This is a genomic window from Rapidithrix thailandica (assembly GCF_039710355.1).
GTDB lineage: Bacteria > Bacteroidota > Bacteroidia > Cytophagales > Flammeovirgaceae > Rapidithrix > Rapidithrix thailandica.
On sequence record NZ_JBDKWZ010000001.1, the window covers coordinates 115343 to 173013 of the forward strand.

Genomic DNA, 57671 nt, shown 5'->3' on the forward strand with positions numbered 1-57671 from the left:
ACCCGGAAACATAAAGAGCGTCTGAAACGCTTGAAAGACGAAGTCAAACAAATCCAGAAATATACTACTGCCCAGCGCGACCGTATCGATCGCCTGTTTGTTCGAGACCATGTGTGGAGTTACGAGAAGTTTAAGGAGTATTATCTGGAACACGGTTTGGTGAAAGGTATTGCTCAAAAGTTGATCTGGACTTTGGTGGAGGGCGAGCAAAAAACAGAGGCGGTTTTTCACAAGGGGCAATGGGAGGATGTGAAAGGGCGACCTGTTGAGGTTGGTCCGGAAATTCAGGTAAGCTTATGGCATCCGATCTACTCGGGTACGGATACGGCATTGGCCTGGCGGGAGCGTCTGGAGGCGCTGGAAATTCAACAGCCGATGAAGCAAGCCTACCGGGAAGTGTATTTGCTGACCGAAGCGGAAATCAACACCCGTACCTATTCCAACCGGATGGCCGCTCACTTACTCAAACAGCACCAGTTCAATGCCCTGACCTCACTGAGAGGTTGGAAATACTCCTTGATGGGTGCATATGATGATGGCCGTGACAATACCATTGCCTCATTTTCTCTGCCTGAGCATGGGATAGAAGCCGAATATTGGATCAATGAAATCCATGAGGACGATGCCTATAACGATGCGGGGATTTGGCTGTATGTGGCGACCGACCAGGTGCGTTTTATCAATAGGGAAAGTGGGGAGGTGCTTCAAATGGTAGATATTCCCAAAATAGTGCTATCGGAAGTGATGCGGGATGTGGATTTGTTTGTGGGGGTATGTAGTGTGGGGAACGATCCGGAATGGCGTGACAACGGAGGAATTCCACAGTACCGCGATTACTGGACGTCTTATTCTTTTGGCGATCTGACCGAAGTAGCTCAGACGCGTAAAAAAGTGTTGGAGACCTTAATTCCTCGTTTGAAAATCAAGAAGGTAGCGGAAGTTGACGGGCGCTTTTTGAAAGTGAAAGGCAAGGTTCGCGATTACAAAATCCATATCGGAAGTACCAATATCCTGATGGAGCCGAATGATCAATACCTCTGTATTGTACCCGACCGGAAGTCTACGACCAAATCGGAGAATGTTTTCCTACCGTTTGAAGGCGACCGGGGCTTATCAGTGGTCTTGAGTAAGGCCTTCTTATTAGCGGAAGATGATAAAATCACCGATCCGACTATTCTTTCACAGTTGAAGCGATAGTTGGTAACTGTTTGTTGGGTTTTAGTTGCTAATACTGGGAAAGGATGAGTGTTTGAGCGAAGCGATGATGGTGTCAAAGATTAAAAAAGAATGCTTTATACCCATGTTCCTTTCCCAGTATATATCTATGGAAGATTTCAGAAACGTAATTTACTCCCCTCAACCCTTCAATCCCTCAATCCTCCAACCTTATAAAGGTCTACTCAATATCGATCTGAAAATCCTTTAAAAAGACCAGTACTTCCGGATAAGAAAACTTTGCTTTTTGAATGGGGTTGTTCAGGGGGTTGAAGTCGTAATGTTGCGCTCCTCGAAAGTCGGCTTTTTTCAGGTTGACTTGTTCGAAACGGGTACCGCGCAAGTTCGTCAGGCTAAAATCTGCCGCTTCCAGGTCTACTTCATAGAAGTCGCATTCTATCAGCTCGCAATGGCTGAAGGGCGTCTTTTTCATTTTTATATTCCGGAAAGTACAAAGGTCGATACGGCATTGTTGAAAAGCCATTTCCAGTAATAAAGGACGGCAAGTGGAGAAGTCGAGTCCCATGAGTTTGCATTGTTCAAACCGCACTTCCTGAAAGGAGGTGTCCGGAAAGTGGACGTTGCTGAAATTACAATCCGTAAAAATGCATTCCCGGAAAAGGGATTTATTGAGAGAAGCCTTTGAAAAATCACATTGAATGAAATGACATTCTTCAAAAGTCCGGTCTTGGAGTACTTGCTGTGAAAAGTCTTGCTCTTTAAAAGTCTCTTGGTAAGCTTCAGTCATGGCTATTGTACAGTATGATTTGTGTACAAGTTTACCATTTATACCCAAGGAATTTTTGGCTATGCGGCAGAATTTTCAAATTCATTTTACTTCGTAAATAGTTTACGGACTGATAGAATATTTTCGCGATAGAGAAAACTTCATTGACGTGTAAACGTTAGGAGGAAAATGTATTTTACAGCAAAGAATACTGACCTTTTTGCTTTTTAAACTGAAAGAACATATGAAAACCGTAACCATCAAAGACGAAAGTCTCACCGGACAGCTCATCAGTGAAATTGAAGTAGCACTGGAAAACGAACGGATCACCGTAAAAGAGCTGATCACTGCCAGAGTATATGCGGAAGTAGAAGCGTATAACCAAAAGCTTCCGGAGTATTTCAATGGACTGGTACAGCCCAACGATGCTGAAAAAACCTTGAATGGCTATAAACTCAAACAGAAACGCACCATCGACCCGGAAAAGCAGGTATATATCGCATGGGATGCCTTTCAAAAAAACGGCTATTTTGTATTGGTGGACGATGAACAAGCCGAAAGCCTGGAACAAGAGGTATTGATTAGTGATAGCACCTCTATCAGCTTTGTGAAATTAACCCCTTTGGTAGGAGGGTGATCGGTTGCATTCACAGAGAAGGGATTTTTTAAACTGACAGAAAAACTAAAACCATTTACAAAACCTAAAAACACTAACTTAATAATGAGCGGCACTGAGAAAAATACATTTTTAGAAAACAACTTAACCCCGGATGACAAACCAAAAAACTACCAGTTATCAGAAGGAGATGAATTCGGAAAATATGTCAATGAGCAAGTTGCCGCTTTCACAGAAGAAGAACAAAACATTTTCGGCAAGATCTTTCAGCATGCCCTGACTGCCACTATGGACAAGCCTTCTCAAAAGTGGCTCAAGCAGGCAAAAGAATTGATCAAAGCGTTAAAAAGGGGTAGGTATAAACAGGTAATACAAGAGGTGTTGGATCTTGCTGTGACGATGAAAGTGACGGAAGTCGTAGAAACTACCGAGTATAAAGGCCGGACAACTCACTATACGCATCAGGCATATTTTACAGATAAAAATGCACTTGTGTTAAAGGGTTTGATCTGGACCGTGGTGGCTTATTGTGACCGGAAAAATTTGCTAACTTTGGCTCAGTTGACCGAACGGGCTTTTCAGGAAATCCCCGGGCAGGGGGCGGTAGCTGCCAGGCCAGCGGCTGCCGGAGTGGGAAACGCCTGTATCTTTGTATTGGGGAATTCCAAAATGGAAGAAGGGGTCAATCACTTGATCCATTTGAAATCGAGCATCCGTCAGGAAAGTACGCAAAAAATCATTCAAAAATATATAGAAGTTGCCTCCAAAAAACTGGGCCTCGCTCAACCGTACCATTTGTCGGAAGGAGATGAGTTTGGAAAATATGTCAATGCGAAAATTGCCGCATTAGAAGGAGAGGAACGGGTCGTTTTTTACGGGGTTTTTCAGCATGCCCTGACAGCTACCGCAAGCAAACCCTCTTCCAGTTGGTTAATGCAAGTTAAAACCTTGATCAAAAGCTTGAAAAAAGACCGGTATAAGCAGGTAATGCAGGATATTTTGGGCTTTGCAACAGAATTAACAATAACGGAAGTCACAGAAATCCACGCGTTTTCCGGGCGCCAATATACAGTACATAAATATTTTACAGACAAAAATAAGGCTTTGCTAAAAGGTTTGGTCTGGACGATGGTGGCTTTCCACGACCGGGTAAGTTTATTGATTTTGGCCCGCTTGACGGAATTCGCTTTTCAAACAATACCCGATGTAGGACCTGCCGCTAGTGGGGTGGGGAATGCCTGTATTTATGTATTGGCCCATTCCAAAGGGGTGGAAGGGGTCAGCTACTTATCGCGATTGAAACTGAAAATACGGCAAAACAACACTCAAAAACTTATTCAACAATACATAGACGAAGCCGCAAAAAAACTGGGCATATCCACTATTGGGCTGGAAGAACTTTCCGTACCGGACTTCGGCTTGATAGAGGGAAAAAAAACAGTAGCCTTTGACGACTATCAACTGGAACTGGCCATCACAGGCATTGGTAAAACCCAATTGACCTGGTACAAGCCGGATGGTAACCCGCAAAAATCGGTGCCTGCATTTGTCAAAAGTACCCAGCAACATAAAGACCGTCTGAAACGCTTAAAAGACGAAATCAAACAAATTCAAAAATACTCTACTGCCCAGCGCGACCGTATTGACCGTCTGTTTATCCAGAATCATATATGGAGCTATGAGACATTTCAGACGTATTACCTGGAACATGGCTTGGTGTGCACCATTGCCCGAAAATTGATTTGGACCTTGACCACAGACGGGCAAAAAACTGAGGCGGTATTTCACAAGGACCAATGGGAAGATGTGCAAGGGAAGTCTGTTGAAGTAGGGCCGGAAACACAGGTGGTTTTGTGGCATCCGATCCATTCGGATACGGATACGATATTGGCCTGGCGTGATCGTCTGGAGGCACTGGAAATCCGGCAACCCATGAAACAGGCCTACCGGGAAGTGTATTTGCTGACCGAAGCAGAAGCCAATACTCGTATGTATTCCAACCGGATGGCGGCTCATATACTTAAACAACACCAGTTTAAAGCCTTGACCTCACTGAGAGGTTGGAAATACTCGCTGATGGGTACATATGATGATGGCCGTGACAATACCATTGCCTCATTTTCTCTGCCGGAGCATGGGATAGAAGCCGAATACTGGATCAATGAAATCCATGCGGACGATGCTTTTAACGATGCGGGTATCTGGCTGTATGTGGCCACCGACCAGGTGCGTTTTGTCAATAAGGAAAGTGGGGAGGTGCTTCAAATGGTAGATATTCCCAAAATAGTGCTATCGGAAGTGATGCGGGATGTGGATTTGTTTGTGGGGGTATGTAGTGTGGGGAACGATCCGGAATGGCGTGACAACGGTGGCATTCCACAGTACCGCGATTACTGGACGTCTTATTCTTTTGGCGATTTGACCGAAGTAGCTCAGACGCGTAAAAAAGTGTTGGAGACCTTAATTCCTCGTTTGAAAATCAAGAACATAGCGGCCGTTGACGGGCGCTTTTTGAAAGTGAAAGGCAAGGTTCGCAATTACAAAATCCATATCGGAAGTACCAATATCCTGATGGAACCGAATGATCAATACCTCTGTATTGTACCCGACCGGAAATCTACGACCAAATCGGACAATATTTTTCTTCCGTTTGAAGGAGATCAAGGGTTATCAATAGTATTGAGCAAGGCATTTTTATTGGCCGAAGACGATAAAATCACCGACCGCTCTATCCTTTCACAGTTGAAGCGATAACGGAATGATGACACCCTATGAGAAGAACTATTAAAACCAATTATAAAATCTAAAACCAATTAACTTGTAATGAGTGAAAGTGTAAGACAAGTGTTTTTGGGGATGAATTCGGACCCAGCCCCGGTAAAAACCTTTGATTTGATAGAGGCACTGTACCAAGATATACTAAAGAAAGATGAGTGGGGCCTTTCCTTGAATGACACACCTAAATATGATGAAATTAAGAAGCTTGGTGCCGGTGCGAAAAAAGAGCTGGTCCTGTCACTTATTACTTTTTGGGAGACCTATTATGACCGGAAAACAGACACACCGGAAAGTATAAAAAAAGATAATAAGGCTATGGACTATTACGCTCAATTAGGGAGGGTGTCCAGTTTACTTTTTGAGTCCCTATTGCGGCAAAAGCTGGAATTTACTTCAACGGAGTTGATTACTTTTTTTAAGCGTTTTAGAGAGGTGCCGGATAACTTTAAGTACCGTTTTTGGCAGGAGTTTCACGATTTGCCGGTGACTTATGCCATTGGACAATTGGAAAAGCATGTCAAAAAAGAGGGTTTGGATGAGGACTTGAAAACCTATATAGAAGAAATGCTACAATGGAAGGAGTTTGATTCTGACCGGTTTTCTTTTCTTGAAAAGGTTAAAACGCAAAGAGCAAAACTAGAGAAAATCTTATCTTCTTCTGGTAATGCGGATTACAAGCCACAACCTTATCTCTTTCCCGAAGAGGATAGCGCTGGGAAATATTTGTACGGCAAATATGTGAACGAGTTGATGGCGGGATTAAAAGCAGAAGAGCAGGATGCTTTTTATAAGGTCTTTTACCATGCTTTGACAGCAACTACGAGCAAACCTTCTCAAAAGTGGTTGAAACAAGCCGAAGTTTTGATCAAGGACTTGAAGAAAAACCGCTATAAACAGGTAATGCAGGAGATTTTAGGGACTGTGATGGGGACAAAAGTGTTAGAAATAGTGGAAGTCGCTCCCTACTATAGAGATTCGGAGTCATTTCCTTATCGCTTGCACAAGATGTTTTTAGACCAAATTGCCATCTTGCTAAAGGGCTTGGTGTGGACGATGATGGCTTACCATGACCGGAAAACGTTGTCTGTCTTGGCCCAACTGACCGAACGCGCTTTTCAGAAAATCCCCGGAGAAGGGCCTGCCTCCGGTGTGGTGGGCAATGCTTGTATCTACGTGCTGGCCCATGCCAAAGGAGTGGAAGGAATCAGCCACTTGTCTCGTTTGAAGTTGAAGATCCGGCAGAACAATACCCAAAAACTTATTCAAAAATACATAGACGAAGTCGCTGAGAACCGGGGTCTTTCCTCCTTGGAGCTGGAAGAGCTGTCCGTACCGGACTTCGGCCTGGTAGAGGGCAAAAAGACAGTAGCTTTTCAGGAGCATCAATTGGAGGTGGCCGTTACAGGTATCGGCAAAACCCAATTGACCTGGTACAAGCCGGATGGCTCTACCCAGAAATCCGACCCTGCGTTTGTGAAAAGTGATTCCCGTTTAAAGGAAAAGCTCAAAGGGCTGAAGGAAGAGGTAAAACAAATTCAAAAATACTCTACCGCCCAGCGTGACCGTATTGATCGCCTGTTTGTACGGAACCAAACATGGAGTTATGAGAAGTTTCAGGCGTATTATCTGGATCATGGCTTGGTGAGCCTCATTGCCCGAAAACTGATCTGGACCTTGACCACAGGAGAGCAAACAACAGAGGCGGTTTTTCACAAGGGGCAATGGGAAGATGTGAAAGGGCAGCCCGTTGAAGTGGGCCCGGAAACGCAGGTGGTTTTATGGCATCCGATCCATTCGGATACGGTAATGGCCTGGCGTGACCGTTTGGCGGTTTTGGAAATCCAGCAACCAATGAAGCAAGCTTACCGTGAGGTGTATTTGCTGACCGAAGCGGAGGTCAATACCCGTACCTATTCCAACCGGATGGCGGCACATATCCTTAAACAACACCAGTTTAATGCCTTGACGGCTCTTAGAGGCTGGAAATATACTTTGCTGAGTAATTTTGACGGAGATGCAGACAGTAGCAGTGCCACTATTTCATTGCCGGAACATGGCATCATGGCTGAATACCTGATTCATGAAGTTCAATCGGACGATACGTATGGCATGTTACCGTATGTATCGACCGACCTGGTACGCTTTACCGATACGGCCAAAGAGGAGGAAGTGATGCGAATGGAGGACGTTCCCAAAATTGTACTATCGGAAGTGATGCGGGATGTGGATTTGTTTGTAGGGGTGAGCAGTGTGGGTAACGATCCGGAATGGCGTGACAACGGAGGAATGCCCGAGTATCACGATTATTGGTCGTCTTACTCCTTTGGTTACCTGACAGAAGTGGCCAAAACCCGCAAAGAAGTATTGGCGACCTTGCTTCCACGCTTGAAAATCAAAAACGTGGCGGGAATAGAGGGACGTTTTTTGAAAATACAGGGCAAGGTTCGTAATTACAAAATCCATATCGGCAGTACCAATATCCTGATGGAACCGAATGATCAGTACCTGTGTATTGTGCCGGACCGGAAGTCTACGGCCAAGTCGGATAAGGTGTTCCTGCCGTTTGAAGGCGACCGGGGTTTGTCGTTGGTGCTGAGCAAGGCCTTTTTATTAGCCGAAGATGATAAGATTACCGATCCGACTATCCTTTCACAGTTGCAGCAATAGCCTTATTTCTTTTATAAATCAGGTACAATCTGGGGAAAGGGCATCTGAAGCGAGTTTCTAATGATGAAGCGCCTTCATAACGGCCTTTTCCCTTTACACTTTTCAAGAACTCGCTCATGGAGGATCTGCAAACTCTTAAAATTCACAAAAAATGGCAATGGCTAAACGGTACGGCTTATGACTTTCTGGGCGACCGTGACGAGTGGTTTCGGTGGCTGCAAGTATTGTTATTATATGATCGCCCTTTGTTACACTTTGAAAGTTATGACAAAGAGTATGAGCCGCTTGCGTTGAGCCAAGCGCAAAGCCAGTGGCTGGAAAAAAGTAAAAGCTTTATCACAAAGGAAAATACACCTTTGGTGAAAAAGTTTCTCCATGAGCTGCTGGACGGTTTTAAGAAAGAAGCGCTATTTTGGTTCCGGCAGGGGCGGGCAGATTTTATCTGTGCTTTGGTACATACTGTGTTTATGTATGATCAGGAGTTGTTTTTGGATTTTGTGATCAAAACCACTGAAAAGGCTTTTACCCATTTGAAGAAAAGAGGCTCTTTGTCCAGCAGTGTGGGCATTACGGGACTGCGCCTGATGAGCGAATATCCTCATCCCAAGTCCTATGCGGCCCTATTACAAATGCAATTGAAAGCCAAGCACTATGTGTTTGTCGGGGAGGTAGCCAAAGCCATTACCCGGATCGACCAAAAAGCCGGTTTTGATAAAGAGGCTTTGCTCGATCAATTAGTAGAAGACTTTGGTGTACGGGAAGGAAAACTATGGCAAAAAATTGATGACTATCAGGCTTGTATTGAAATTGAGGCCTATAACAAGGTAGAACTGCGTTGGCAAAACTCTCAGGGAAAGCAAGTGAAGCGGGAGCCTGCAGCATTGAAAAAAGCATACGGGGAGGAGGTGAAGCAGGTAAAAGCCTTGGTAAAAGCGCTTAAACAAAGCCTGTCAAATCAAAAAATCAAGTTGGAAAATGCCTGGAAAAACCGCCGGGCTTGGGCGGTAGCGGATTGGGAAAGGTATATCCTGAAACACGAGCTGACAAGCTGGGTTGGTAAAAAACTGATTTGGACTTTTACGGACGGAACACAAAGCCAAGCGGCTATTTGGCACAAAGGCCAATTGGTGGATGTACACTTGAACCCTGTGAACATCGGGGATTTCGAGAAAGTAACCTTATGGCATCCGGCCAAAGCCGGAGTAGAAGATGTAAAAGCCTGGCGGGACTTTTTATTGGAATATGAAATTCTTCAGCCATTCAAGCAAGCTTTCCGGGAAGTGTATTTACTGACAGAAGCCGAAAGGCAAACCGGGACGTACAGCAACCGATATTCCGGGCATGTATTACGTCATTTCAAATTCAAAGCATTGGCAGAGCAAAGGCAGTGGTACTACACCAGCGTGTACAGTTATGAACCACCTTGGGTGCATTTTTCCAAATACGGGGTGGAGGCGGTGTTGGATCTGGCCAACGAATATGAATTTGCCCGGGTGGAGCGCTTGAGTTTTTATACCCTGGAAAACCGGCAACCTTTGCCTTTGGCGGAAATAGATCCGTTGGCCTTGTCCGAAATTCTTCGCGATTTGGACTTATTTGTGGCAACTTGCTCCATTGGGATAGAAGCGAATTGGGAAGACACCCAACATCGCGAATACTGGCAGCACTTTTCTTTTGGCGAGTTGAATGAGGTGGCCAAAACACGGAAAGTGATTTTGGAAAGCCTGATCCCCCGTTTGAAAATCAAAGACGTAGCCGCAATTGAAGGGCGCTTTTTAAGAATACGAGGTAAATTCCGGTATTATAAAATCCATTTGGGAAGCACCAATATCCTGATGGAGCCCAATGATCAGTACCTCTGTATTGTGCCGGATTGGAAAGCTGTGAAGACCCCGGATGTATTTCTTCCTTTTGAAGGGGATCAAGGTTTGTTGGTGATTTTGAGCAAGGCATTTTTACTGGCGGAAGATGACCGGATCACGGACTCCTCCATTCTTTTACAAATGGGAATATCCAAAGAAAACGGATAAAGTTGATAAAATATGTTTGTCAAATTTGCTCATGTACTCCCTTACTTCGGGATGTATCAGGATCATGCCTTTTTGACCCCGAAAAGTAATTTGTACATCAAGGGAACAAATAACAGTGTGATAACCGTAGCAAACAAAAGTCCGAAAATAATACCAATGGCCATGGGTTCCCACATAATGCCACCGCCCAGCCATAAGGGAATGAGCCCTAGAGAAGTAGTGAAGGTGGTAAGCAAAATGGGCCGGAAACGCTCGTTGGCTGCTTGTTTGATGGCTTCTACCGGAGGGCGGTTAAATTCTGTCAATTCGATTTGAATCCGGTCTAAGAGGACGATGGCATTGTTGATCACAATTCCCGCCAAGGAAATAAGACCTAAAAAGCCGGTAAAGCTAAAGTAAGAATTGGCAAGTAAGAGGCCACCTACCACTCCAATAAGCCCCAGAGGAATAGTACTGACCACGACAATGGTTTTGCGAACGGAATTGAATTGTAAAATCAACAGAAACAAGATGATAAAAAATGACAAGGGTAGCTTTTCGACTACGGCATCCATCGCTTTGGAACTGCTTTCCGCTTCTCCTCCGAATTCATACGAATACCCGCGTTTCCAGGAGTGGCTCTGTTGTTCCAGCCAAGGTTTGATCGCAGAGGTAATTTCCGATGCGGTAAACCCTTCTTGAAGTTGGCTTTCTACCGTGACCGTACGTTTCAAATCCCTTCGCAGAATTTTCGAATATTCCCAACGGGGCAGGAGAGTGGCTACTTGGGCCAAGGGAACGTTGTTTCCCGTACTTTGCGAAAAGATGTTTAAGGACTCGATGTTTTCGTAATGAATCGATTGACTGCCTTCTTCCCGCATTGCGATGGGAATACTGTTGTCCTCTTTGCGGAATTCACCCACCGTATAGCCGGATAGCACGGTACTTAGGGATACGGCAATGTCTTGATTGGTGAGGCTGGAACGTCTTAAACGGGCCTGGTCAATCTGGATTAAAAACTTCTTGATTTTGGGTCCCCAGTCATCGTCTACGTTTTTGGTGCCGGGCGTTTGAATGAGTTGGTTTTTGATTTGAGTTTTCAGTAGGGATAGTTCATCCGGGTTTGCACCGGTAATCCGGATTTGAACCGGAGTGGAGGCGCCTCCTCCTGAACCTAGCTTTTTTACAGTGACTTGCGCATCGGGCAATTGAGCAAAACAAAAATGCTCCAAAGACCGGATCACCTCATCGTTGTCATCTCCCGAAGAGGTATTGATCAGTAAATGAGCATAGCCTGAATTTTGTTCTCCGGGCGAATACCCCAAGTCATAAGAATTGGGTCCGATGCCGATAAAAGAGGACCAGTCAATGATTCCTTTGGAACGCTCTTCATGAATCAATAAACTGTCTTTGATGAATTGTTCTAATTTGGCAATGTTTTCTTGTGTGCTTTCAATGTTGGTGCCCAAGGGCAGGTTTAAATCCAGCGTGACGAGGTTTCGCTCACTATCTGGCATGAAAACAAAAGGAAGAAAACCAAAGCCAAATACTGACAGAACAAACAAGGCTATGATGGAAAAGAGTACCAGAAGTGGCCGTTTTAATACCATATCCAACAGGTGGTTATAGTATATATTCAGTTTATCAAAGAGGGAAGGCTTAGGGGTTCCTTCTTGTTTTTTTACTTTGATGATTACCACCGCTAGCAAAGGCACAATGGTCAAGGCCATCAACCAGGAGGAAAGTAATGCCAGGGTAATGACCGAAAACAAAGGGCCCATGATTTCACCCATCACCGATTCGGCCAGAAAAAATGCTAAAAAAGCGGCCGAGGTGGTCAGAGAAGAAATTAACAAAGGAACCATCAATTCTTTGCTGGCTGCGATGGCGGCATCTATCCCGCTTTCTCCTTGTTCCATTTTCACCATCATGGACTCGGCCATTACAATGGCGTTGTCAACCAACATGCCCAAAGCCATGATCAGTGCCGCCAAAGATACCTGGTTCAAGCCGATGAGGGCCTGGTTCATCAACAGAAGGGTCATAATAATGGCAGCGGGAATCAGACTGGCCACCACTACGCCTGTTCTTACCCCCAGAAACAGAAACATTACCAACAGGACAATGACAATACTTTGGAAGACATTGTTGATAAAATCATTGACATTTTTATTGACATCCAGGTCTTGTGAGGCAACGCGTTGGGCTGTCAAACCTACCGGCAGGTATTGGTTGTGGTCCAAAAGAAGCTTATCCACCTCTTCCCCCAGCTGGACAATATTGGCACCTTCTATCAGCGAAATGTACAGAGCGATGGCTTCCTCCCCATTAATTTTGACTAAGGATTCCCGGGGGGTGATATAGCCCCAGTTCACGTTTGTAATTTCTCCCAAGGGGATGGTTTCCCCGGAATTTCCCAAAGGAATTAACATGTTCCGGATGTCCTCAATGGCTTCCAGGTTTCCCGAAGGCTCCAGGATGATCCGCTCTTCTCCCAGGTTGACTTCTCCGGCCGGAATGATGATATTGGTAGAGGAAATAATGCTTTTAAGTTGATTACTGGAAAGACCTAATTTTGCCAGTTCCGAATTATTAAAATCCACAAAAATCCGCTCTTCGATGATTCCTCCGATTTCTACCTTTGCCGCATCTTCCAGGCGGATCAGCTCATCGCGCAAGTCTTCGGCATATTCTTTCAACTCCTTGTATTCAAAACCATCGGATTTCAGGCCCACAATAATGCCATACACCACGCCAATATCTTCGTCTTTCACAATGGGGCCGTAAATACCTTCCGGTAAATCGGCTTGGATAAGTTCTATTTTTCTGCGCAAGCGGTCCCATATGGCTTGGAGTTTTACGGCCGGAACCTCGTCTTTTAATTCTACATTTACTACAGACAGCCCGGTGCGGGAGGTGCTGCTGATGGTTTCTACTTCGGGAATCTCCTGGGCGACTTTTTCAATTTTGTCCGTAATCAACAGTTCTACCCGTTCGGGACTTGCACCGGGAAAGTTGGTGACCACCGAAGCGACCCGTACCGTATAAGGCGGCATACTGTCGCGAGGTAAATTCCGGTAACTGACAATTCCCAAGGTAATGGACATTAAGAGAAGTGTATATGTAACCCGGTTGAATTTTAAGGCAAGTGCGGTGAGATTCATGGAGCGTTAACTTAGTGTTGAACAAAGGTAAAGGCGGTTGAAAAGGAGTGGTTTTATGGTTTTTGTATGAATCAATGATTTTGAAAAAAGAAGTTTGATCAGTGTATAGGGTTATTATTTCCTGCTGAGAAAGTAAGTCGGGCTACTCATTTGCCAACAAAGTCACTTTCCGGCCATCGTACAGAGAGCGCAAGCCGGCTGTGGCCACCATATCCCCCTCTTTTACACCATCCAAAACCTCAAATCCATGATTACTCAAAGGGCCTAACTCTATTTTGACTTTCCGGGCGAGATATACCTGAGCCGTATCTTTTTCCAATTTGTATACAAAATTCCCTTCAAAATCTTCTCCGACCGCTTTGACCGGGACCGCCAGGCTGGGAGACTCATCGGCTTCTCCAAACCAAAAAGTCACTTCGGCAGGCATGCCGGGCCGGATTTCTTCCCCGGCATCCAGGATTTTGACAATGACCGGATACGTAGCGGCTCCGGCAGATGAAAAGCCCACTTCCGTAATAATACCTTGGTATGCCTTGTCAGGAATGGAAGAGAACTTTATCGCGACTTCCTCACTTTGCTTGATTTTGGTGATATAGACTTCCGGTATCCCCACATTGACTTCAATATCCCCTTCTCCGGAGTTGATAACAATGACCGGGGAGCCCGCTTGTACGATTTCGTTGATATCGGCATGAGTGGCGGAAACTACACCGTCCGTAGGGGCGATGATTTCTGCATAGTCGAGTTGTGACTGTTGGAGATCCAGGGATTTACGGGCCGTTTGGTAGCCCGATTGGGCATTGGCATAGGCATTTTTTGCTTGTTCATAATCGTTGAGAGAAGCGCTGTTGGCTTGATAGAGTTGCTTGATGCGTTCCAGATTGGACTTGGCCGTTTCCAACTGGATTTTGGCACTTTGCAATGAGGCTTTGGCTTTTTCGTAATTCAACAAAAGATCTTTGGGGTCCAGTTGGGCAAGTAGTTGCCCTTTTCTTACTCTATCCCCCACTTTGACATTCCTTTGTAATAACAGGCCATTGGTGCGAAAACTCAGATTGGTCTCGGAGGCTGAGCGGGATGTTCCGTTAAAGGTTTTGGCTTGCTTGCCTCCTTGTAATTGCACTGTGGCAAACTTTACGGGTTTTATGGGTTCGTTCCTCTCCATCTCTTGTTTACCCCCACATGCAAATGCTCCCCAAAGAAACGTCAAATACAATAGGTGTGCTCCTGTTTTCATAGAATTTAGTTTTGATCCTTTGTGATGTATTCCCCTAAGCGTTGGTAGAATTCCGTCAGGTTTTGCGGAGTTGCCAATAAATGATAAAAACCTATGCTGTTTTCTATACTGAGAAAGGCAATCAGGTAATCGTAGACCGAAATGGCAAAGGCCTCTTTAGCCCTTAAGGCGGCTTGCTGAGCATCGAGCAATTGAATGATAGAAACCAGCCCTTTGGTGTAATTGTCCTGTACCAATTGAAAGTTCTTTTGGGCATTTTCACTGGCTACTTTGGCATAATGAATATTTGTACTGGCTTTTAACAAGTCCAGGGTTTGGGCTTGTACGCTCAGGGTAAGGTTTTGATCTAAGGATTGGATTTGTGTGTTTAATTGTTCCTTTTGGATGCGGGTCGTTTGCAAGTTGATTTGCCGTCTGTTGCCATCAAATAAAGGGTAAGACAAATTCAAGCCGATATTCCACCGGGAGTCGCTAAAGGTACTGCCCGGCAGCGGTTCCGACCCTACCCCTCCTCTCCACCAAATACTTTCCCATTGCCCCTGAGCGGCTAAAGTAGGCAGGTAATACCGGCGTTTGTTCATCGCTTCTTGCCGTTGTACGGCCTGCATATTGGCTTGTAACTGACGTTTGGTGGGATAATTCGTCAAGGCTTCTTGAATCAAAAAACCGGTAATTAAGGCAAGTTGCTCCGGCCCGGTAATATACTGCCCCAATTCACTGGATGAAAAGATGGCAAAGACATTGTCATCCAGGGTCACGTCTTCCACCTCAAATTCCTCTTCCAGGCTGTTGTTTAATAAAGTGTTTAACCGGATTTTTGCCAGTAACAAACTACTTTGTGCCTCAACGACATTTTGACTGACATTGGCCACTTCACTTTCCCAACGGTAAATATCAGAGTTGTTCGTAGAACCCAAGCTGACTTTAATCCTGGCCAGCTCCAGGTTTTTTTTAGAGGTTTCCAGGTTTTCTTCCTGAATATTGACATTGGTTTTGGCCCGGAGAATATCGAAATAAGCTGTAAAGCAATCCAATACAATGTCCATTACCTGTTGGCGGGTAGCATGTTCCTGTGCTTTTTTCAGGAGCTTTTGGATTTTGATAGTAGCGATGGCTTGTTCGGAAAAAATTAACTGCTGTACTGTAATTCCCCCCGAAGCTGTTTTCTCGGCTTGGTTAATCAAAGGATTTGCCCTTTTCTCGTCAATTTGGATAAGTTGTGCAGAAGCTTCAGCGGAGGGCAACCACTGTGACCGAGCTTGTTTTACTTCCTGTTCGGACAATAATATGTCTTGTTGGCTGATTTGAATATCCAGGTTTTGACTCAATGCGCGTTCCACAATGTCCGGAGCGTTGTAAGAGGGGAGTTCCGTTTCCTGTTGCCGGCCGATAAAATTGGCGGTAAATAAAAGCTTAAATGTAGGAGAGTAGTCCACCTTCCGGGCTGTGCCCCGGTTGATATACAAATTTTTCTTGTAGTTGAGATGGACAGGCATATCGGCCAAAGCTTCTCCGCGTTGTAAGTCATCCACCATCACGGCTACTTTCTTAAGTACTTGGTCGATGTTGTTATTGTCCGATACACAAGCCATTAAGCCTAATTCCACTTGTCGTTTACTCATTGAAAAAGAAGGCAGTTGTTGCCCGATCAGGTATTGGGCAATTTGTTGAATTTCTTCTTCACTGCGTTCATAGGGCATAGCCACATACACCCCATCGGTATTTTGAGGGATTTCACTCAGAGAGTTTTGGGGATCTTCCTCAATAAATACGGGTTGGATTTCCGCATTAAACTTCTGTTGGAAATACTGGATTTTTTCTTTGCTTTTTTCTGTATTCAGTATCTGCCGGGTCCGGCTGTCTACCAATATACTAAGGTGCTTGAAAGGGTAGATTTCATAAAAATAGCTTAACTCTTCTTCCATATCGTGTGCGGTAAGCACATAGGAAAAATTAGCCATCCCGGAGGTGCCTTTTTCGGTATAGGGAACGTTTTGCAAGCTTACATCAAATACTCCCAGGGCAATGGTGGGAACCGTTAACATGGAATCTTGTAAAATTCCATGAATGCTTGCGGCACCCAATACTATCACCAAGTCACAACGGGAGGATAAAGACCGGTAATGGCTTTGTGTTTTTTCGATGTCCCAATCGGCAAAACGGAGGTTTGTACTGTCTAATAGGAGAGGGTGAGTGGGACCCAATGTTTTTTGAATCTCTTCTTTTAGCTGCTGGGTAAAGCTTGTAATTTGTGGCGTTTGTTTAAAATCGGTAATGATGCCCATACGTAAACTCTGAGCAGAACTGAAGGTGATGGTGGTATACATCAGCCATAAAAGGGTGCTTATCCATTTCATATTTGCCTGTTATTTAGTTTGGATAAGGATTATAAGGTCGTATAGACTTATTCTATTCGATGTTATTACCAGAGCAGAAAGCCGCTACTTGTTGATACGGTTTTAGGCTGACCGGGGAAAATAGCGTTCCTTTTCTCATAGAATTAGTGCAGGTAACCAAAATGCCTATGGAACCGTGAACAGATATACTTGGATTCCTAATTTTGCTTTTTTTCAGAATAAAAGCAAGTGACGGACTCATTAACTCAGTCTGTGCTTGGTGATCACTATGCAGGAATGTATGGTGATGGCGTATACTCATTGGGTAGCCGAAAAAATGTTTTGCGAAAAGCGGACAACGGGCAGTCAGGATTAACTTTACCGTATTGAAATCTGAAAAAGGAATATTATTTTTGGTTTCAACTCACTCTTTCGCCATCTCATTTATTCACTAAACCATACTCCGCCATTTGATAATGGGGAACCGTATTTAATTCAGGTACTTGAAAAAAATAAGAGGACTAGGACATTGGAGATAATCTTATATATTAGCCAAAAGCATTAGGTATTTCCTCTATTTATTGGCATGCATGGGCAGAGTTGCTGTCTTTATCCATAAGCTTTGAGTAATGGGTGCTAAGGATCGGAAACGGAATGTATTTGTCCGTGTTGTGGCCTGATTACTAGCTTCCGTTTGCTAATTTATTAATTTAACTAAAACCTTTATTAGATGAATCAAAACGTGTATCGTATTGCGTTTACTTTTTTATTTGTAATGGCCTTTCAGCTTCACAGTACTTTCGGGCAAAAAAAAGTAAAACTCCAATTGAATTTGAAAAAAGGAGATGTTTTTAAAACTGTGGAAAGCATCAATCAGGATATTGCTCAAACCATAATGGGAATGGATCAAAACATCCAACAAAACTTTGGGATGGACTATGCCTACGAAGTACTTGAGGTAGACCCAAATAAAAATTACCGGATTAAAGTCACCTATGAACGGGTAAGGTACGAGCAGAAGGGGAATCCGATGGGGGATGTCGCGTATGACTCCGGCAACCCTTCGCAAGAACTTAACGACCAGGTAAAAAGCTACGCGGCTTTGGTGGGACAGGGTTTTCAATTGACGGTTACACCCACCGGGAAAATCAAAGAGGTACGTGGAGCCGATGAGTTGTTGACCAATATGGTAGATTCTTATGATAACCTGGAAGAAACCCAAAAAGAACAATTGAAACAAACGTTGAGCAAGCAATTTGGCAATGAAGCCATTCGCGAAAATATGGCTTTTGTTTTTGATATCTACCCTGAGGAGAAAGTAAGTGTGGGCGATGAGTGGTCTAAAACTTTATCCTTGACTTCGGCTTTAGGATTGAAATTAACCAATACTTGGAAATTGGTGGCGCTGAACGGAGGCGTGGCCGAGGTGCAAGTGAAATCCGTAGCCGAAAATGCCGGAGGCAGTGGCATGGAGGTGCCGGGAGTTGGAAAGATGAATTACAACTTGTCCGGGACGCAAGAAGGAATGCTTTCCTTGGACCAAAAATCAGGATGGACAAAGGGAGCTGAAGTGAAGCAAGACTTTTCCGGAGATGTGGAGTTGGAAGGAGCCATGTCTATGACTTGGCCGATTACTATCAAATCGGTTCGCAAAATGCATATGGCGGATTAATTTCCGCAATACCCATCCGGATGGGTGGAAATCCGTACAAAAAAATATCCCCCGATACTCGATGCCGGGGGATATTTTTCATACTAAAAGATAGGTCGATGGACATTATTCAAACCAAATTCAAGGAAATTAGGACCTAAGGTCAAACAGACTTTCCATATTTGGTCAAATCTTTATCTTATGCATTTTTTATATTGTTAATCACAAGAAACACATAAGAAAGACCTTGCCTAGGTCTTGTAATAGATAGTGTGACTCATAGAAGCGGATGTAATCAGTATTTTTGATTTTTTTTGGTTTTTTTTCAAAATCAGTAATTATGCCCTCTCAGAGGGTGTTTTTATTTTTAAAATTTAAATAAAAAGCTATTGGGCAATACTCCGGATGCTATAGTATTTTTTGCTTCTCCGGAAGCATTGAAAATCAACACGGAGCCTTCCCCTTGGTAGTTGTTGGAGTCCGCGATATAAATATCCCCGGAATTGGGAGCAATGCCGAGCCCGTAATAATTTTCCCCGCTGAGAAGTGATGTTTCCGGGCCTTCGGTAGCCGTAATGTCTACAGCAAACAAGTGAGTAGTAGTACTTGGGTATGCTTCCGCTCCTAAGAAATAGATTTTATCTTTACTGCCATTGATGGCCATATTACCGGTGGCCTGGGTCCCGGCTAAATCAATGCTGTGTTCAATTTCATCGGTTTCAGGGTTGATGCGTTGTAATTGAGGCGTACCTCCGGCAAAGCCACCCGTACTGATTACCCATAGTTGTCCGTTTTTGTCTACTGCAAAATGTTTAGGGCTGGTATTGGTTTTCAGTTTCTTTACAATAGCCTCTGTAGACGGATCGATAATCGTTACGATATCCGTATAGCTGTTGGCTATATAAATTTTATCATTCAGTGCAATGATTCCCTCCGGTCCTGAAGGGACATCGATGAATTTTTTAATACTGTGGTTTTCCAGGTCGATAACCGCTACTTTTGACTCGGGAAGTGTATAGTTTTCATCGAAAGCTCCCCATACAGTGACGAAACCTTTGTTATTGATTCCTGCAAAATACCGGGGCGAAACCAGTTGTTCATCTTCAATCGGTGCTTGTAGTGCCTGGTAGGTCTTTTCGTTTACCACCTCAATTTTATCGGCTTTGTTGCAAAGGAGATAGGCTGTATTTTTATACCAGGTGACCGATTGAATACTGGCGCTGATTTTTCTGGACTCGTTCCCGGATTCAAAGATATTCTTACTGATTTCCTGAGACTGTGTGTTGTACCAGCTTAAAGATCCGTTGCCACTGCCAAAATTTCCCTCGTTTACAATCAATACTCCCGGTTTTTCATAACCAGGTAAAAGATCGGCCGGCTTGTCATCGTCATTTTCACAAGCGGAAAATGCAAATAAAATCAGAATCAACGAAGCGAATAATTGTAATTGCCTCTTCATAAAGTTTGGTTATTTATTTGATGTGAAAAAATGAAAATTCAGTTGAACTTGATAGTACCTTCCGGGCATGGCATAATTGTCATAAGCCTGATAAGAAACATTTCCTACATTTTTTACCGTGACTTGTACGGAGCCTTTAAAGGAGTCTTTTTGAAAGCTTTTACCTACATTAACATCCATCAAAAAATAAGAAGGAAGTGCCCCTTCATTGGTGGGGGTGGTATATTGCTTTCCGGTATAATTTCCCGAAAGTGAAAAATGCCATTGTTTGTAATGGCTTGTCAACGAACCGACAAGCTTATGCCGGGGGGTATAAGGTAGTTGTTTCTTAGCCGAACGATCCGTATGGCTAAGTCCTTTTTGATTTATGGCCTGGATCATGCTGTACCGGGTTGTCGCATTCCACCGCCAATGCCCGAGGGTATACCGGACATCACCATTGAGTTCAACGCCACTGGAATGTACCTTTTTAATATTCCGAGGCGAGTGAAAACTTCCCACAGGTATCCATAAAATCCAGTCATTTACCCAAGAGTAGAAATACACACTTCCGAAGTGGAACCGCCAACCGGAAGTTTGATATTGGTAATCCAGCCCTCCTTCAAGATGATAACCCGATTCAGGTTTTAAGTCCAGGTTGCCCCCCGGTTGCCAATACAAATCATTAAAGGTGGGAATCCGGTAGCTTCGCGAGCCATTGGCCTTTAGCCGGAGTTGTCGTTTGCTTGTCTTCCAAAGGAGCCATTCGTTACCTATGGAAGGGGCAAACTGGGAGCGGTAGCCCGAAACGAAATTTTGACGTAAATTAAAACCTGCTTTCCACCAAGGAAAGAATTGATAGCTATTCAGCAAAAATACATCTATCCGGTTTTGAACGGTGTTTTCAGGATAGGCCTCTACTTCGGGGAAAATCCGCTTTCCTTGTATTCCGGCTTTCATCCGGAAACCAGTTTCAAAGGTCTTTTCGTATTGAAGTTTGAGAATGCCACGAGAAGTAGCGATGGTAGACTTATCGTCATAGTTCTGATAATCCCGTACATAAGCAAGCATAGCCTGCCAAATACCTAAGTGATTGTGAAGGCGGTAGTCAGAAAGGATACGCAGGGAGCGATCCGTCAAGTGCGTATAAGTGGAGGGCTTCCGGTTGTCGGCCATGATGGGTTGAATTTCGTCTGCACTGTGGTTGTACCAGGCTTTGAAGGAAAGTGATTGCCGGGAAGAAAGCCGGTACGATACTTCTTGTAACAGCCCGTAGTTCCGGTAAGAGGCATTGTCTTGCCGTTCGGAAGGTTTGCCATACTTAGTTGTATTCCGGAAAGGGAAATCGTTTTGAGAGTATTTATGGTAAATCACCGTTTTCCCTTCCCAGCTTCCGTTGCCGTACCGGGCCTTTATTCCCGAAAAAGTGGTTCCGAAGCTTTCGATGGTTTGTGAAAGATTGATTTGCCAGCCATCATGCCATTGTGCTTCCGAGTTGAGCAAAATACTGCCCCCAATGGCCCCGCTGCCATACAAAGTACTGCCTCCACCCAAGTGGATTTTTAATTTATCAAATAAAAAGACGGGAATGTTAGAAAAATCGGGTTGCCCTAAAGTAAGGGAGTTCAGGTTAAGGCCATTCCATAAGATGGCGCTGTGGTTGGAACCCGTTCCCCGCAGGGTGGCAGAGGCGGTCATCCCATGGCCGTATTGTTTGAGGTGCAAACCGGATTGTTGGCTGAGTACATCGCCCAGGTTGGCCGAAGCATAGCGGGCCAAAGTGGTGGAATCAAGGAGTTGTACCTGACTTCCCAAACTGTATTTTTTCTCATCCGGAAGACCTAATACTTTTACTTCTTTCAACCAAATCAAACTATCGCTGAATTGAGCAATTCCCGTAAAGGGAAAATTAAGTAAGCATATGATACTGATAAGAATCCGTTTGCTCATGGTATACTTTTACTGATTCACTTGTTCTTTTTAAATTTTTCTGATCAGGGAATTGCAATCTGATTTAGGTAGAAGATGCATGGCTATTGATGGCCGGTTGAGACGTTTGAAGGGTTTTTAACAGGCTTTCAATATTGCTTACAGTATGGATTTGGTCATGTAGACGGATGTGCCAGGTATACACTTGGTTTTGCTTGAACACTTCTATAAGGGGCATCCCTCCTTCTGTTTGTGAATGCACCTCATAGCCTTGCCTCTCCAAAGCCCTTTGGGTCCAATATTTGCCTGTTCCGGTGCCTTTGAGTACGATTGGCGCTTTTCCTTCCGTGTGCATTTTAAAGCGTCCGCTGCGTTTATCGAAAGCAAACCCACTGCTGGAAAATGCTTTTTCAAAGGCCCCGCTAAGAACCAGGTCTTCCGGGGTTCCGCTGACCATTCCTTCTTTGGATTGCATAAGCCAAAGTTTGTCGGCCCCTTGTAACGCCAGATCCAGTTCATGCGTGGTGAGTAAAATGGCTTTGCCTGTCGTTAGAGCAAGTTTGTGTAACAAGCGCATTACTTCCACCCGGTTGGGTAAATCCAGATGGGCCGTAGGTTCATCCAGCAGAATTAGAGGAGTGTCTTGTGCCAAAGCACGGGCAATCATTACTTTTTGCCGTTCTCCGTCACTAAGCTTGTCTATGGTTTTGTCTGCAAAAGAATCCGTATGAGTGGCTAAGAGTGCACATTGGATATGTTCATGATCTTTGGGAGATAAATTCCCCCACCATCCGGTGTAGGGATACCGGCCCATTGCGACTAAGGAATAGACCGGAAGGTTGTCCGTAGGAATCCGCTCTGTGAGTACTACACTCACCATTTTGGCCATTTTGCTGGCAGAGAGTTTGTCCAAACGGGTTGCTCCTATATAGATTTTTCCTTGTAAGGGTTTGTGCAATCCGGCCAGGGTTCTTAATAAAGTCGATTTACCCACCCCATTCGGACCTAACAAGCATACCAACTCTCCTGGCATCAGTTGCTCTTGGATGACTCTGTTAAATAAGGAAAACGCCTTGCCTTTTTTAGGTTGGTAGCCAATTGCTAATTGTTCAAGAGTCGCTATGGAAGATGTAGTAGACATTGTTGTACAGGGCCTGTTTTCAATTCTTTATTGTTGAAGTTTTCTTCGTTTCATAATCACCCAAATGACGACCGGTGAACCGATCAGGGCGGTGATGGCATTCATGGGTAGGGTAATGCTACTACCGGGTACATGGGCGATGATATCACAAGCCAACATAATCGCGATACCCAGAAAACATGCCCCCGGGATAATTAACCGGTGGTCGGAACTGTTGAGTAAGGCCCGGGTAAGATGAGGGACGGCAATGCCGATAAAACCGATGGGCCCGCAAAAGCCTGTGACAGAACCTGCCAGCAAACTGACACAAAGAATCACCCAAAAACGGATTTGGCGAACGCCTAAACCCAGGCTCCGGGCGTAATTTTCTCCAAGCAAAAGCATATTTAACGGTTTGGAAGCCAGAAAGGCCAATACCAAACCCACGAGTACGGCTAAGCCTAGTACGATGAGTTGATCTCCGGTAACACCTTCTACACTGCCAAACGTCCAGAGTACATAATCTTTGATTTCTTCCGGGTTGCTGAAATATTGCCAAACAGCCACTAAGGAAATGGTGATATTTCCAACCATTAGTCCCACTATGAGTAATACGACATTGTCCCGGATGACAGAGGCGACTGCCAAAATGACGAGCATTACTAAGGAGGCTCCTGCAAAAGCAGCCCCAGCCAACAACCAGCTTTCTGTTAATCCCAAATGCTTTAGAGAATATACGGAGGCAATATTTCCCGCTCCGAGCATGACCAACGCTACTCCCAGACTGGCACCTGCCGTAATGCCCAATACCGAAGGGCCGGCCAAAGGGTTGCGAAATAAGGTTTGCATCTGCAAACCGGCTACGGACAGTGCCCCTCCGGCAAACACGGCGGTTAAGGCTTTGGGCAACCGGATTTTTAAGAGGATATTTTCCCAAATTTGGTTTTCAATATCCACTCCTCCCAATACCCGTAAAGCTTCCGTTATAGGGATTTTGACCGATCCTAACAGTAGGTCCCCGAGAAACAGGCCCAAAGACAAAACAAAAAAGCCCGTAATCCAAAGGAGTTGCCTACCTCTGGAGGAGGGTGTTTGTACGACCCTATGTTCTGTACTGATTTGCAAAAGCTAGACGGATAGAAATAAAAAATAAATTGCTAGTTTAAGCGCTCAAAATAGTGCATTTTGTGCTCTGGAAGGCGTTCCGGATGCAATATTTTGATGAAATCGGCCAAAACCAAATGAGGGTGGGTGACACCACTTTCCCAATAGTCATTTCCCTGTGTAGTGGGGTTGGTCCGTTTGGTGTTGGAATAGACTTCTTGTTGTTGATAAGCCTGGAAGTCCGTGAAGCGTTCGTCCCGGGCTTGAAGTTCGGGAAGGCTTTGTACATTGGAAGTAATGATCCACTTATCGGCTTTTACTCCTACCGGGTACACAGCCTCAAAGTCCAACTGCATACTGCCCGTAGTACTGTCTTGTTGCCAAGGGTAGTTACCCGCAGCTTCCAACAATAACCGGCTCATAAAACTTTTGCCTCCGGGCATAAACCAAGTGCCTTTATAAGGGACACCACAAATGACGGTAGGGCTTTGCGGGGTATTTTCTACCAACTTTGCCAAACGCTGGTATTCCTCTTCTACTTTTTGAAATTTTTCATTGGCCAAAGCTTCTTTGTCAAGCAAGGCTGCCATCACCTTTACCCATTCGGCTTTTCCCAAGGCGGAGGTTTCCAGCCATTCGGCATTTAATACCACAGGAATGCCTGCTTCATTGATCATGCGATAGATCTCCAGTTGTGTTTCGCTCCATGAGGTAGCGATCATCACCTCGGGTTGTTGGGCAAACAATAGCTCTTGGTTGATGGAAACAGAATTGCCAAAGCTTTGTATGTTTCCGCTTTGTAAGGCTTGAAGCAAGGTGGAATCATAAAAATATTCACCGCAGGTAACCGTGTGAATGGCATCGGTGGCCTCCAAAAAGCTGCATAGGGATGCATGGGTAGTCGATGTCAAGGCTATTTTTTCTACCGGAGTCCGGATAATGGTACTTTGCTCTTTGTTGATTCCTTCCGGAAGAGTTTCCCCTTTGGCAATGAGGTAATAAACCAACGTGTCTCCTTTGTAAAAGACCTGAAGTTTTTTGAACTTCTTATGATAGGTCAATTTAAAATTTTGAGCATGTTGTACGGTGGTAAGCGGAGTGACGGTAGCCGTGGCAGGCTCCTGAGAAACCATCGTATTTGTTTCCTCTTTGCGCTGAGAGTGGCAGGCAAAAAGTGAAACAAGCATGAAAAGGCTTGAGAAGAAGCAAAGATAGCTTTGTACAGCCTTGCTCCTTTGCAGTTGTCTTTTGTTTGTCTTCATAAGATTAAAATGCTTTTATCCCCGAAAGCTAGCAGCAATTCCTGAAGGAAAAACTCCTGAACTATATAAAAGGCAGGTCTTCTGGCTTCCCTGTTCTCGGCCGCCTTCCCATCCGGTAGGATAGTGGCTGGTATGGCCGGAAATTTTGGTCAGGTATATCTTTATTTCCTGACCTGATAGGGTTACAGCAGCGAGGACTGCACCGGATTTTCACCGGTTTCCCTTTTCATCTTCTTTGTTAGGAGAAGAACCTTCTTATGCACAAAGGTAAGAACTTTCCTAAATTGTTGCCTTTCCGTGTGTAAACTTTAGCAGTAAAAGACTTAGAACCGGAAACTCAAAGCGCTTTTGTATTTTGACTTACTAGCTACCAGAGCCCTGCCCCGTTACCTGTGTGAAAAGTAACTATGTATGTTTGGAGAAAAAACTTAACGATCGTTCGGATAGGGAAAAGCAAACGTATATCGGAGTGCTTTCGTCAGAGGGGTTATTCCTTTAAGGTTTAAACCGGAGGTTCGAATAGGTGCGAACGACAAGGCCCGGAGTAAACCTTAAAGGAAGAAAATATGATATGTTTTTAACTAAATACTTCTCTGAACAACTCAATGCTCTTTTTAACTCCTGAATCCGGTGCTTCTTTCCCTTCAAATTCCAGGGAAATATAACCGGAGTAGTTTGCCGATTTCAGCATGTTGGCGATGCGTTGATAGTCCAGGTCGAGGGTGTACCATTCCCCTTCGCCATAGTAGGTTTTCGCTTGAATGAAATTGGCTTTTTTTACTATCTTTTCCAACTTGGTATACGGGTCTTCCAAAAAATTCCCCGTATCCATCAGTAAGCCCAACCAAGGGGAATTAATCTCATTGACAATGCGCAACAGGCCTTCAGGGGTGCGGGTGAGTCCCCAGTGGTTTTCCAATGCCAGCATTACTCCGCATTCTTCGGCTTTGGGCAAGCATTTTTGAATGCTGTCAATGCACCAGTTAAAGCCATCTTCTTCGGTATACCCTTCCAATACGGGTTCCTCTCCCCGTTGGGCCATCAGGTCGTCAAAGGATTTAATGGTATTCCACCGCCCTGAGTTGAGCCGGATACAGGGAATCCCCATTTTATAAGCGAGCTCAATACAGTGCAATGTATGGTCAATGTTTTTTTGCCTGACGGCAGGGTCCGGATCTACAAAATCCTGGTGAATCGAAAGGCAGATGAGGTCAATGCCCAACGTAAAAGCTTTCCGTTTCAGCATTTGCAAATAGCTGTTTTCTTCCGAGTCCATTTGCCGGTGAAGAATATCCACGCCCTCTACTCCCAGGGCCGCGGCCTTTTCAATCACCGTTTGTACGGTGGTTTTGGGCTCGCGAAAGTGCCAGTAGGAATAAGTGGAAATGGCCAGTTTGATCCGTTGAGTTAAGGGAATGCCCGAAACGATTTCTTCCCGAGGGGTTTTCTTTTGTTCATTCGTGTTGCATGCGGCCCCGGTTAATGCCAGCCCCCCGGCGGCCAGCATGCTTTTCTTAAGGAGTTTTCTGCGGTTTAATTTGTCCATAATTGTTCTGTAGGTGTTAGACATCAGGTGTGGAATTAATCAATATCAGTTTGTAAAAAAACTCATGAGAGTTGAAAAAGCGATAGTTTAAGTTAGTAGATATATCTATCTTTCGCAATTTCCCATTCGGACTATCTTTTTTACTTAGGTGGAAGAGTGCGAATCTATGCAATCATATCCCCTCCGTTTTACTCGGGTATTCACCCGTTCACTCATTCATTGAGCAATACCCCACAACGTGATTTATTTAGTATCTTTAGGCACTTACGCATAAAGTCTTTGTAATTATGAAAATATATACCAAAACCGGAGACAAAGGAACCACCTCTTTGTACGGAGGGAAACGGGTTTCTAAAACACATCCCAGAATTGAAGCTTACGGAACACTGGACGAACTGAACGCTTACATTGGGTTAGTGCGCGATCAGGAAGTGAACCAATGCCGTAGTCAAGAATTAAAAGAAGTGCAAGACCGCTTGTTCACGATCGGAGCGCATTTAGCGGCCGACCCGGACAAAGAAAAACTCAAGGTGCCTGACCTCACCGAAGCCGATGTGGAGTATTTGGAAAGAGCAATTGATTTGATGAATTCAGGCTTGCCTGCTTTAAAGACGTTTGTATTGCCCGGGGGGCATACTTCCGTGTCGTTTTGTCATATTGCCAGGGTAGTATGCCGGAGGGCCGAACGGCTTTGTATTGCCTTGAGTGAAAGTGAAGAAATATATGATTTGGTCATCAAGTATCTGAACCGTTTGTCGGATTACCTGTTTGTATTGGCCCGGACCATGACATATGACTTAAAAGCCGAGGAGGTAGCCTGGCATCCCCGCAATAAAATTGCGCAGAAAAGGCCGGAGGAAACTGGGAATTGAGGAAAAAGGGGGGTAGCATTGATGCATGCATCTTCTTTGCAGGCTGATGAAAATCATTAATTGGAATGTAGATCGGGTAAAATACTTTGATTATCAGTTTTTTATTGTGCCGTTGTATATATTTGCATTTCTTTTTTGTGACGGATTTCCTTGGGAAATCTGTTTAGATTTTAAGAAGAATTTTTTAAATTAGATTGAGTATTTTAAACGGTCATTTTTAAGGAGGGCCTATATGAGATGAACTTTGGCAAAAAAAATGACGTATTACCTATGCAAACCAATTTTTCATACATCCATGGATGACTATTATAGTTCGGGCTTACTACAATGGATAAAACTCAAACTGATGCCTAGAAAGCATGTAAAAGCCTGGAGACAAACTATGCGTACCGTTACCTTGTTTTTCTTGATCATGTTGAGCTTAATGCTTTTCATGTTTATGATTTCATAACTCACAATTGCGAAACTTAAACACAAAGATTACAGTATAGGAAATGGTATGAGAGGCTCTGGTATTCACCAGGGCCTTTTTATTTTCCGGAGCTACATCTACTCTTTTTGCAAAATTCTCCTTAACTTCTAGTATCAGCAATCATTTACTTTTTAAGCATTTCCACCATGAAATTTACCCGAATCAAAGAAACCTGTCTCTATGTACAAGACCTGGACCGCACCCAGCATTTCTATCAGGAAGTATTAGGCTTTGACCTGATCAGCCGGGCGGAAAAACGTCATGTGTTTTTTAGAGTGGGGCATTCGGTGTTGCTTTGTTTTTTACCTGAGGCAACGAGTAGTGACAAACATTTGCCTCCCCATTATGCGCTTGGAAAAATTCACTTGGCATTTGAATGCCCGGAAAAGGATTATGAACAATGGAAAGTGAAACTGCAACAAAAAGATATTGCGATTACGCATGAACATCATTGGTGGGGAGAACAATGGTCGTTCTACTTTGAAGATCCGGACGGGCATGTGCTGGAAGTCGTAAAGCCGGGGCTTTGGGGAGACTAAGGGACAAGGAGAGAAGGGTTGAGGGAAAGAAGGTGTGAAGGAAAGAGGGAATGAGGGGGAGGGGGAGAAGGAAAGAAGGGGGATTTCTTTCCATTCCTCCGTTATGCTACTGCTTGTAATTGTTGGCGATAATGTTTGCGCCAGGTATTAATTCCTACGATACACAACAGCAAATAGATAAAGTACAATCCTGAAGTAATATAAAGCCCTTTGTAGTAGTAAATGCCGACACAAAGCACATCAACAAAAATCCATACGAACCAGGTTTCTATGCGTTTTTTTGCTAATTGCCATTGGGCGATCAAACTGAAAATCGTGGTGGTTGCATCCCAATAAGGCACGCCAGAGTCGGCATAGCGTTGTAATAGATAGCCTGTGCCGGCAGTACTGAGCACACCTAACAAGAGTAAAACCAATAATTCCCGCTTTTCCGAAAAGGTAATCGCCAATTCGCTGTGTTGTTTGCTTCCATAGAGCCAGTTATACCAACCGTATATTCCCAGGATTACATAGATAATATGCAAGACGAAATCCCCAATAAGAAATACGTTCCAAAAAACTATTACATACAAACCGACACTGACAAGTCCGGTAGGCCATGTCCAAATGTTTTCTTTGGCATTGAGGTAAACGCAAATAACACCAAACAATGCCGCCAGGGATTCTATAGAATTTTGGGTAAAATATTCGTACAGTAATTCAAACATGATTTAGTCAATTGTTTTGTTATTCAGGTAATTACAACTGTAGCGTGAGCGTACGTAATTGTTGATCCAGCTTTTGCAGATAGGTTTTTCCATAGGTGCCATCTTCCAAGTCTTTATACATCCATAGGGGCAAGTCCTTTTCAATCGCTTTGCAACCACTGCCTATGGCCATGGTTAGAGAGCCCACCGTATCCACATCACCTCCTAAATCTATACTTTTTTTCAATATTTCGGAGAGGCTGTTTCCGCTTTCCAATAAGGTAAGTACGGCTGCCACCGTATCTTCCCCGTCTACTCTGACTTCTCCCTGCCAATGGTTATTCCACCGGTAATTTTGCCAATCGGCTAAATATACATGAAGTTGGGTTTGCGGGCCTTTGTCGTACCGAAAATAATGCAACATTAAGGCAATGGCTTGAGAGGAGCGAATGCCGGTGTCCGTATGATGGGTGATGAGCGCTTGTTGCCGGGCCAGTTTCATGATTTGGGATTCGTTGCCCAGTATCCCGATGGGGTAAGCACGCATAGCGGCCCCATTCCGGCGGCTTTGAGGGTGGATGCCATCCAGAAGCTCTTGTCCGTTTTGAACCTTATCCAAGAGTTGGTAAAATTTTTCGGAATAACCTTGCCGCCGGTCGCGTTGAAAGACCTCTACAAATTTGTCTGCAATCATTTTCGGATTCCAGTTTGTGCCTTCCAACAGGAGTTCGGCAATTCCGAGGGCCATTTGTGTGTCATCCGTATATCGCTTGTGCAGAGAAGCGTATTTGGGATGAGGGATATAGGTTTCCAGGCGATTATGTAAACGGATCACTTCGCGATCGGCAAATTCAAAACCGGCCCCATATGTATCGCCTATTGCACCTTCTGTCAGCATGTTTTTGAGTGTAAGGTTTTATTATTTCACAAAGAAATAACATTAACGAGAAAAAAGCTTGTAAATAGCCTTTTAAGAGTCTTCAAAGGCGGTTTCCTGAAAAAGCTCACCAAGCTGTAAGTCAATTTACTATGCTATACTTTTTGTAAGAAGATGTGAATGCAGTAATTTCGCAACGTATTCAATTTTTGAACTAAAAATTTCAACACAAGTATGTCATTAGTAAATAAGCCGGCACCGAAATTTGTAGCTCCTGCAGTGATCAATGGAGAGGAAATCGTTTCTGATTTCTCATTAGAGCAATACTTGGGTAAGAAAGAAGTAATCTTCTTCTTCTATCCAAAAGATTTTACTTTTGTTTGCCCTACCGAGATCCTGGCTTTCCAGGAAAAATTGGCTGAATTTGAGAAGAGAAATGTTGCGGTTGTAGGGTGCTCTACCGATACTGAGGAGACTCACTTGGCTTGGTTGAATGTTCCTAAGAACCAAGGTGGTATCGAAGGTGTAACTTACCCATTGGTAGCAGACGTTTCTAAGTCAATCGCTTATAACTTTGGAGTATTAGGTGGTGACTATGATTATAATGAAGAAGGAGAGTTGGTGTTCGAAGGAGCGCCTATCGCTTTGAGAGGTACTTTCCTGATCGACAAAAACGGTATTGTAAAACACCAAGTCGTAAATGACTTCCCATTAGGTCGTAACATTGACGATGCTTTGAGAGTTGTAGATGCTTTACAACACGTAGAGAAGCATGGTGAAGTTTGTCCGGCTAACTGGGAAGAAGGAAAAGACGCAATGCAAGCAACTCGCGAAGGTGTAGCGGATTATCTGTCTAAAAACTAAGCGGTATCTCGCTTGAAAATACAAAAGAGGCTGTCCGCAAAGGGCAGCCTCTTTGTTTTATGTAGTATTGGATAATATATGTAATCTGGGTTTCTCCGGATAAGGGACATTCCGGCACAAAAACCGCTATTTTACATTCAGGGTATAGGTGACGATATAGTCTTTTCCTGATTTTAAGTGCACATCGTATTTCCCCCGCTGTTTAAAGCTATAATGCAGTTCATATAACTCATCTCCTACTTGATTTACCTCCGGTTTGACGGTACGGCTATCCTTTCCACGTTTGAGCTCCAGGGTAAGTTGGTTTACATCAGCATTTTTTGCTGTCTTTAACGTCAATACAAAAACTTCGCTTTTCTTCGCCGGTACTTGTAAAGTTGCCGGTGCTATGGGCTGAAGCTGATGGCTAAACGCATGTTTATAAACCAATGGTCCTTCTAAAAATGCTTGTAAGGTAGGCTGGGTATCGGTTAAAAGCCAGGCGCTATCCAATGGATAATGATTTCTTGCAAACAGTTCGGGAGCAGCTAAAAAGTAGCCGTCATTATAATTGCGAACAAACGACTTCTTTTGTGGGTCGATACTCCCACTTGACCAAGTAGCATCGCAGAGATACCATTTGTTGTTAAGCCTTACCGCATTCCAGGAATGGTTGGGAATACCCTGGCCACCCACATTTGCTTCAGCCGTCCGGCCATAACCATCGATGATATGGCAGTCGATACCAGCAAAATTTGCTAACTCTCTTACCAGATAGGCATATCCGGTACAAATGGTACTTTGCTCTTTCAGGAGCTTTTTAAATACCTTTGAGCGAAATTCCTCGTTCCAGGCTTTTAGTTCTGCGGGGCGATGGAGTAATTTTTTCCGTTTTTGCTTATTTCTTAAGTAATAACCGTAATCATTTTCAATGTTGGTGGCTACCCAGGTATAAATTGCCCTGAACTTTTCCAATTCACTTGGCAAATCAGCGGTGAGTTTGTGGGCGAGTATGGGCAAATTCGTTAAATCTTCTCCCTGATAGAGAGCCGCTACACTGTCAGCCCGATGATAATCCCGGTTATCAAAGCCTGAGAGTTGGGCATGGGCTTGCCCGGCTCCCATGAGTAGTACTCCCAATAATAAGCCCCGGATCATTGGAATGCCCTTTTGATCCGTTGCCAAAATGAGGGTTTGGAAGTGTAAACACCTTCTACAACCACATCCCCCATTAGTTCAACCTGATCTTTCTCCATGCTTATATCAATGGTTGATTGGCCACTTACTTCGTGCTCAATTGTACTATATCCTATATAGCTAAATTGTAACACAAGCCCATCTTCTATATCAGACATTTTAAATCGACCATTGATATCTGTAATTGCACCTTTGGTCGTTCCTTTGACGATAATACTCACTCCAGGTAGTGGTTCTCTATCTTCTTCATTTATGACTTGGCCTGTTATAGTATGGCTTGTCGGTTGGCTATATTCTTCTGAGTTACTTTTGTTAGTGTTTTCATTGGAATGGGTTTCTACCGGCATGGGCGGTGACGATTGGGATTGTGCCATGCTATCGTTATTGGCAAATAACAATGAAAGCCCTATAAATCCTGTTCCGATCCATTGAAGGCCGTAACGCCTAGGCGGTGTTGAAGATAAAGTATACGTTTTTAACTGACGAGGCTTGAACTTCCCACAAGTTTTGCCGGTATTATTTTTAAAGTACTGTAGTATCTCCTCTTCATTCATTTGAGTAAAATCTACCACATTTTTTTGACAGCTACTGCAAAAACCTCCTGTTTCCGTAGCCTGAAAGTTTTCAAAATCCTCTGAACAAGGGGAGGTAATACTAAGGTTGAAGTGTTGTTTCATATTCATTCCGGTTGAAGTGTTGTTTTTATATTTATTCTGTCAATTGCATGAGCTGCCAAAGATACTTTACGTAAATCTCCATACGAAACTATAATTATACTAATAAAAAGGTATATTCTTGTTTTGTGGGAAGCATTTTTTCGTTGAGCTAAAAAATGATTGGAAGCATATACATCGCTCTGTTATATGATATACCGAATGTGAATAAGTTCAAAACCTCCAAGTTCTTATGGAGTGAACCCGAGGAAAAGGCTATTCATATTTATATTGTTCGGCTCCTTTTACCGCTCGATCAGCAAGGTATTGATATCCACCCAAGGGTCGCGTTTTTTCCAATAGGTTTTTGCTTTGGCATATCGCTCATCCACCCATTTTTTGAGTGCCAGCAATTCTTCTTTTGATTCATAATCCTGCGATTTGGTATGTATGGAGCCCCCGGTATGCAAAGCCAGTTTGATATACTCCTGGATGAGCCAAGGGTAAACAGCTCCCTCTTTCACAATGGGTTGAGCTTCGGGTAAAACGATTCTTACCGGGCGTTTGATGTAAGTAAGCAATTCCATGTCCCGCACCTTTGACCAGTCGTCCGCAATCAGTACAAACTCATCTGCCGAAGGGTAAGAGCGTTGTGCATAAAGTACGGCTTCCAGGTCGTTTTCCGGGCGGTCCCCTCCATTGCCTCTTTTCCGGATATGATACATCAGCCGGGCTACGGTAGCCACCGATTGAGAAGACGTTTTGTAAATACCTCCCGTTTTGCCAATCTGCTTTTGATGTGTGGATTTGCGGTCGCCATCATTGAAAAATACAAAGTGGATTATGGGGGAGTGAATGTAGTTTTCCAGATGCCATTGTAGCAGTTGCCAAGTGTAAGAGTACATGCTCAAGGTCCAGTCACTGATGATCACCACTTCGTTCCATCCCGGGGCTTTGCGCTCAAATACCGCATAAGTAGTGGAGTCCGGAGCTTCTACCATTTCCTTTTGAATGTTTTGGGGAATGGAATCCAGCACCTGTTCTTGAAAGGATTGCAAATTGTTTTTTAGGGTAATGACAAAGCCGTGAAACATTGCGGTGGCTTCTTTGGCATCGTTGGGGTCCGTTTGCCGGGTTACCCGCCAGCGGATTCCCGGCTGTTGGAAAATACCCGGGAGTACTGTGCGCAAAGCCCGGAAACGGCTGAGGTTGAGTTCCCGCATATCCATACCTTTGGGGTAGTCGGTATACACCAGTTCAATAGTGGATACCTGGTGCAAATGGGCCGGATCAACCAGGTACCGTTTGGCAATGTCGGAAGAACCAATGGGAAACTGCACCCAGCCTTTATGCTTCGGAAGCCGGTAAGTGCCCACCTGTTGGTGTATGGCTTCGTCATAGCTTTGCATCAAAATATCAGTGGTTTGAGCATTCGCTAAAAATGCATAGGGAAGGAGGAGTAAGGGGAACAGGAATTTTCCTTTCATGATTTAGTTGGCTTGTTTATGCATGACTTCATAGCTATAACGGAAATTAAACCCACGGAATTGGTGAGTGAAGGGGCTGATTAGTTCTTTGCTTTTATAACTTCCATTCAAGCGTATTTGTGAGTCTTTGCACAAAGTTGGAGCATACACTTACAAATCCAAGGCTTATCCGGATAAGAAAATGAATTGTAGGGTTTGAAGACCTTGAAAAGGAAGAATTGTATGTAATGTTTAATAGGTAAATTCATTTTATTTTATTAACTAAATATCAATTGTAATTGGATAGGTAATGTTTTGTTTCTTTTGTGCTTGTTTACCTCCGTTAATTAATCTTAATACATTGTGTAATATTTGTGCTTTTATAGGTACTATATTGCAAATTGCTTTATGTTTGTATTGACACTTTTCCAAACTGAAACTAACATCGGGTTGGCGATCATAGCCTGAGAAAATCCGGAGTACCCAATCACTGACTCGCAAGCAAACGAACATCTATTCAAACCAAAAGGTCTATCCACCATGAAAAAGAGTTGTATCTCTATTTTATTCATAATGATGTTTGTGGTTACTTACGCACAAGAAGGATCCACCGCTTGGGGTGATGGAAAAATTACGTTAGTCAATGGTATAACATTGAAAGGAAAAATTTCTGTCGCTCATGAGTTTTCGCAAGATTTGGTATTGGTACATCGAGAGGGGAAATGGGAAACCTATGCTTCCCATCAAGTCAACTACTTTGAGTTTTGGGATCAAAAGCAAGGGGGCTTACGCAAGTTCTTTGCCCTGCCGCATCAAGATAAGGAAGGAAGCCCGGGAAAAGCCTTCTTTGAGTTATTGACCGATGGAGAGAACTTGACTTTATTGGCCCGGAGAACCATAGAGGAGATTCAACCGGTAAAGCTCCGTTCCAAACTGAAACAGGACTTATTGTCCGAAGCACCTGTGTCCGTACCCTTGAAAGAAAATACGGAGCAATGGTATCGCTTTTTAAAGATTGTAAAAGACGACTCCAAATTGAAAGCCTTTGAAGTCAAAATATTTGAATCGTTGTACTTTATCGATGCTTTGGGAAGGCTGAGGCGCTACACTTACGATCACTCAAGAAAGCTACTTTCGACAAATTATACTAAATTTGAAAAAAAACTTTTTTACGAACTCACGCTAGATAAAAAGCTGGAAATCCAAGAATATATCAAAGATCATAAATTTGATATCAAGCATAAAAAGGATTTGATTCAGGTGATTGACTATTACAACCGGATCAAAGCTTTTGACAATGGATTATCCCAGGAGAAAATATTTTGATTTTTGTCCGAAAGCCGCAAAGTATTTTACATAAGGCGCACCAAATGATTAAGGTTATTCATTACATAGTTGATATTCTGTAACTTTTGTGCTGACTATCAAAACTTCGGTGCCCCACTTGTAAAGCTTTGCGGCTTTTGGATTACTTTTTCAAATGCACAAACCGCTCCTGATCAATCCAGATTTTCTTTTCGATGATGGTAGAGGCTTTGGCGAAATGCTCTTGTTTAAAGGCCAGGTCAAGTGTATTTTCATCTATCAGCCGGGCGAAGGATTCGCGTTCTTTCAACGCCTTGAGGTATTGAATGACATTGGCGGGGTAATAAACCATAGGCTTGGCTAAAAAACGATGAATAACCGACTGGTGCAGGAAACCATCGTGAGGAATATCCCGGACTTGTTTTTGGTACAAAAGGCTGTCTTCTATATGCATGGTGGCTTCCGGATCAGGGTGTAAATTTGTCCGGATGAAGTCTTGGAGATTTTGTTGTCGGAAGGCAATCCCCGGGTTCTCCTGTTCCGTATCTTTTCTGTCCAGTTGATGATGAAGGAGGTAGTCCAGCAAAAATTTAAGCGTAATGTCGGATAGCGCTTTTTCTGCATAGCCTCCACCGATATCGGCATGAATACCGGGAAACCATATCTGAGTAATTCTGTCTTTGTTTTCCAGATCCGGGCTCATTAAGGTGGGCTGGAAAGCATCCCGTTGGTCATCTACCGAAAGCATATGTAATGCTTGTTCTATATTGGGAGAGATGGTCAGGTTTTTAAAAAGGTTGATCCGTTGAAAAGGAATGCCGAAAAGGTTTTTAGGAATGCCAAAAGCAGCTACCGTATCCCATACGGCTAGAAGTTTTACTGGGGCAGCTTGTTCGGAAGCAAGCCGCTTTTTGAATGAAAAAAAGCGAAAGGGCAGGTAATTAACCATGTCTTTCATCAACCCTTGTTTGCCGAGTTGGTACAAACGGATATGGTTGCAAAGCATCCGGGCAATGGCAGCTCCCCGGCTAAAACCGAATACATAGATAGAGTCACCTTCATGATACAGCCGGGCCAAGTCGTAAAAGGCCTCATTTCGAATTTTATTAGCTCCATGTCCTAACAAGCCGCCGACTAAGCGTCCCCAAAAGCCATGTTCTGCCGGGTTACCCACCCCGTTGTAATACAAGGCTACTTGTCGGGTTTCCCCTTTTGCATTGTCGAAGCGTTTGAACCCGTCTGCTTTCAGGTTTTGCTTTGTTGCTGCAAGTTGATAGGCATGTAAGTCAGCCTCGGGTGAAGAGGGCGTAGAAGGTGGGTTCCAGGCTAATAAGTTGAAAAAACGATAGACATTGGTATTGGCCAATACGCCTTTTTCATCTTTTTGCCCGGCATAATTCCAGGTGCCGTCAATGCAAATGACAATGCTCTTTCGGGGAACACTCATAGTTCATTTAGTTAATTGTATGAATTGCTATATAAACCTAAGATTATTTTGTGAACTTTAAAAAGGCAGTGAAAAGTTTTGAGAGAGTAGGAGTTGTCTACGATTTGAAGCTCTTTAAGCTTATGTACTTTGAAAAATCTGGTATTATTCACGGTAATCCTCAATATTATACTACCGCAATGCTCAAAAAAGTGTTGGACCCATCCATTGATAAGAGTTGTAAAATGAAACTGCTCACAAAGTCAAAAGAACAAAAAATGCCACGAAGGCTCTAAGATACAAAGAGTCGTAAGTAGTTGAACTGTAATGAGTTATTTCTTTGCGAATTTTAGAGTCTTTGTAACTATATATCTTTTACTAGACAGCCTTAATGCTGTGAAGTAACAGACTATGAGATTGATTCTACAACAGAAAAACCAGGTCATTACTCAAATTCTTTGTAGTTTTATTGCTCTCCTGCCAGAGGTGTAATGACATTTCGGAAATGTTTGCGATATCCGAAATGAAAAATGTACCCTTACGGGTATAAATACCAATGTTATTTTAGTATTTGTACCCGTACAGGTATAAAATATATTTTTTTTGTATATTTATACCCGTACAGGTATAAATAAGTATGGATAATCTTAAATTAAGCCAATTTGTAAAGTCAAAAAGAAAAGGCTTGGGGCTAACTCAAGAAGACCTTTCCCTTAAAGCTGGAGTGGGTCTCCGGTTTGTTCGAGAACTTGAAAGAGGAAAATCTACATTGCAAATGGATAAAGTAAATCAAGTTTTACAGCTTTTTGGTTATGAGTTAGGGCCTATTCCTATGGATAGAAATGAACTGATAAATGAAGCAGGCTAAAGTATATATGTATTCGGACTGGGCAGGGGTATTGATTGAAGATGAAGAAGGGTACCATTTTCAATATGAGCAGGCATATTTACATAAAAAAAATGCTGAACCTATAAGTCTTACTTTACCCCTCAGCCATGAAACATATCATTGCAATGTGTTATTTTCTTTTTTTGATGGCTTAATACCAGAAGGCTGGTTGCTTGATATTGCAGAGAAAAACTGGAAATTTGATATTAGGGATAGAATGGGTATTCTCTTGGTTACTTGTCAGGATTGTATAGGAGCAGTATCTATTGAGCCAATTGCATGATTTATGAATGAAAATAGATGTCTTTATTGTTACAAGGAGTTTTCAGAAGATCAGGAGAAAAAGCCTGAAAGTAGTTTAGGTTATCATTCCCGATGTAGTAAAAAGATTTTTGGTAGCGAAATACCTCCGGAATTGACATATTCCGAAGAGGATATGTTCGAGTTAGCAGAAAGTATAATTAAGAGTCATAAAACGGTGACTGGAGTCCAACCCAAACTGTCTTTGGGGATTGATAAAACTGCTGATCGTACGGTTCCCAGTCGGTTTACAATTGTGGGTTTGTGGGGAGAGTATATTTTGAAGCCGCCAACAAAATCCTATAGAAGTCTCCCAGAACTGGAGGATTTGACAATGCATCTTGCCACAATTGCAAAGATTAAGACTGTTGACCATTCTCTTATTTTTCTGAAATCCGGAAAACTCGCATATATTACCAAAAGGGTAGATCGAAAAAAAGGGAAGAAAGTACATATGGAGGATATGTGCCAACTTACGGAAAGGCTAACAGAACATAAATACAAAGGTTCTTATGAACAAATTGCCAAAGCAATTTTAAAATATGCAGCCAATCCTGGACTGGATGTAATAAACTTTTATGAACTAGTTATCTTTTGTTTTTTAACTGGAAATAATGACATGCATCTTAAAAATTTCTCCCTTTTAAAGGATGAACAACTTAGCTATCATCTGTGTCCAGCTTATGATTTGATAGCTTCAGAATTGGTTGTTGAAGGGGATGATGAAGAGCTTGCTTTAACCCTGAATGGCAAAAAGAAAAAACTTAAAAGAAAGGATTTTGTAAAGGCAATGGAACGTGCAGGTATTAATGCTAAAGTGATGAGTAACTTATTCAATAAGTTTAACAAACTCATTCCTAAGTGGCATTCTTTTATTGATCAAAGCTTTTTGTCTGATGATTTGAAAAAGTCATATTGTCAATTGATTGAGGAAAAAGCCCTTCAAATTGAAATTAACAAAAGAGGTGTTGAGTGAGACTCTAATACTATATTCAAAAAAATAAACAGGTATTAAACTTAATCCCTCCTCTCCCTTTTCTATTTTGATTCTACAACAGAAAAACCAGGTCATTACTCAAATTCTTTGTAGTTTTATCAGCTAAGATCATTTCTTTTCAGAATTTAACGAATGAAATTATATGTATTCTTTTGCCCTGTTTTTGGTGTTAAGTTGTACTATGTTGATCGCAGATGTGCAAGGTCAGTCAATGGAAAAAGTCTTTGTTGTGAATGAAAATACCGACATCCCCAAAACCTTTGCCGAGCGGTTTTTGCCGATGTGGCAAAGGGCCAAAACCTATACTTTGGATGTAGCGGAAGCTATGCCCGGGGAGCAATACAATTACCGGCCTGCCGAAGGGGTGATGACGTTTCAAGAACATTTGTTGCACTTGGTGAAGAATTTTGCCGCTCTTCAAGCTTATGTATCCGGTGACCGGGACACTCCTCTGCATCACTTGCCTTTGGAAAATTTGAATAAAAGAGAAACGATCGAAGCGGTTACCCAGGCCTTTGATTTTGTAACGGCACTTATTGAAAAAACTCCGGACAATGAACTCAAAGAAAAGGTGGATGATTTTTTTGCAAAAGAGGCTTATATGGATAAACAAGGTATCTTTGAACTCATGCGCAACCATTGTACCCACCACAGGGGGGCATTGGTCATCTATTTGCGTATGCATGGTGTCCAGCCTCCAAGGTATAAGGGTTGGTGATAGCAATGAATGGCAGAGGTAAGGTAGGTTTCTTCCCCATTCCTTCAATCCTTAGAACGCTTCCGCTTCCAGGTAAATGCGTTGTAGGGCTTTTTCCCGGATGACTTCTTGCACCCTGCGGTTTTGAATTTTGCTTTCCAACCAGGAGATGATGTCAAAATAAATAAAGGGGCGTTTATCAAACTTGCTTTTTGTCAGGGGAATCAACTGCTCTCTGAGTTGTTGAAAGTGACGGATCAGCTCCTCCTGAGTCATGTTTTTATTAAGGTGTTTGAGGAAATTCAAAATGTATTTTTGATAAAAATGCAAATCGTCTTTCTTTAATAAAAAGCGGTAAGTTGACCGGATGTAGTATTCGATTACATCCATGTTGTCCAGTTCATAATGACTGACCAGGTTCAGAATACGGGCAAAGCAGTGGATGTCTTCCCGGATATCAATTTCGGGGGTGTTGATGATTTTATTCAGCCAGAAGACTACTTCCCGGTGGTGATCGCTACCAAAGTATAAACAAGCAATTTTATAATACATAATCAAGCGGGAGTGCCTGTCCAGTTGGTTGATATAGACTTCCAGATTGCTTTTGATTTTGTTCATCAAAGCTACCCCCTTGTCAAAATCACCCAGCATAAAATAGCGGTTAAATTCATGCACATAGGTGTATTTAAAAAGCTTTACCTGAATGTTTTCGTTGAGTGTAACTTTCGGTAATCGTTTGATGGCTTTGAGTTTTTTGTTGGTATCGACAAATTCATAATACTTCCAAAGCCTGTACTGGGCGATCATCAGGTTATTAATGCCTTTAATATAGAGGGAGAGGTGCGAGATGATCAGATCTTGGGTTTGTCCGTAAAGGGCCACCCATTTTTTAGCGTAATGATAGCCTTGTTCAAAATCCTGAAGGAAGAAATAATATCCTACCAGTAAATCGTATAAATGCAGTTTTTCCGTAAAAGAAAGTTGTTCTTCGCTATACTCGGGAAGTTCTGTCTGAAAGATCCTCTGTACCCGCTCGTATTCTGACTTGTTGCGGATATAGCCCACTTTTAAATAATACGAATTCAGCTTTACAGCCAGGTTGGAAAAGCTATTGATAGTATTGATTCGCTGGTTGACATCATTGACCTCTTCAATGATTTTATTCACCCTTTTTTGATTGTCTTTGGCGATGGTATGCCCTAAAACTTTTTTTTCCCATTTCAGGATTTCCAGCAAGAGTTCCAGGTTGTCATTGCGTATTGCCCGCTTTTTGGCTTTTTTCAAGATTTGTACACACTGTTCGTACAGGCAACGATTGTACAAAATCTCTGCATAGTTGACCAGCTCCCGGATTTCAATGTCCGGAACTTTCGCCTCATGGTACATCTTCAGGCAATGCAAAATCTTCAGGTACAGATGCGCTTTTAAGTTAGAGAGCTGTTCTTTTTTGATAGAAGGCTCTTGTAGTAGCAGGCTTTCTTCGCTGAGTACAGTTTGCTTGTCGAGCAACTCAAAAAGCCGCAAAAACTTAGGGTCTTTGCTTTTGTCTTCGTACCCAATTGTCAACTTAAAATAGCGCTTCTCACTTTTTTTCAAGGATTTAATGAGGTGAAAAAGCGCATCGGATCTCTCTTTAGCCATCGTAATTATTCACAATTAATAATTCGAATATATTCAAATATACAAAGAGTATACAGGATATTTACCTTTTTAGAAGTCGTAAAATTACTTTTTTTTAGTTTTTGAATCCGCTTGCCGCCAACTAGTTTTAAATCATCATTTCAACAGAATGTTTAAATAAAAATCAGTTTTTCACATGGATAAGGTCTTTATTTTTGACACTACATTACGGGACGGAGAGCAAGTGCCGGGCTGCCGCTTAAATACGCAACAGAAATTAATTATCGCGGAAGCTCTGGAGAACCTAGGTGTAGATATTATCGAAGCCGGTTTCCCGATTTCCAGCCCGGGAGATTTCGAATCTGTAGTGGAAATATCCAAACTCGTAAAAAACACCACCGTTTGCGGACTGACCCGTGCGGTAGAAAAAGATATAGAAGTGGCTGCCGAAGCCCTGAAATATGCCAAAAGACCTCGTATCCATACCGGGCTGGGAACCTCTGATCCTCACGTATTCACTAAATTGAGAATGACACGGGAGCAAGTGATTGAAAGAGGAGTAGCTGCGGTAAAATACGCTAAGAAATTTGTAGAAGATGTGGAGTTTTATGCCGAAGATGCCGGACGTACCGACAATGAATATTTGGCACAAGTAGTAGAGGCGGTGATTGCGGCCGGGGCTACCGTGGTGAATATTCCGGATACCACAGGGTATTGTATTCCCGAAGAATACGGATTGAAAATCAAATATTTGAAAGAAAACGTAAAAGGCATCGAGAAGGCCATTATTTCCACGCATTGTCATAACGATCTTGGTATGGCTACCGCCAACTCCATTATGGGGGTGAAAAACGGAGCCCGCCAAGTAGAATGTACCATTAATGGTATTGGAGAAAGAGCCGGAAACACTTCTTTGGAAGAGGTGGTGATGGCCCTGCGGAAACATAAGTGGTTGGACTTTGATACAGCCATTGACTCGAAAAAGATCTACTCTATTAGCCAACTGGTGTCAACTACCATGCGGATGCCTGTGCAACCTAACAAAGCAATTGTGGGAAGTAATGCTTTTGCGCACTCCTCGGGTATTCATCAGGACGGTTTCTTAAAGAATAAAGATAATTATGAAATTATTTCTCCGGACGAAGTAGGGGTAGACCAATCGTCTATTGTATTGACTGCCCGTAGTGGAAGAGCTGCCTTGAACTTCCGTTTGAAAAACTTAGGGGCAGACCTTGAAAAAGAGGTGTTGGACAAAGTCTATGAGAAATTCTTAGAAAAGGCAGATAATCTATCGGTAGTGGAAGATGAACATTTGAAAGAAATACTGGACAGTATTTCCATGGATGTAGCATAACCTCTATTTGATAGTTTTTCCCTTCATACAGATGTGTTTTATTGGAAAGAGACCCTGATTAAGGGTCTTTTTTTTGGTTTCCTTTTAACAAAACAGCCCATGGTATCAATGATGGGCTGTTTTGTTAAGTGCTTCTGTTACTTTTTATCAGTTTCGTGTCAAACTACAGATTTGTACTGTACTTCGTACAATTGGGCGTACAGACCCTCTTGTTCCAACAGTGACTCGTGCGTACCGGCTTCTTTGATTTCTCCTTTGTCCAATACCAGAATTTTATCTGCTTTTTGAATGGTGGCCAAGCGGTGGGCAATGACGATAGAGGTACGGCCTTTCATCAGTTTTTCCATCGCTGCCTGAATCATTTCTTCGGTTTCGGTATCGACCGAAGAGGTGGCTTCATCCAGCACGATGATTTTCGGATCGTATACCAAGGCTCTGACAAAGGAAATCATTTGCCGTTGCCCAACGGACAAGGTGGCTCCCCGTTCCATTACGTTGTATTGGAAGCCCCCGGGTAGCTTTTCGATAAATTGCAAAGCCCCTACATATTCCGCAGCTTCTCTTACCTTCTCATGAGAAATGTCTTTGTTGCCCAAAGTGATGTTTTGCTCAATGGTATCGGAAAATAAAAATACATCTTGCAGCACTACCCCAATGTGCTTTCTTAGGTTGGGAAGGTTGTAGTCCGTAAGTGGAATATCATCCACAAAGATTTGGCCCTTGTTGATTTCATAAAACCGGCTAAGCAAGTTGATCACGGAAGACTTTCCGGCTCCGGTGGCGCCAACCAACGCGAGGGTTTCTCCTTGCTTTACCTCAAAGTTGATGTCTTTCAGCACGTAGTCATCTTCCTTGTAGGCAAACCAGATATTGTCAAATTGCACTTTCCCGAGGATATTTTTGGGAGAATAAATCCCGTTGTCCTGAATATGTTCGTGATTGTCAAGCAAGTTCAGAATACGGTTTGAGCTCACAATGCCCAATTGCAAAGTATTGAAGCGGTCGGCAATCATTCTCAAAGGTCTGAAAAACAAGCTGATGTACATGATAAAGGCAATCAGATCACCCAAAGAGATGGTATCTTGAATCACTCCCCGGGCACCATACCATACCAATAAACCTGTGGCCGAAGCCGCGATAACCTCTGCCACCGGGAAGTATATGGAATAGTAGTTTACCGTTTGTAAGTTGGCTTGTAAATGTTCCTTGTTGATTTTTTTGAATTTGGCATATTCCTTCTCTTCGCTGTTGAAAATCTGTACAATGTTCATTCCGGTGATATGTTCTTGCACAAAGGTGTTGAGGTTCGAGACGGCATTCCGCACTTTGCTAAAGGCCTTTTTAATTTTTTCTTTGAAAATATAAGTCGCCAGCAGCATTATAGGGAAGGTGGCTAAGCTGACCAAGGCCAGTTTCCAGTTGATAATCAACATAAACCCCAAGATAAACACCAACTGAAGCAAATCGCCAATAATGGCAGCAAGGCCGTTGGTAAAAATCTCCAGAAGGGTTTCTGTGTCCGAGACCACACGGGTTACCAGTTTTCCAATGGGGGTATTGTCAAAAAACTGCAAACGCAGGCGCTGGATATGTTGGTACAGTTGGTTGCGGATGTCCCGGACTATATATTGCCCCAGCCAACCGGACAAGTACGTGTGAAAATATTGTACAATTGCCTGTAGTACGGCTATCCCGAACAGCAGGCTTACCATCATGGTAAGGCCTTCCATATTCCCTACCGCGATATAATTATCTATGGTCAGTTTGATCAGGTAAGGCTGGGTAGGGGCCAGAGCACCTAGAAAAATGGTGAGAAATACCAAAAAGAAAAAACGCCCCCGGTACGGTTTTACAAAGGCAAAAATTCTTTTCAGTATTCGAAAATCAAATACATTTCCTTTGAGTTCTTTATCAGATTCCATAATGTAATGTTATTTTCTGATCCCTGAAGGGAATATCTTTTGGTCAAATGTTTGGTCTCCCGGTGGTAACCTACAGGAGGTTATCCATGTTTTTTCCAGGTAATGAACCGCCTGGAAATGTTTGGAAAGAAGCGAGTAATATTCCTGTAACTACCGACAGGAACCTTGATCTTACAAAGGTATTCGTTTGAACCGGAAATTCTTGTTAAGAAAAGTTTAAATTGAGCTCCTGAAGTAGAATATTCTTCTATAGATTTGTACGGGATGAATTTTGAAAAGGCCAGAAGCTAAATAGTATGAAGGGGCAAGCATGAAAACCGCTTGAAATCAGTATATAACAACACATATAAATCATCAGTATTCTGTGCCTTGGCGTTGACCAAGATTCATGAAATTGTTTTTAGTAATTTACCTTAACCGAGTTTAAATGTCACAAGGAAATTCAAAAGAGCAGGTGAAATCCTCATCAGTCTCTGTATTTGAAGAGCTTCACAACATGGGGCATGAACAAGTAGTTTATTGCCATGATGAAGAATCAGGTTTAAAAGCGATTATTGGCGTCCACAATACCGTTTTAGGTCCTGGATTGGGTGGGTTGCGAATGTGGCCTTACCAAGATGAACAGGCTGCGTTGACGGATGTACTGCGTCTGTCACGGGGAATGACTTTTAAAAATTCCATTGCAGGCTTGAACCTCGGTGGGGCAAAAGCGGTCATTATCGGGGATGCACGCACGCAAAAAACCGAAGCGTTGTTGAGGGCGTTTGGCAAATTTGTGGAAAACCTGAACGGGAAATACATCACTGCTGAAGACGTAGGGATGAATTCGAGCGACATGGAAACCATTTCGATGGAGACCCAATATGTGAGCGGCATGCCCGAGTACCGGGGTGGCCTGGGAGACCCTTCGCCATTTACCGCTTATGGCACTTATGTGTCCATGAAAGCTGCCGCCAAAAAAGCTTTTGGCTCGGATAGTCTGGAAGGCAAACGCGTGGCTGTACAGGGGTGTGGAAATGTCGGGCAATACATCATCGGTCACCTGATCAAAGAAAATTGTAAAGTATATGTATGTGATGTCTTTGAAGACCGCTTGAAGCAAGTGACATCCAAATACGATGTGACAGTGGTGAACCCGGAGGAAATCTACGACCTGGACGTGGATATTTATGCGCCTTGTGCATTAGGGGCTACCGTCAACGATGATACCCTGAGACGCTTGAAAAGTCCGGTGATTGTGGGTTGTGCTAACAACCAACTGAAGGATGAAAAAATCCATGGGGATGCCTGTATCCAAAAAGGGATTATCTATGCTCCTGACTTTTTGGTGAATTCAGGTGGAGTCATCAACGTATATGCGGAAGTGATCAAAGCCAATACCGACTGGACACAAGGGCATGTAGAGAAGATTTATGACAAAACGCTTGACGTATTGAATATCTCGCTTGCGCAACAGCGCAATGCCCAGGAGGTTGCTATGGAAATCGCTCAAAAGCGAATCGATGATATTGCCAAAGTAAAGGTGAAATATTAAGCTTTTTATACTCCCCCTCTTTCTACAACCAAGGAGGGGGATTTTTCTCTGCATCTACTTTATTTGCAAATGCATTAACCTTGAGCTTTGAAGTAAAAATACCGCTGTTTGAAGGGCCGTTTGACCTGCTTTTGTTCTTTATCCGGAGAGATGAGCTGGATATTCACGATATTCCGATTTCTACAATTACCCGGGATTTTTTAGCCTATATCGAGCAATTGGAACAAATGAACCTTGAGGTGGCCAGTGAGTTTATACTGGTGGCTGCTACCTTGATGCGGATCAAAGCCAAGATGTTGCTGCCCCGGGTAGATGTAGACGAAGAGGGAAACGAAATTGACCCCCGGGAGGAACTGGTCAAACATCTATTGGAATACAAGAAATACAAATCGGTGCTGGAGGTATTGGAAGGTTGGGAAGAGGGAATGTTGCAACGGAAGAAACGGGGAAATGCCTTGAAAGAGATAAAAAAGATCTCGGAACACAACGGGGTGGAAGTAGAGTTGCAAAACCTGGATTTGTATAAGTTGCTAAACGTTTATCAAAAACTTTTGGGCCGGTATAAAACTGAGAACGCCCGCCCCCGTCATCAGGTAATTCAGTATCCCTACAAAGTAGAAGAACAGAAAAAATACATTCTCAAAAAACTGCTGACCCAAGAGAGAGTGGCTTTTACGGAGCTTATCGATGAGATTCCCGAAAAAATTGCGATTATTTTTAATTTTCTTTCTGTATTGGAATTGATGACTGTCAACAAAATTACTCTTGTGGTGGGAGAGGGGTATAATAACTTTTGGATCAGTGCCGGATCGCAGTTTTTAGGAGAGAAAGAAGCTAGCGATAGTGAACGGCCCGGAGAGTAAATAGTGTAGCTCAGGTTGAGAGCTTTACCTCCTTTGATTTTTTTAAGTACACAGCTTCAATACCTTACTCGTATTGACCGCAACGGTTTTTGTTTCGTAGAGGGAATTCTCTGTCAATAGCCCCCCTTGGCCCCATTCTTTGACAAAAATCAGTTTTTTTAGCCATACGCCTTTTTGGATAATTGAGCTTCCTGTTCTAGTTTAGCATTAATTTAAAATTGATCTAAATAAGATGTGTAAATAAAATGATAGTACAACGGAATTTGAGTGAGCTACAAGAAGGTGAGAGTAGCAAGGTGAGCGGTTTTGTCGACCAGGAGATTGCTGTCAAACTCCTGGAAATGGGATTGTTGCCAGGCTGCAGTATTAAGTTGCTCCGGACGGCTCCTTTTGGATGTCCCCTGTATTTAAAAGTGAACCAGAATTACCTGGCATTGAGAAGAAAAGAAGCTGCTAACATAATCCTTGAATAAGTTGGAAATCAGTACATCATCTAAGCAAATCAATATTTCCCTGATCGGGAATCCCAATTCCGGTAAAACTTCGGTTTTTAACCGTTTGACAGGTTTAAATCAACGCGTAGGGAATTTTCCTGGCGTTACCGTAGATAAAAAATCCGCTTCATTGCATCTGAGTGATGGCCGGAAAGCAACCTTGATCGACCTTCCGGGAACGTACAGTTTGTACCCTACTTCTATGGACGAGCGGGTGGTATTGGACGTGTTGTTGGATACCAAAAGTAAATATTATCCGGAAGTAGTGGTTTGTGTGGTCGATGCCACGAATCTCGAAAGGCATTTATTGCTTCTTTCTCAAGTGAAAGATTTGGGTATTCCGGTAGTGCTGGGGTTAAATATGGTGGACCTGGCCGATAAAAACGGGGTAGAGGTAGACCTTGCATTTTTGCAAAAAAGCCTTCAAGTTCCGGTAGTCAAAATCAACGGAAGAACCGGAAAAGGAATTTCGGAATTACTTGACAAAGTAGAGGACGTTCTTTATCAACCTTCACAGGAATTTATGCCCTTGGACGCATTGGCATCTCCGGTTATTGAAGAGGTGAAAAAGAGCATGTTGGTGAAGAATGACTATCAGGCCTTGCTACTGGCACATCACCATCAAAGGTTGCATTACCTCACAGAGGCGGAAAAGCAACAATTGATACAAACTACAGAGAAACATGCTTTTCAAAGTATCCGCTTGCAAGTGGAGGAAACCATGCAGCGGTATGCTAAAATCACCCCAATGGTGGAGCTGGCATTGAAGAAAAGCATGTCTGCTGAGGAAGATACTTTTACAGATAAATTAGACAAAGTCCTCACTCACAAATTATGGGGTTCGCTTATCTTCTTTTCAATATTGTTTGTCGTTTTCCAAGCCATTTTTGCATGGGCTGAATACCCGATGAACCTTATTGATGATATTTTTTCTGCTTTAAGCGCTTATTTTACTTCCGTACTGCCGGAGGGTGTAGTGGCCAGCTTGCTTACGGAAGGGATTATTCCCGGTATTGGAGGAGTGGTCATTTTTATTCCCCAGATTGCTATTTTATTCGGGTTTATAGCGCTGTTGGAAGAAGTGGGCTATATGGCCAGAGCGGTATTCCTTTCGGATAATCTGATGCGTAAATTCGGCTTGAACGGAAGAAGTATGGTTTCCCTCTTTTCCGGGGCGGCTTGTGCAATTCCGGCAGTAATGTCTACCCGTACCATCAGTAATTGGAAAGAGCGATTGATTACGATTTTCGTTACCCCCTTTATCAGTTGTTCGGCCCGTATTCCCGTATACACGGTTTTAGTCGCCTTTGTAGTGCCTGCCGAAAAGTTTTGGGGAGTGTTTGAACTGCAAGGTTTGGTGGTATTGGGCTTGTATATCCTGGGAGTGGTAGGGGCATTGGGTTCAGCCTATGTGATGAAAAAAATCTTAAAAACCGGAGAGTCCAGCTTTTTTGTAATGGAATTGCCGGTGTATAAAACCCCGCAATGGAAGAATACATTGATCACGATCTGGGAAAAGGTGAAAACCTTTGTAGTAGAAGCCGGTAAGGTTATTTTGGTGATCTCGATTGTCTTATGGGTGTTGGCTACTTACGGCCCGGGCGATGCTATGGACAAAGTAGCCGAGCAGGTAAAAGCTCATCCGGAATATTCACAATTACCCAAAGAGGAATTGGATAACCTGATTGCGTCCAAGCAACTGGAAGTATCCTATGCCGGTATTTTTGGAAAAGCGATTGAGCCGGCCATCAAACCGCTGGGCTATGATTGGAAAATGGGGATTGCTCTATTGACCTCTTTTGCCGCCCGGGAGGTGTTTGTAGGTACTATGGCGACCATTTATAGTATCGGGAGCGAAGAGGAAGACCGGGTGATTGAAAAGATCCGTAAAGAACGCAATCCTGAAACCGGAGAGCTGGTGTACAACGCGGCCACTGCAATGTCACTACTGGTTTTTTATGTATTTGCGATGCAGTGTATGAGTACTTTGGCCGTGGTGCAACGGGAAACCAAAAGCTGGGCATGGCCTGCTTTGCAATTGGTGTATATGACCGCTGTGGCTTACCTGTCAGCCTTATTAACATTTAATATTATGAGTTAAGCTGGAAGCAATACATAGATTTTAAGTAGGAGGGCTTTGTCATGATTTTTCATGCAAAGCCCTCTTTTTAATTTGTGATCATGAACCTATTATTTTTGAAGTGCAGCCCTGTGTCAATGCGAGCGAATATTGCGATACGATGCCTCATAATAATGAAATTTCCTCTCTCTTTGATATGTCGCTTGCCCTTTCTTTTCTCAATAGGAAAAGTGAGAAAAGAAAACATCTCCTTACCTGATTATAAGGGATGGCTTGCCCAACACTTGGTTTTATTTGTGTTTGTTTTTTGGCTTCTTCCTTTTAGAATCTTCTAAAAGACATATACTTTTAATAATATTCTTTATTTGATATTAAGTTTTTCATTTTTATAATTTTATTACTTGTTTATTTTTTGCTTTTTGCATTAACAAATATTCAAAATGGAAGTTTCCGCTATCTCAAAATAGTACCGTATACTTGCTTAAATATTCCCCTTCTGATAGTCTCTTGGTATGAGATACGTCTATTGAAACCGCTGGATATTGTGAGGTGATTTCTGCGGGATTGTTATCTGTATATGAGTTTTAAGAAATAAAATTGCCTTTAAAATGCTTTTATAGCAGGGTTACCTTATGGGTTTGTAGCCCACTAAAAGTTGTGTAAAAGGTAAACCTTTCTTTTGGAAGGGATGGTTTGAGCGGTTGGTATTAACGATTTATAACAACAAATTTCTTCCTTAAGAATAGATATAAGTGAATCAGATTAGTAATTTTATTGTATATAAAAAATATTCTTTTGTTGTAAAACTTACATAAGTACTTTACAGTAAGCTAATTCTTATAACTTAGCAAAGAATGTCGGTCTGTTTCATAGGGTTATGAATCATGATCATGCCTTCAAGAATAACTTAAAACGGCTTTTTGAGCTGCTTTTTCGGTTGTGCCAAGGCTGCAACAAGTAAAAATCAATTACTTTCAAGTTAGTACAAAACTAAGTTTGAATGAAGCATCCATTACCTACACTTAGACATACACTTGGCCAAGGCCTTCTTTTACGTCTTGGCTTGTTATGGAGTTTATGGATATTATTTTCCTCCTTTCGGGTGCTGGCCCAGCCTGTGGTTCTTCAGGTGCAATTGTATCAGCCGGAAAATGCGATTACCAATGCAGAGCAAGTCGTGTTTTTAGTGGAGTTTAATGAAGAAGTAAAAGGGGTGGAAATAGTTGATTTTGGTTTGGCGCTTTCGGGTTCTGTCACGGGAGTGATCCACCAGGTGGAGGCTGATCCGGCTTCCAATACTGCCGCTCCTGACGATACTTATTCTAAATACATGGTGACGGTTCGGAATATCAATGGCAACGGAGAGCTGGGGCTGACTTTTAGTGGTACGGTGCAGGACGATAGCGGGAATGACCGGCCGGGCAATATCGCTAATAATGAAAAATATACCATTGATAACGAGGCGCCTGTAATCGTATGCCCGCAGGATATTGTGGTTTCTTTGCTCAGTGGTTGCGAAACCAATGTGCAAATTCCGGATCCGGTTTCGGTGACGGACAATGTGTCTGCTGAAGGGGATATCCAGGTTGAGTTGTCTCCACTGTTAGGGCTGTTTCCTATCGGGATTACCTTACTTACTTATACTGCTACGGATGAAGCTGGTAACCAAAGTTCTTGTCAGTTTAATGTAGAAGTTACTTTGCAAGGGATGCGGTTAGAAGGCCCTTCGAATGTATCAAGCTGTGAGGGAGAAGTGGTGGAATTTCACGTTCAGGTAGTTGGAGGAGGGCAACCCCTGACCTATCAATGGAAAAAAGACGGCGTTGATTTAACGGATGCCGGGAAAATATCCGGAACTACCAGTGATAAACTGGTGATTGATGGAGTTGCCCCTGAAGATGTAGGTGAGTATAGTGTGCTGGTGAAGGATGCCTGTGGTAACGAAGAGAGCAGTAATGCTAACTTGGAAGTGCTACCGGCCATCACGTTTTCCCAACAACCCGTAGAGCAGAGTGCCTGTGAAGGGGAAAATGTACAACTATCAGCAGAATTGTCCCGTACGGGGAGTTATGATTTGGTATGGTTTAAGGATGGCATAGCCCTGACAAATAGTGGAAAGTTTACAGGGGTGAACACCACCAATTTACAAATAGCCAATATAAGCCCTGCGGAACAAGGGGAGTATACATTGCAGGTAACCAACGAGTGTAACAAATTACTTGTCAGTGAGAAGGCTTTGGTGATTGTCCACCCATTACCCACAGCAGCCCTTGCTTCTTCAGGGAATGTATGTGAGGGAGCGCAAGCCAATGTCACTGTGGACTTGACAGGAGAAGCTCCTTTTGAACTGGAATATCAATTGAATGGGGAGAACCCGGTGACAGAAACAGTCAATGGAACCCGCTTCGAAAAGGTATTTGATCAAATTGGGGAATATACGTTTACGCTGCTTAAAGTCACCTCTCAACCTACGAATTGCGCTATACAGCCCAATGAACAAGTGCGATTTTCCCTATTCAACAAACCTTCGGCCGTGCTCAGTACCGTAGCCGGGAAAAACGAATACTGTGAAGGTGAAACCGCCCAAGTGCAAGTAGATATCCAAGGGGATGCTCCTTTTGATTTTACACTTCAGTATATAGATGAACTGGGGGGAGTGCAGGAGATCACAGAGACCAATTACACACAAAATACATATGTCTATCAGGTGACTAAGGCAGGGAACCATTCGGTTTCATTGTTAGACTTGAAAAATTCACAAACTACCTGTGAAGCTTCCGAGTTGGGTGATACACAGAATATAACAATTCATGCATTGCCTTCCGGCCAATTGAGCGGTGGAGGCACCATCTGTGAAGGAGGTATTGCAGAACTTGTGGTGGACCTGCAAGGCACAGCGCCATTTGAATATACCTATACAATTGATGGGGTTCCCTCTACCAAGATGACGAATTCCTCCCAGGATATTCTGCGTGTACAAGACCCGGGAACGTATAAATTAATGCGTGTAAAAGACCGTTCGGGTTGTGAAAATACCAATATATCCGGTGAAGTGTCGGTGGAAACCGTACCTCTGCCCAAAGGAGTGATCCGGCTTCCCAATAATAAAAATGAAATTGCCATTTGTGAAGGCGAATCTATTGACTTGGCTATAGACCTGGAAGGTACGGCCCCTTTTGATTTTACTTATAGTGTTAACGGAGCGCTTCAGGAAGTCAACAACTGGCAAAGTAATACGTACACCTTTACTACTTCGGAAGCCGGTGCATACCGGCTGGAGAGCTTGAGAGATCACTTGAGTTTGAATGCCGGAAATGGTTGCCAGGGGGTAAACCTGGGGGAAGAAGTAAGTATCACTTTAAGTCCATTGCCTTCCGTTTCTTTGACAGCACTTAAACCTTCTGTATGTACCGGTGAGACGGCAGAGGTGCAGTTTGACTTTGCAGGTGCCGGAGCGGTGGATTTTACCTATACAGTGGGCAATGCTTCCTTTGTAGTTCAGGCCCATCCCACAAACCAGCCTTTTATCGTAAGTGTGACGGAGGTAGGTACTCATACGATTCGCCTTACTCAACTCTCATACTCTTCTTCTGGCTGTCAGGCACTTGATTTGGGAGAAAGTGAAGAAGTAAATGTATATGCCTTGCCCACAGCTACTGCCTCTTTAGGAGGTAATCAACAAGTCTGTTTTGGAGAAAAGGCATTGGTGCAGTTCTCTTTTGCAGGGGTCGGACCGTTTGATTTTACCTATAAAGATGAGGAGGGAAACCAGCAAAGTGTCACCAATCACCCGGCAGGGCAAGTGTATTCGGTAGAAGCGACTGCTGTAGGTGTTCATAAATATGCCATTATACAATTGACCGATAAGGGAAGTGGTTGTGTAGGGCTGGATTTGGGTGAAGAAGCAGAAGTTGAAGTATTGGCACTTCCTACGGCTTCTTTTTCCGGGGATATTACCATTTGTGAAGGGAGTGATGGCGAATTAGAGGTATTACTCACAGGAGCTGCTCCTTGGCAAATTGAATATTCCGATGGGAATTCCAACTTTACGGTTTCTTCATTTACCGAACAAAAAATCATTAAAGTTACCAAAGCAGGAGCATATGAACTCATATCGGTAAAAGATGCCAATTGTGAAGGAGAGCTGCAAAACCGTTTTGCCCAAGTGACTGAAAACCCCCTGCCTACAGCTACGATCCGTGGAGGAGGAAATGTGTGTGAAGCGGGAAGTCAATCTACGGTTCCGGTATTCATCGATTTAACAGCCGGTACCGCTCCTTGGTCAGTGGTGTATACCGATGGGAATGGCAATACTTTTACAGTAGATAATTTAAACAGCCCGGAATATTCGTTTGAGACTTCAATTCCCGGGTCGTATACCATTGTCAGTGTATCGGATGCTACAACTTGTACCGGAAAGGGCAGTGGAGTAGCCCAAGTACTTGCTCAAGATGTAGAACCTCCTACCTTGATTAATTGTCCGCAGGATATTGCTATAACTACTAATACAGATGCTTGTGGAGCTGTGATCTCCATACCTGCGCCTCGTTTCGGTGTGGATTACAATGATAATTGTTCTGCCATCATGACTCATAATTCTCCTTATGGCACAGATGCAATGGATGCCAGCGGTGAATATCCGGTGGGTGTAACCGACATTACATGGCAAGTGACCGATGGGGTAAATCCTCCGGTTACTTGCACACAGACGATTACGGTAAGCGATAATCAGCGTCCGGTAATGTTGCAATGTTTGGAAAACATTGAGGCAGAGGTAGATGATGGTACTTGTATTGCTACCCTCACCCTTCCGGTGCCGGAATTAGGCATTCATTTTACAGATAATTGTACGGATGGTCTCAATATTTCACATAATTCACCCTATGCTGTTCACCCCACGGATGCCAGTGGGCAATATCCGGCAGGCACCACACAAATTACCTGGACAGTAGAGGATGCTTCAGGGAATACTACCCAGTGTGTACAGACAATTGAAATTAACTACGAACCGGTTGCTGTGATCCGGCATCCTGAAAATGTGGAAGTATGTGAGAGCTCGGAGGCAATGTATACAGTCAGTGTTGCAGGTACCGGACCCTTTGCCTACCAATGGAAAAAAGACGGCAATCCAATGAGTAACTCTTCCAGGGTTTCAGGGGTGAATAGCGATACCTTATGGGTGAGAGGGATTACGTTGACAGATGCCGCTCTTTATACGGTAGAAGTGACGGATATATGCGGCAATACGGTTGAAAGCCAGGAAGCCGAATTAAATATCAATGCCTTGCCCACTGCCAAGCCTGTATTGGGAGTGGGAGCGGCTTTAGATGTGTGTTTGGGCGAAGGTATTATTTCGATGGTATTGACAGGGGCCGGCCCGGATGAGTCCTTTAAGATTTTTAAAGATGGGGCGCTGACAGAAGAAGTGCCTTACACTCATGACCCTTTAAACAACCGCTACTCTATCGATCCGGATATTTTAGGATTGGGCAACGGGTCGTTTCATATTGTGGTTTACAACACCATTACCCAATGTATCGGAAGTCAGGTGTTGGAAGGTAATATTTTGAATTACTCAGTGAATTTACCAACGGAAGGAGGAGAGTTTGAACAAGGAAATTTCCTGCAATTTTGTGGAGATAATACAGGAGGCTCTTTAACACTGATCAATTCAAACGGTAGTGTCAAACAGTGGGAAAGCAGTACGGATAATTTTCAAACGTTTACTAACTTATTCAATACGGGTTCGGTTACCTATAATTTCGGCCCGGTTACCCAAACGACTTCTTACCGGGTAAAGGTACAGTCGGGTAATTGTGAAGCGAAGTACTCGGACATCATTACCATAGAGGTTTCTCCGGTTACTCAAGGCGGAACCTTGGGAGCGGACCGGGATGTTTGTCCCGGAACCACCGAGACACTTACCCTGGAAAATTACGAAGGAGCTATTTTGCGCTGGGAAAGCAGTACGGATGGTTTTGCCTCGGACATTACTTTTATTGATAAACAAAGTACTACCCTGGAAGTACCACCGCTCACTCAAAAAATATCGTACCGGGCACTGGTTCAATCCGGTATATGCAACCCGGAGTTTTCCGACCCTGTCACGCTTGCTCTGCAAGACCTCAATGTCGGAGGTACATTAGGCAATGATTTTATTATCTGTCAAGGTGAAAACGCCACACTGGAACTAAGAGGGCATACCGGTGAAATACTCCGTTGGGAAGCCAGTACGGATAATTTTGTCAATGATATCCGGGATGTAGGCAATGCCAATACAGAGAAATATGAGATTGTCAACCATACTGTGACCACTTATTACCGGGTCTTAGTAATGGCTCCGGCTGGTTGTGACGTGTATTCGGCTACAGTAAAAGCCGGTGTGTATGAATTGCCTACAGCAAAATTTGTGGGTGGTATGACTGCGTGTACCGATGGAGCAACCCCGGTGTCGCTGGATGTGGAGCTTACTGGTACCGGCCCATGGCAGTTTTCTTATACAAATGGCAAAAATACCCAAAGTGTAGTTGCCAATGCTTCACCTTATAGTATTACTACCATTACCCCCGGAACGTATGAAATTTTAGATGTAAAGGATCAACACTGTGAGGGGATTGAATTAGGAGAGCCGGTGAGTTTAACATTAAATCCCTTGCCGACTGCCGGTATTACCATTGATGGACAGAAAGAAATTACGACCTGTTACAACGAGACGGTTCGAGTAGAAATTACTTTGACAGGGCAAGCGCCTTGGGAGTTGAGTTATTTCGATGGAGAATTGGAACAAACGCTGACCGTGAATACCAATACCTTCTTCTTTAACCCTACCCAAGCGGGTACTTTCCGGGTAACGGCCTTAAAAGATGCCAATGGCTGTAACGCATTGGAATTGGGTGGTTCCGTGAAGTTGAATCATCTGCCGGCCTCGGATGCCCGCTTCCAAGTGATAGGCGATTCGAGAATTTGTGTGGATGGTAGCAGTCCTACACAGTTACAGTTAAACTTATCAGGGGTGGCCCCTTGGGAAGTGACCTACACCGACGGAACGCAGGAAAATACCTTGAAAACCAGTCAGAAAAATACGGTTTTTGAAGTAAATACCCCGGGTGAATACAAAGTTATACGCCTTGTGGATGGCAATGGGTGTATCATCACTCAATTTGAGGAGGAGCCTGTAAGTATAGAACAATTGCCCCTTCCCGCATTTACCGCAGGGAACGACCGGTTTATCTGTTTTGCCAATAATGGCACCTTTCAATTGGAAGGGACTATACCAACCGGTTATTCCGGTAATTGGACAATGGAAGTTGTAGAAGGAGGAAACGGATTGACGATTCAACAACCTCAAAACCCTACCAGTGAGGTGTCCGGGCTGAGTGAAGGAACCTATGTATTCACATGGTCGATTACGAATGGCATCTGTTCCGCTTCGGATGAAGTGTTGATAGACGTTGTGCCGGAGCCTTCCGAAGCTGTGGCGCATATCCTGACGGAGGAAGGTCCTGTCAAGGAAATGGATTTGAGAGGAGAAGTGATGATACAGGTAGAAGCTGAAATCCCCGAAAATGGTAAAGGCTACTGGACGGCCGATCAAAGCGGAGTTGTGTTTGACAACCCGGAAGCTCCGTCTACGATGGTGACTCTTGTGAACGGAGAGAATACCTTGTATTGGACCGTAGCCCTGGACGGGGGCTCTTGTGAAAGCTCGGTAGACGTATTGAAAATTTATGTGACAGACCTGGTTCCGGTGAATGTGTTTACTCCTAATGGCGATGGGACAAACGAC

At 43.4% G+C, this 57671-nt stretch carries 38 protein-coding genes and 1 riboswitch (2 of these 39 running past the window's edge); of the genes, 20 read left to right on the top strand and 18 right to left on the bottom strand.

The window, feature by feature from the left end:
• Positions 1-1197, top strand: the 3' portion of a protein-coding gene (locus AAG747_RS00365) for a DUF4132 domain-containing protein (protein ID WP_346819125.1). It extends 1389 nt beyond the left edge of the window; the window shows 1197 of its 2586 coding nt (coding positions 1390-2586); the start codon falls outside the window, past its left edge; its stop codon occupies positions 1195-1197.
• Between the two features lie 199 nt (positions 1198-1396).
• Here the strand turns inward: AAG747_RS00365 and AAG747_RS00370 are convergent, their stop codons facing one another.
• Positions 1397-1963 carry a pentapeptide repeat-containing protein gene (locus tag AAG747_RS00370; protein ID WP_346819126.1) on the bottom strand — a complete coding sequence of 189 codons (567 nt, stop codon included), beginning with the start codon at positions 1961-1963 and terminating at the stop codon, positions 1397-1399.
• Positions 1964-2186: 223 nt separating this feature from the next.
• Between AAG747_RS00370 and AAG747_RS00375 the strand changes: the two genes are divergently transcribed.
• The 4 genes from AAG747_RS00375 to AAG747_RS00390 all read left to right on the top strand — a co-directional run bounded on the left by AAG747_RS00375 (position 2187) and on the right by AAG747_RS00390 (position 10033).
• Entirely contained in the window at positions 2187-2579 is a 393-nt protein-coding gene (locus tag AAG747_RS00375) for a hypothetical protein (RefSeq protein WP_346819127.1), read from the top strand.
• Positions 2580-2663: 84 nt separating this feature from the next.
• Complete coding sequence (locus AAG747_RS00380) at positions 2664-5312, top strand: DUF4132 domain-containing protein (RefSeq protein ID WP_346819128.1); 2649 nt, start codon at positions 2664-2666, stop codon at positions 5310-5312.
• A gap of 69 nt (positions 5313-5381) precedes the next feature.
• Entirely contained in the window at positions 5382-8003 is a 2622-nt protein-coding gene (locus AAG747_RS00385) for a DUF4132 domain-containing protein (protein ID WP_346819129.1), read from the top strand.
• Between the two features lie 116 nt (positions 8004-8119).
• Positions 8120-10033, top strand: a complete 1914-nt coding sequence (locus AAG747_RS00390) for a DUF4132 domain-containing protein (protein ID WP_346819130.1) — start codon at positions 8120-8122, stop codon at positions 10031-10033.
• A gap of 62 nt (positions 10034-10095) precedes the next feature.
• Here AAG747_RS00390 and AAG747_RS00395 read toward each other — a convergent pair whose 3' ends face one another.
• The 3 genes from AAG747_RS00395 to AAG747_RS00405 all read right to left on the bottom strand — a co-directional run bounded on the left by AAG747_RS00395 (position 10096) and on the right by AAG747_RS00405 (position 16770).
• Positions 10096-13176, bottom strand: a complete 3081-nt coding sequence (locus AAG747_RS00395) for an efflux RND transporter permease subunit (protein ID WP_346819131.1) — start codon at positions 13174-13176, stop codon at positions 10096-10098.
• 142 nt (positions 13177-13318) lie between these two features.
• Complete coding sequence (locus tag AAG747_RS00400) at positions 13319-14413, bottom strand: efflux RND transporter periplasmic adaptor subunit (RefSeq protein ID WP_346819132.1); 1095 nt, start codon at positions 14411-14413, stop codon at positions 13319-13321.
• 5 nt (positions 14414-14418) lie between these two features.
• Positions 14419-16770: an ABC transporter substrate binding protein gene (locus tag AAG747_RS00405; protein ID WP_346819133.1), complete on the bottom strand. Its 2352-nt coding sequence runs from the start codon at positions 16768-16770 to the stop codon at positions 14419-14421.
• Positions 16771-17479: 709 nt separating this feature from the next.
• Between AAG747_RS00405 and AAG747_RS00410 the strand changes: the two genes are divergently transcribed.
• Positions 17480-18421 (top strand): DUF6263 family protein, encoded by a 942-nt coding sequence (locus tag AAG747_RS00410; RefSeq protein ID WP_346819134.1) that lies wholly within the window; start codon positions 17480-17482, stop codon positions 18419-18421.
• A gap of 346 nt (positions 18422-18767) precedes the next feature.
• On the opposite strand, the gene AAG747_RS00415 is transcribed toward AAG747_RS00410, so the two are convergent.
• The 6 genes from AAG747_RS00415 to AAG747_RS00440 all read right to left on the bottom strand — a co-directional run bounded on the left by AAG747_RS00415 (position 18768) and on the right by AAG747_RS00440 (position 26799).
• Complete coding sequence (locus tag AAG747_RS00415) at positions 18768-19859, bottom strand: DUF5074 domain-containing protein (protein ID WP_346819135.1); 1092 nt, start codon at positions 19857-19859, stop codon at positions 18768-18770.
• 9 nt (positions 19860-19868) lie between these two features.
• The gene (locus tag AAG747_RS00420) at positions 19869-21788 is read right to left on the bottom strand and encodes a TonB-dependent receptor (protein ID WP_346819136.1); all 1920 of its coding nucleotides are present in this window, start codon (positions 21786-21788) and stop codon (positions 19869-19871) included.
• 64 nt (positions 21789-21852) lie between these two features.
• Complete coding sequence (locus AAG747_RS00425; RefSeq protein WP_346819137.1) at positions 21853-22908, bottom strand: ABC transporter ATP-binding protein; 1056 nt, start codon at positions 22906-22908, stop codon at positions 21853-21855.
• Positions 22909-22935: 27 nt separating this feature from the next.
• Positions 22936-24012: an iron chelate uptake ABC transporter family permease subunit gene (locus AAG747_RS00430; RefSeq protein ID WP_346819138.1), complete on the bottom strand. Its 1077-nt coding sequence runs from the start codon at positions 24010-24012 to the stop codon at positions 22936-22938.
• A 32-nt stretch (positions 24013-24044) separates the two neighbouring features.
• A complete protein-coding gene (locus AAG747_RS00435) occupies positions 24045-25178 on the bottom strand; it encodes an ABC transporter substrate-binding protein (RefSeq protein ID WP_346819139.1) in 1134 nt (377 codons plus the stop codon).
• Positions 25179-25307: 129 nt separating this feature from the next.
• Positions 25308-25523, bottom strand: a riboswitch (cobalamin riboswitch).
• 307 nt (positions 25524-25830) lie between these two features.
• Positions 25831-26799 (bottom strand): sugar phosphate isomerase/epimerase family protein, encoded by a 969-nt coding sequence (locus AAG747_RS00440; protein ID WP_346819140.1) that lies wholly within the window; start codon positions 26797-26799, stop codon positions 25831-25833.
• Positions 26800-27086: 287 nt separating this feature from the next.
• On the opposite strand from AAG747_RS00440, the gene AAG747_RS00445 reads away from it, so the two are divergent.
• Positions 27087-27671, top strand: a complete 585-nt coding sequence (locus AAG747_RS00445; protein ID WP_346819141.1) for a cob(I)yrinic acid a,c-diamide adenosyltransferase — start codon at positions 27087-27089, stop codon at positions 27669-27671.
• Positions 27672-28289: 618 nt separating this feature from the next.
• Positions 28290-28682 (top strand): VOC family protein, encoded by a 393-nt coding sequence (locus AAG747_RS00450; RefSeq protein ID WP_346819142.1) that lies wholly within the window; start codon positions 28290-28292, stop codon positions 28680-28682.
• A gap of 101 nt (positions 28683-28783) precedes the next feature.
• On the opposite strand, the gene pnuC is transcribed toward AAG747_RS00450, so the two are convergent.
• Both pnuC and AAG747_RS00460 read right to left on the bottom strand, forming a co-directional pair.
• Positions 28784-29389, bottom strand: a complete 606-nt coding sequence (gene pnuC, locus AAG747_RS00455; protein ID WP_346819143.1) for a nicotinamide riboside transporter PnuC — start codon at positions 29387-29389, stop codon at positions 28784-28786.
• 31 nt (positions 29390-29420) lie between these two features.
• Entirely contained in the window at positions 29421-30266 is an 846-nt protein-coding gene (locus AAG747_RS00460; RefSeq protein ID WP_346819144.1) for an ADP-ribosylglycohydrolase family protein, read from the bottom strand.
• Positions 30267-30479: 213 nt separating this feature from the next.
• On the opposite strand from AAG747_RS00460, the gene AAG747_RS00465 reads away from it, so the two are divergent.
• Positions 30480-31109, top strand: coding sequence for a peroxiredoxin (locus tag AAG747_RS00465; RefSeq protein WP_346819145.1), 630 nt, complete (start codon positions 30480-30482; stop codon positions 31107-31109).
• 126 nt (positions 31110-31235) lie between these two features.
• Here AAG747_RS00465 and AAG747_RS00470 read toward each other — a convergent pair whose 3' ends face one another.
• The 3 genes from AAG747_RS00470 to AAG747_RS00480 form a co-directional block, all read right to left on the bottom strand.
• A complete protein-coding gene (locus AAG747_RS00470) occupies positions 31236-32273 on the bottom strand; it encodes a transglutaminase domain-containing protein (RefSeq protein ID WP_346819146.1) in 1038 nt (345 codons plus the stop codon).
• Complete coding sequence (locus AAG747_RS00475; RefSeq protein WP_346819147.1) at positions 32243-32968, bottom strand: carboxypeptidase-like regulatory domain-containing protein; 726 nt, start codon at positions 32966-32968, stop codon at positions 32243-32245. Before AAG747_RS00475 ends, AAG747_RS00470 begins: the two co-directional genes overlap by 31 nt.
• Before the next feature lie 275 nt (positions 32969-33243).
• The gene (locus tag AAG747_RS00480) at positions 33244-34425 is read right to left on the bottom strand and encodes a hypothetical protein (RefSeq protein WP_346819148.1); all 1182 of its coding nucleotides are present in this window, start codon (positions 34423-34425) and stop codon (positions 33244-33246) included.
• A 519-nt stretch (positions 34426-34944) separates the two neighbouring features.
• On the opposite strand from AAG747_RS00480, the gene AAG747_RS00485 reads away from it, so the two are divergent.
• Entirely contained in the window at positions 34945-35730 is a 786-nt protein-coding gene (locus AAG747_RS00485; protein ID WP_346819149.1) for a hypothetical protein, read from the top strand.
• Positions 35731-35872: 142 nt separating this feature from the next.
• On the opposite strand, the gene AAG747_RS00490 is transcribed toward AAG747_RS00485, so the two are convergent.
• On the bottom strand, positions 35873-37156 hold the full coding sequence (locus tag AAG747_RS00490) for a phospholipase effector Tle1 domain-containing protein (protein ID WP_346819150.1): 1284 nt from the start codon (positions 37154-37156) through the stop codon (positions 35873-35875).
• A gap of 616 nt (positions 37157-37772) precedes the next feature.
• Here AAG747_RS00490 and AAG747_RS00495 point away from each other — a divergent pair.
• The 4 genes from AAG747_RS00495 (at position 37773) to AAG747_RS00510 (ending at position 40039) form a co-directional block, all read left to right on the top strand.
• Positions 37773-38003: a helix-turn-helix transcriptional regulator gene (locus tag AAG747_RS00495; protein ID WP_346819151.1), complete on the top strand. Its 231-nt coding sequence runs from the start codon at positions 37773-37775 to the stop codon at positions 38001-38003.
• The gene (locus AAG747_RS00500; RefSeq protein WP_346819152.1) at positions 37990-38307 is read left to right on the top strand and encodes a HipA N-terminal domain-containing protein; all 318 of its coding nucleotides are present in this window, start codon (positions 37990-37992) and stop codon (positions 38305-38307) included. The genes AAG747_RS00495 and AAG747_RS00500 overlap by 14 nt, the downstream gene beginning before the upstream one ends.
• 3 nt (positions 38308-38310) lie before the next feature.
• Positions 38311-39300 carry a HipA domain-containing protein gene (locus AAG747_RS00505; RefSeq protein ID WP_346819153.1) on the top strand — a complete coding sequence of 330 codons (990 nt, stop codon included), beginning with the start codon at positions 38311-38313 and terminating at the stop codon, positions 39298-39300.
• Positions 39301-39463: 163 nt separating this feature from the next.
• Positions 39464-40039, top strand: a complete 576-nt coding sequence (locus AAG747_RS00510; protein WP_346819154.1) for a DinB family protein — start codon at positions 39464-39466, stop codon at positions 40037-40039.
• A 51-nt stretch (positions 40040-40090) separates the two neighbouring features.
• Here the strand turns inward: AAG747_RS00510 and AAG747_RS00515 are convergent, their stop codons facing one another.
• Complete coding sequence (locus AAG747_RS00515; RefSeq protein WP_346819155.1) at positions 40091-41659, bottom strand: hypothetical protein; 1569 nt, start codon at positions 41657-41659, stop codon at positions 40091-40093.
• Positions 41660-41834: 175 nt separating this feature from the next.
• Here AAG747_RS00515 and AAG747_RS00520 point away from each other — a divergent pair, with 175 nt between their 5' ends.
• On the top strand, positions 41835-42992 hold the full coding sequence (locus tag AAG747_RS00520; RefSeq protein ID WP_346819156.1) for a 2-isopropylmalate synthase: 1158 nt from the start codon (positions 41835-41837) through the stop codon (positions 42990-42992).
• A 158-nt stretch (positions 42993-43150) separates the two neighbouring features.
• Here AAG747_RS00520 and AAG747_RS00525 read toward each other — a convergent pair whose 3' ends face one another.
• Positions 43151-44914, bottom strand: coding sequence for an ABC transporter ATP-binding protein (locus AAG747_RS00525; protein WP_346819157.1), 1764 nt, complete (start codon positions 44912-44914; stop codon positions 43151-43153).
• A gap of 427 nt (positions 44915-45341) precedes the next feature.
• Between AAG747_RS00525 and AAG747_RS00530 the strand changes: the two genes are divergently transcribed.
• The 5 genes from AAG747_RS00530 to AAG747_RS00550 all read left to right on the top strand — a co-directional run.
• On the top strand, positions 45342-46448 hold the full coding sequence (locus AAG747_RS00530) for a Glu/Leu/Phe/Val dehydrogenase dimerization domain-containing protein (RefSeq protein ID WP_346819158.1): 1107 nt from the start codon (positions 45342-45344) through the stop codon (positions 46446-46448).
• An 80-nt stretch (positions 46449-46528) separates the two neighbouring features.
• Positions 46529-47311: a segregation and condensation protein A gene (locus tag AAG747_RS00535; protein ID WP_346819159.1), complete on the top strand. Its 783-nt coding sequence runs from the start codon at positions 46529-46531 to the stop codon at positions 47309-47311.
• Positions 47312-47556: 245 nt separating this feature from the next.
• Positions 47557-47784, top strand: coding sequence for a FeoA family protein (locus AAG747_RS00540; protein ID WP_346819160.1), 228 nt, complete (start codon positions 47557-47559; stop codon positions 47782-47784).
• On the top strand, positions 47777-49906 hold the full coding sequence (gene feoB, locus AAG747_RS00545; protein WP_346819161.1) for a ferrous iron transport protein B: 2130 nt from the start codon (positions 47777-47779) through the stop codon (positions 49904-49906). The genes AAG747_RS00540 and feoB overlap by 8 nt, the downstream gene beginning before the upstream one ends.
• Before the next feature lie 979 nt (positions 49907-50885).
• A protein-coding gene (locus tag AAG747_RS00550; protein ID WP_346819162.1) for an immunoglobulin domain-containing protein crosses the window boundary here: on the top strand, positions 50886-57671 show its 5' portion. 222 nt of this gene lie beyond the right edge of the window; 6786 of the gene's 7008 nt are visible here — the first part of the coding sequence; its start codon is at positions 50886-50888; its stop codon lies off the right edge, out of view.

What these genes read in the sequence shown, in the direction of transcription:
- AAG747_RS00530 (WP_346819158.1), top strand. Translation starts at nt 45,342, where the DNA reads ATGTCACAAGGAAATTCAAAAGAGCAGGTGAAATCCTCATCAGTCTCT.
- AAG747_RS00515 (WP_346819155.1), bottom strand. Translation starts at nt 41,659, where the DNA reads ATGGCTAAAGAGAGATCCGATGCGCTTTTTCACCTCATTAAATCCTTG.
- AAG747_RS00400 (WP_346819132.1), bottom strand. Translation starts at nt 14,413, where the DNA reads ATGAAAACAGGAGCACACCTATTGTATTTGACGTTTCTTTGGGGAGCA.
- AAG747_RS00460 (WP_346819144.1), bottom strand. Translation starts at nt 30,266, where the DNA reads ATGCTGACAGAAGGTGCAATAGGCGATACATATGGGGCCGGTTTTGAA.
- AAG747_RS00500 (WP_346819152.1), top strand. Translation starts at nt 37,990, where the DNA reads ATGAAGCAGGCTAAAGTATATATGTATTCGGACTGGGCAGGGGTATTG.
- AAG747_RS00415 (WP_346819135.1), bottom strand. Translation starts at nt 19,859, where the DNA reads ATGAAGAGGCAATTACAATTATTCGCTTCGTTGATTCTGATTTTATTT.
- AAG747_RS00440 (WP_346819140.1), bottom strand. Translation starts at nt 26,799, where the DNA reads ATGGACAAATTAAACCGCAGAAAACTCCTTAAGAAAAGCATGCTGGCC.
- AAG747_RS00525 (WP_346819157.1), bottom strand. Translation starts at nt 44,914, where the DNA reads ATGGAATCTGATAAAGAACTCAAAGGAAATGTATTTGATTTTCGAATA.
- AAG747_RS00445 (WP_346819141.1), top strand. Translation starts at nt 27,087, where the DNA reads ATGAAAATATATACCAAAACCGGAGACAAAGGAACCACCTCTTTGTAC.
- AAG747_RS00510 (WP_346819154.1), top strand. Translation starts at nt 39,464, where the DNA reads ATGTATTCTTTTGCCCTGTTTTTGGTGTTAAGTTGTACTATGTTGATC.
- AAG747_RS00475 (WP_346819147.1), bottom strand. Translation starts at nt 32,968, where the DNA reads ATGAATATGAAACAACACTTCAACCTTAGTATTACCTCCCCTTGTTCA.
- AAG747_RS00490 (WP_346819150.1), bottom strand. Translation starts at nt 37,156, where the DNA reads ATGAGTGTTCCCCGAAAGAGCATTGTCATTTGCATTGACGGCACCTGG.
- AAG747_RS00385 (WP_346819129.1), top strand. Translation starts at nt 5,382, where the DNA reads ATGAGTGAAAGTGTAAGACAAGTGTTTTTGGGGATGAATTCGGACCCA.
- AAG747_RS00410 (WP_346819134.1), top strand. Translation starts at nt 17,480, where the DNA reads ATGAATCAAAACGTGTATCGTATTGCGTTTACTTTTTTATTTGTAATG.
- AAG747_RS00390 (WP_346819130.1), top strand. Translation starts at nt 8,120, where the DNA reads ATGGAGGATCTGCAAACTCTTAAAATTCACAAAAAATGGCAATGGCTA.
- AAG747_RS00375 (WP_346819127.1), top strand. Translation starts at nt 2,187, where the DNA reads ATGAAAACCGTAACCATCAAAGACGAAAGTCTCACCGGACAGCTCATC.
- AAG747_RS00380 (WP_346819128.1), top strand. Translation starts at nt 2,664, where the DNA reads ATGAGCGGCACTGAGAAAAATACATTTTTAGAAAACAACTTAACCCCG.
- AAG747_RS00395 (WP_346819131.1), bottom strand. Translation starts at nt 13,176, where the DNA reads ATGAATCTCACCGCACTTGCCTTAAAATTCAACCGGGTTACATATACA.
- AAG747_RS00495 (WP_346819151.1), top strand. Translation starts at nt 37,773, where the DNA reads ATGGATAATCTTAAATTAAGCCAATTTGTAAAGTCAAAAAGAAAAGGC.
- AAG747_RS00480 (WP_346819148.1), bottom strand. Translation starts at nt 34,425, where the DNA reads ATGAAAGGAAAATTCCTGTTCCCCTTACTCCTCCTTCCCTATGCATTT.
- AAG747_RS00540 (WP_346819160.1), top strand. Translation starts at nt 47,557, where the DNA reads ATGATAGTACAACGGAATTTGAGTGAGCTACAAGAAGGTGAGAGTAGC.
- AAG747_RS00425 (WP_346819137.1), bottom strand. Translation starts at nt 22,908, where the DNA reads ATGTCTACTACATCTTCCATAGCGACTCTTGAACAATTAGCAATTGGC.
- AAG747_RS00435 (WP_346819139.1), bottom strand. Translation starts at nt 25,178, where the DNA reads ATGCTTGTTTCACTTTTTGCCTGCCACTCTCAGCGCAAAGAGGAAACA.
- AAG747_RS00520 (WP_346819156.1), top strand. Translation starts at nt 41,835, where the DNA reads ATGGATAAGGTCTTTATTTTTGACACTACATTACGGGACGGAGAGCAA.
- AAG747_RS00370 (WP_346819126.1), bottom strand. Translation starts at nt 1,963, where the DNA reads ATGACTGAAGCTTACCAAGAGACTTTTAAAGAGCAAGACTTTTCACAG.
- AAG747_RS00420 (WP_346819136.1), bottom strand. Translation starts at nt 21,788, where the DNA reads ATGAGCAAACGGATTCTTATCAGTATCATATGCTTACTTAATTTTCCC.
- AAG747_RS00465 (WP_346819145.1), top strand. Translation starts at nt 30,480, where the DNA reads ATGTCATTAGTAAATAAGCCGGCACCGAAATTTGTAGCTCCTGCAGTG.
- AAG747_RS00405 (WP_346819133.1), bottom strand. Translation starts at nt 16,770, where the DNA reads ATGAAATGGATAAGCACCCTTTTATGGCTGATGTATACCACCATCACC.
- AAG747_RS00505 (WP_346819153.1), top strand. Translation starts at nt 38,311, where the DNA reads ATGAATGAAAATAGATGTCTTTATTGTTACAAGGAGTTTTCAGAAGAT.
- pnuC (WP_346819143.1), bottom strand. Translation starts at nt 29,389, where the DNA reads ATGTTTGAATTACTGTACGAATATTTTACCCAAAATTCTATAGAATCC.
- AAG747_RS00450 (WP_346819142.1), top strand. Translation starts at nt 28,290, where the DNA reads ATGAAATTTACCCGAATCAAAGAAACCTGTCTCTATGTACAAGACCTG.
- AAG747_RS00485 (WP_346819149.1), top strand. Translation starts at nt 34,945, where the DNA reads ATGAAAAAGAGTTGTATCTCTATTTTATTCATAATGATGTTTGTGGTT.